This window comes from Sorangium sp. So ce375, assembly GCF_051473855.1.
GTDB lineage: Bacteria > Myxococcota_A > Polyangia > Polyangiales > Polyangiaceae > Sorangium.
Genome location: NZ_CP150335.1, coordinates 5,547,501 through 5,605,171, shown reverse-complemented (window position 1 = coordinate 5,605,171; position 57,671 = coordinate 5,547,501). Strand labels below are relative to the sequence as shown.

Here is a 57,671-nt window from a genome sequence, read left to right as displayed (position 1 = left end):
TGTCATTCAAGGGCGTCCCTTACGCCGCGCCGCCGATCGGCGACCGGCGCTGGCGCGCGCCGCAGCCGGTCGCAGCGTGGTCCGGCGTGCGCGACGCCACGCAGTTCGGCGCGCGCTGCCTGTCGGCGTGGGAGGATGATCCCACCCCGGCGCCGCCGCAGAGTGAAGACTGCCTCACGGTCAACGTGTGGACCGCAGCCGCGCGCGAGGACGACGCGCTGCCGGTGATGGTCTGGATACACGGCGGTGGCTTCCAGTTCGGGACCTCGGCGGACCCGAGCACCGACGGCACGCGGCTCGCGCAGCGAGGCGTGGTGGTCGTCAGCTTCAATTACCGCGTCGGCGTGCTCGGCTTCCTGGCGCACCCCGAGCTCGACCGAGAAGGGCCATCTGGGAACTACGGCCTCCAGGACCAGCTGGCAGCGCTCCGCTGGGTCAAGACCCACATCGCGAAGTTCGGCGGAGATCCGGGCAATGTGACGGTGTTCGGCGAGTCGGCCGGCGCCCACGCGATCGGCATCCTCTTGGCGTCCCCGCTCGCGGCCGGATTGATGGACCGGGCGATCGGGCAGAGCGGGGCGTTCTGGGACAGCGAGCATGGTTCGCTCGCGACGCTCGACGAGGCCCACGCCCGCGGCGTGGCGTTTGCGAAGCGCCTCGGCGCGGACTCGATCACCGCGTTGCGCGCAATACCCGCCGAGGCCCTGAACGCGCAGGCGACCTGGAACTTCACCCAGGATCCGGGCATCACCGCGTTCGGCCCACACGTCGACGGCCATGTCGTGCTCGAGGTGCCGGCGGCTCGCTACCTTCGCGGTGAACAGCTCCGCATCCCGCTTCTGGCCGGATGGAACGACGTCGAGGACTTGCCGTTCCGGTCGCGCGCGCTGCCGCACGGGACGGCGCAGGAGCTCCGCGACGCCGCGCAGCGGACGTTTGGAGCGGATCGGCTGCCGGAGTTCCTTGTCCACTATCCGGCCGACTCCGACGCTCAGGCGCAGCAATCCGCAGCGTGGCTGATCGGCGACCTCGACATCAGTCAACAGACCTGGGAATGGCTGGAGCTCCAGCGCGCGAGTGGAGCGCCCGTGTTCGGATACGAGTTCACTTTCACGTCGCCGTACGTGCCGATCGCCTCGCACCTGGTGGACGTCCCGTTCGTGTTCGGCACGATGACGCCGCAGCTCATCGTCGGCGGCGATGCCCCTCCCGGCGACGCCGACCGCGCGCTGTCGGACACGATCATGGGATACTGGGTGAACTTCGCGACCCGCGGTGATCCCAACGGCCCGGGCCTGCCCCCCTGGCCTGCCTACGGGGATCAGGGTGCGCTGCAGCAGCTGGGCGCTCGTGTGGAGGCGAGTCCATCGCCGCGAGCGGCGCGTTTCCGCTTCCTCAGCAGCTTCCGCCACGAGGGCGTGCTGCCGGCTGCCTGGCGCGTGCTGCCGCAGGAGGTCTCGTCGTCGCCGGAGTGATGCGCTGCGCTCCGGCACGCGCGCTGTCTCGAAGCCGCCCGGCGACGAATGGCGCGGAATGAGGGAAAGAGCTAAACCGCAAGGACGCAAGGGGCGCAAGGGACCAGAGACGAGATATTTTCTTGCCTTCCCTTGCGCCCTTGCGGTTTCTCTTCCCTTCTGTTGATTTCCTCGAGACCGCATGCGCTCGATCATGCCGAATGGCCGGATGATCTACGCCTCGCTCGGCGTCACGCTCTGACGGACGACGGCTCGGCCGCGCCGCGCACCGCATCGCGGAACCACTGCTGCGCCGGATCGCGATGGTGGCGCTCGTGCCAGTACATGCGCACCTCGAAGCCGGGGAGCTTCACCGGCGGATCGACCACGCGCAAGGGGAGGATCTCCGCGAAGGCCTCGGCCACGCGCGCGCCGACGGTGACGACCAGGTCGGAGCCGGCGACCACGTGCGGCGCGAGGAGGAAGTGCGGCACCGCCAGCGCCACGCGACGGCGCTTCCCGAGCTGCGCCAGCGTCTCGTCGACGACGCCGCCGGGCGTGCCGCGCGGGGCGATGAAGACGTGGCGCATCGACGTCCAGGAGGCGAGGTCGATGCCCTTCTTCACCAGCGGGTGCCCCTTGCGCACGAGGCAGACGAAGCGCTCGCGGTAGAGCGGGCGTGATCGGATGCCAGCGGCGAGCTCGCCGCTGCGCGTCGGGACCACCACCACGTCGGCGTCGCCGCGGGCGAGCTGCTCCTCGAAGGAGGCGTCGACCGCGCGGAGCCAGAGATCGACGTTCGGCGCCTCGCGCTCGAGGCGCTCGAGGAGCTTCGGCGCGAGGACGAAGGAGCCGTAGTCGGCGGAGGCGATGCTGAAGCTGCGGGCGGCGCTCGCGGCCACGAACGGCTCCTCGGCGCGGAAGCAGCGATCGAGAGCGCGCATCGCCTCGCGGACCGGCTCCGCCAGCTCCTGGGCGCGCGCCGTCGGGGCGAGGCCGCGCGAGGTGCGGACGAAGAGCGGATCGCCGAAGAGGCGCCGGAGCCGGCTGAGCGCGTGGCTCGTCGCCGACTGGGTGAGGCCGAGCCGCTTGCCCGCGCGCGTGAGGTGCCGCTCGTCGAGGAGCGCGCTGAGCACCCGCACGAGGTTGAGATCGACCGTCGCCACATCATGAACGGCAGGCATGACGAGTATGTCTAGCATGCAGTGGATCGATGCGCCGAGCGAGCGCATCTTCTCCGTGTCGACGGCGCGTTCGCCGTGAAGAACAAGGAGCACGCACATGGACTGCGTCATCGCGGGGGTTCGGGGAACACGGGCTCGGTCGTCGCCGGCGCGGCGCGACCGCAATCATCGCTTGGAGGTTTCAGGATGAAGGCCGCAGTCGTAAATGCGCTTGGTGTCCCGCCGTCCTACGGCGATTTCCGTGAGCCGGAGCCCGGCGACGGTGAGACCGTGGTGAACGTACGTGCCGCTCCGCTGAGTCCCATCGTCAAAGGCCTGGCCTCGGGCAGGCACTATGCGAGCGGAAAGAGCGGCGGCTTCGTCCCAGGCGTCGATGGCGTCGGCACAGACCCTGCGGGGAGGCGTGTCTACTTCCTGTTCCCAAAGGCGCCCTTCGGCTCGATGGCCGAGAAGGCGCTCGCCGTGGACAGCATGATCGTGCCGGTACCCGAAATGTTGTCCGATGAGCAGGCCGCGGCGATCGCGACCGCGGGGCTCGCCTCCTGGATTGCGCTGTCACGTCGGGCGCGCCTCCAAAAGGGCGACACGGTGCTCGTGAACGGCGCGACGGGCGCGGCAGGTGGCATGGCAATTCAAACAGCCCGCTACTTCGGAGCGAGCAAAGTGATCGCTGTCGGTCGTAACAAGGTGAAGCTCGACCGACTCGACGCCGATGTGAAAATTGCCTTTGACGATGACGCGGATCGGCTATTGCGGGAGCAATTTGATCAAGGCGTCAACGTCGTGCTCGACTTCGTGTGGGGCGAGCCGGCTGTCCGCGTCCTCAGGGCAGCGACGAAGGACCGAGGGGCCAGGGCAGGCGAGCCACGCCTGCGCTTTGTTCAGCTGGGTACCGTGGCTGGTGACGAGATCCCGATCCGAGGCGACATGCTGCGCAGCACCGGGCTCGAGCTCATCGGTAGCGGGATCGGAAGCGTTCCCATGAAAGAACTTCTGGCCGGCGCCGGCGAGCTGTTGGTAGCGGCCCCGGCGGCCGGCTTTCGTGCACCGTTCAAGAGCTTGCCGCTCAGCGCTGTGACCGATGCGTGGAACGAGGAGCCGGATGTGCGGTGCCTTCTCCTGCCGAACGTAAAGGCCTAAGGTCGATCATCAGCCTGCATGCAAGGAGCACTCCGATAGGCATCGACGGTGCGGTCGTGCTGGCTGCGGTGGCGATGAAGATCGTCGTGCCGAGCTACCTGGCAGGCAAGGAAAAATCCGACGTGATCCGCTTCGGTTGTGTCATTGGGCCGCCCGCGCGTTTGAAGAACGCGCCCGGTGTGAGCCCGACGAGCTGACGGAAGTCGGCGATGAGGTGCGCTTGATCATAATAGCCCGCGTCTGCGGCGATGCGTGCCCAGTCGCACGAGGTCGCTGCCAGTCGCACCGCGCGTTGGAGGCGGACGGTCCGCGCGAACTCCTTCGGACCGACGCCTACGTTCTCGGTGAAAGCGCGGCGAAGATGCCGCGCCGTGACGCCGAGCCGGTCGGCGACGCTCTCCACACGGACCTCACCCCCTTCGAGCAAGCGAACCGCGCGACGAGCGAGCTGCCCCGATGCCGTCTCGACGGGTTGGCCGCCACGAAGGGCGACCGCCCGGGTGAAGCGGTCCATCACGTCCGCGCGGCTCCTCGCGGCGAGCAGCTCACCGCAGAGCTCGCGCCCCACACGGCCCCACACGTCCTCGAGCGGAACGACCCGGTCCGTGAGCTCGCTCGCTGCCACGCCGAGCAGCGGAACCGACCAGCCTGGCTTGAACCGAAGGGTGACCGTCCGCGCGAGGCCGGCCGTGCTCTTGAATACCGCGCGCGTTCGGGGGCCCGCAGCCCAGATGTCTCCCGTGCGCCCGCCCTCGAACACTCGAAAAAAGAGGCCCGTTCTGCCGTCGGGGAGCCACTCGACGTCGACCGCCTGGCCCGGGGGTGGCGCGACCGCGCGGACATCCTCGATAAAGCGCGGGAGCGGGAGGGTGGGGAGATCCATCGCTGCGGCCACGTTCGTTACTCTACGCCTCCCGTGCGGCCGTTCAAGCGGGCGCGGGTGCCCGCCTCGATCGGCTACCGCTCGCTGTCGAGGGCCTTCATGTGCTGGGCCGGGTAGCGCGCGCCGCCGATCGCGTCCGCTGGCACGATGCTCTCGAGCGCCGCGACGTCGCTCGCCGACAGCGGCTTGTCGAGGGCCACGAGGGCATCGTCGAGCTGCGCTCGCGTGCGGGCCCCGATGATCGGCACCAGCGTGGGCTGCTTCGCCAGCACCCACGCGAGCGCGACCTGAGCCGGCGTCATCCCGCGCTCGCCGGCGAAGGCGTGGAGCTTCTCGACGACGCTCGCATTCTTTGCCCCTTGCTCGCCTGCGAAGCGTGGCATGTGCTGTCGGAAGTCCCCGTTTCCCGAAGGCTTGCTGCCGGTGAGCAGCCCCCGCGAAAAGACCCCGTAGAGCGTCGCGCTCATCCCGAGCTCTGCGAGGGCAGGGAAGATGGACGCCTCGGGCCCGCGCGTCGCGATCGCGTACTCGATCTGCAGGTCCACGATCGGGTGCGCCTTGCTCGCACGCCGGATCGTCTCGACCCCCACCTCGGACAGCCCGATGTGCCGCACGAAGCCGGCCTTGATGAGGTCGGCGATGGCCCCGATGGTGTCCTCGATGGGCACCTGCGGGTCGAGACGCGCGGGGCGGTACACATCGATGACCTCTACGCCCAGCCGTTGCAGGCTGTAGGCGGCGAAGTTCTTCACGGCCGCTGGCCGAGCGTCGATGCCCAGCGCGGCGCCGTCCGGGCCGCGCATCGCGCCGAACTTCACCGAGAGCTGGACCTTGTCGCGAACCCCCTCGAGCGCGCGCCGGATGAGGAGCTCGTTGTGCCCGTTGCCGTAGAAGTCTCCGGTGTCGATCAGGGTGATCCCTCGCTCGATCGCGCGGCGGACCGTCGCCACGCTCTCGGCGTCTTCGGCCGGGCCGTAGGCGCCGGACATCGCCATGCAGCCGAGGCCGACGGGAAAGACGCCGGGCCCGGTCTTGCCCAGCGGCGTCGATCGGAGGGGGGAGCGGATCATCGTGGGTTCGAGGTGGGCCATGGGGTGTTCATGCCACGCGCCCGCGACCTCCGATTGGAGAAACCGGACATTCGACGATCCGGGCAGACGACAACCATGTCGTGCACCGGCTCGCGCACGGCGAGTCGCTCATGACGAAGCGCTTCGCGGCGCCGCGCGCGTCCACCGTGGCCGTCCAAGGCAAGGCGAGTTGAGGGACCGATCAAAATGTCCGGTCCTTCCAATCGGAGGGCGGCGGCGAGAGGTACGAAGGCGGCGGACGTACGCTGTATCCAGCCAACCACCGTCAGGAGCGAAACCATGCAAGACAAGCGCGTCGCCTTGGTCACAGGGGCCAATCAGGGGATCGGCCTCCAGATCGCAAAGGAGCTCGCCGAGAAGAACTTCACTGTTCTGGTCGGTTCGCGCAACTTTGAGCGCGGAGAGGAGGCGGCCAAGACGATCGACGGAGACGCCCGCGCGCTCCAGCTCGACGTGACGGATCGGGCTTCGATCGCGGCTGCAGCGAAGCGCATCCGCGAGGAGCTTGGCCGCCTCGACGTGCTCGTCAACAACGCGGCCATCGCGCACACGGGACGGCGGCCGGGCGTGACCGTCGAGGAGCACGCCAAGTCGACCCGCGCGAGCAACGTGTCCCTCGATGAGCTGCGCGCGGTGTTCGAGACCAACGTGTTCGGCGTCATCGCTGTTTTTCAGGCGATGCTGCCGCTCCTGCGCGAGGCGCCGGCGGCCCGCATCGTCAACGTGTCGAGCGGCGTGGGCTCACTGACGATGACCGCGGACCCGACCTCCCCCTGGCGCTCGATCTTCGGCCCCGTCTACCCTGCATCCAAGACGGCGCTCAACGCGATGACGCTCGCCATGGCCATCGAGCTGGAGTCGACCGGGATCAAGGTCAACGCCGCCTCCCCGGGCTTCACCAAGACGAACCTCAACAACTATGCGGGCACGGAGACTGTCGAGGAGGGCGCCCGCGAGGCGGTGCGCCTTGCGCTGCTCGGCCCGGACGGCCCGACGGGTACGTTCTCGCACGCAAAGTTCGGACGGCTCCCGTGGTGACGGCGTCTCTTGGGGGCGCGTATCTAGGTTACGGGTCGCACGACGGATAGCCCTCTTGGTCATGGAGTGGCCCCCAGAAGCGGCGTCATGTCCGGATCCGCCTTCTGCATCGCGCGCTGGTACGCGGGGCGCGCGCCGATCCGCTGCAGGTAAGCCAGGATGTTCGTCCACGGCGAGAGATCGTACGGCTTGAACAGCCGCATGGTGGTCAGCGAGAACACCGTCATGACGTCCGCCGCCGTCAGCTCCGGACCGGCGAGATAAGGCACCTCACCCAGGCGCTTCTCCACCGTGGAGAAGACCAGGGTGAGCTGCTCCTTCGCCGCCTGCAGCACCGCATTCTTCTCGGACGGATCGACGCGCTCCAGAGACCTCACCCGCAAGACGGCCGGCTGCAAGGTCCCGTTGGCGAAGTGGAACCAGTAGAGATAGTCGGCGAACCCGGGCTCGCCGCTCTTCACGGCGAGCCGTCCCTTTCCATAGGTCGCGATTATATATTCGACGATCGCCCCGGATTCGCCGAGCACCAGCTGCCCGTCGGTGATGATCGGCGCCGTCCCCATCGGGTGCAGCGCCTTGTATTCCGGCGGCGCCAGCCTGGTGTCCTTTCGGCGCTCATACCGCTTCAGCTCAAACTCGAGCCCGAGCTCCTCGCAGAGCCAGACAATCCGCTCCGATTGGGAACGCCCGAGGTGATGCACGGTCAGCATGTTGCTCGTCATGCGCTCAATGTACGATCGCGCGTCGCGAGGTGCTTGCCGGTAGCTCTTTGCTTCTTGCTCGATCCTCTCGCCGGCGACAAGAAAGGGTGATGGTGCTACGTTCGCCGCATGCGCCTCGCGGATCTCGCCGAGCTCGCTGCGCGCCAGCTCCCTCGCCCGGATGGCCACGCTAGCCAGTACGTGCGACCGCTGAAGAACCTCGGCATCCTCCGGCACCACCGGCCGACGTCGTTCGAAGCCGCGGTCTACGAGCCGGTGATGGGCCTTGTCCTCCAGGGGAGAAAAGAGACGGTGCTAGGCGCCGATTCGTTTCCGATGAGCGTTGGCGAGTGTCTGCTCATCAGCCACGATCTTCCGGTGATCGCGCGCGTCACCAAAGCCCCGTACCTCGTGCTGCTCTTCGACGTCGAGCTGGATACGCTGCGCGACCTGTACGAGGCGATGGTCGACTCGCCTCCCTCCGCCGCGCAGCCTCGCTCGCTCGCGGTCCACACCTGCGATGCCCAGCTCGTCGACGCGCTCCATCGTTATCTCGCGCTCGCGGGTGCGCGGACGGACGCAGCGGTGCTCGGTCCGCTCGTCTCGCGCGAGATCCACTACCGGCTCGCGACGGCGCCGTTCGGCGGCATGTTGCGCGACCTGATCCGTCATGACAGCCACGCCAGCGCGATCGCGCGCGCGATAGCACAGCTGCGGCGTGACTTCCGGTCGCCCGTCGAGATCCCCGAGCTCGCGCGCAGCGTCGGGATGAGCGCGTCTTCGTTTCACAAGCACTTCAAGGTGATCACGGCGTCGTCACCGCTCCAGTATCGAAAGGGCCTGCAGCTCCTCGAGGCCCGCCGCCTGCTCCGCGCCGGCACGATCTCGGTTTCCGAGGCGGCGTTCGACGTCGGCTATGAGAGCGCCGCGCAGTTCAGCCGCGATTACACGCGCAAGTTCGGCGCGTCGCCGAAGCACGACATCCCGGCAGAACCTCCGACCCGCGGCGCTAGGCCGGCTCCGCCTCGAGGTCCTGCGTGACGGTGATGCCCGCGGCCCGATAGGGAGCGAGCGCCTCCTTCGACACGCCACGCTCGGTGAAGAGCCACGTGAGCTCGCTCAGCGGCGCGACGACGTACGGCGACACGGTGCCCAGCTTGTCCGCGGTGACGAGCGCGACCACGTCGGCCGAGGCCTCCACCATCGCCCGCTTCACGTACGACTCGTCCAGGTCCAGCGTGGTGACGCCGAACGTCGGATCGAGCGTACACACCCCCAGGTAGCAGAGGTCCGCCCGGATCTGGCGCACCCCCGCGATGGTCACCCCGTCGGCGGCGGCCAGCGGATCCTTGCGCACGCGCCCGCCCAGCAGGACCACCTCCACGCGCGGATGCTCCGAGAGCGCGATGGCGACAGGAGGGCTGTTTGTCACGACCGTCGCCTCGAGATCGCGCGGGAGGTGGCGCGCGACGGCCACGTTGGTCGTCCCGCTGTCGATGAACACGACCTGACCCCGCTTGACCAAGGTCGCCGCGGCCCGCGCGAGCTCTTCCTTGGCCTTCGGCTGCTGCCGCTCGCGCGCAGGGAAGCTCGGGCTCACCCGCGAGAGCGGCAGGCCGCCGCCGTGGACCCGCTGCAAGAGGCCCTCGTTCGCCATCTCGCGCAGGTCGCGCCGGATCGTGTCCTCCGAGACCCCGAAGGCACGGCTCAGCTCGGCCGCGACCACCTTCCCGTCGCGTTCCAGTGTTGCGAGAATTTGCTGTCGCCGCTCGGCCACCATCAGGCCGGAGATGTCTGCGTTGTTTTGCACGTTCATTCCTGTTTGTGCACGAAGATGCTTGCTCCGGCCCCGTCCGGCCCCATGATCTTTCCTTGATGTTCACGAAAATGCACGAACGTTCCGGGGAGCCTCCACCGTTTCGTGCCGTCCTCCGGACGGCCTTCCCTGGGCCGCGGCTGTGCGCCAGCGGCTCGCCTGCTCCTGCGCGGGGGGTGCCGTGATGGGCGCCCCTCTCTCGCCCATCGACGACGTCGCGCGCGCCCGGCGCGCCGTCTCGGTCATGTTCGTGGCGAACGGCATCGCCTTCGCGTCCTGGGCCGCGCGCGTCCCCGCGGTCCGCGAGCGGCTCGCGCTGAGCGACGGCTTGCTCGGCCTCGCCCTCCTCGGCATCGCCTGCGGCGCGATGCTCGCCTTCCGCGCCGCCGGGCCGCTCGTCGCCCGCTTCGGGAGCCGGCGCGTCACGCGCGTCTCGGCCGTGCTCCTGTGCGCGGCGCTGCCGCTGCCCGCGCTCGCGCCCTCCTTCGCCGCGCTCGTCGCGGCCCTCCTGCTGCTCGGCGTGTGCAACGGCCTCATGGACGTCGCGATGAACGCGCAGGCCGTCGAGGTCGAGCGGCGCGCTGGCCGGCCCATCCTCGCCTCGGTCCACGGCATGTTCAGCCTCGGCGGGCTGATCGGGGCGGCCCTTGGCGCGCTCGCGGCCGACAGGGCGCTGTCGCCCGCGGCGCACCTCCTCGCCGTCGCCGCCGTGCTCGCCGCGGCCGTCGCGCGCGAGGGCAGGGCGCTCTCGGCCGATGCGCGCCCCGAGCCCTCGACCGCGGCCGCCCCTGGGATGGCGCGCTCGACCGGGCTCCTCCTGCTCGGCCTCATCGCGTTCTGCTCGTCCGTGGGCGAGGGCGCGATGGCCAACTGGTCGGCCGTCTACCTCCGCGACACGCTCCACACCACAGGGGCCTTCGCGGCGACCGGCTACGCCGCGTTCTCGCTGGCGATGCTCGTCGGGCGGTTCTCCGGGGACGGGCTGACGCAGCGCTTTGGCGCCGATCGGGTCGTGCGCGCGGCCGGGGTCGTGGTCGCAGGCGGGCTCGGCGCGGCGCTGCTCGCCAACGCCCCCATCGCCCTGCTGCTGGGGTTCGGGTGCGTGGGCGCCGGCCTGTCCGTCGTGGTCCCGCTGGTCTTCCGCGCCGGGGCGAGCGCCCCCGGCGTCGCGCCCGGCAAGGCGCTGGCGACGCTCGCCACCCTGTCGTACGGCGGCTTTCTCGTCGGCCCTCCGGCCATCGGCCTGATCTCCGATCAGCTCACGTTGCGCGGCGGCCTCGTCCTCGTCGTGGCGCTGGCTCTCGTGATCGTCGCCTTGGCCCCGGCGGTCGCCCGCGGGCCCGCGCCCCGCGCCTCCGCCGCACGCACGCCCGTGCGCGCGCAGGCGATCAGGGCGCACTGACCGCGGGCACCGGCGCGTCTCCGCCCGCTCGGGGCGATCTCCTGCGAGCTGCTCCCGCCGAGGGTCAGCGCTTGCGCCACACCGTCGCCAGCCACGGCTGCTGCTCGCGCGGCTTGCCCGCCGGTCGATAGTAGTGCTCGATCTCCTCGAACCCGGCCGTGGTCACGAGCTCCCGCCACCGATCGAGCGACCAGTAACAGCCGTACCGGTCGCCCGACCACCCCTCCCGATCGTCGCCGCGCGGGTTCGAGCTGAACAGGACGCCGCGCGGGCGGAGCGCGGCGTGGAGCTCGCGGAGCACGCGCGGCAGCTCCTTGCTCGGGACGTGGAACAGCGACGCGTTGGCGAATATCCCGTCGAAGCGCTCGGCCTCGAGATGGAGGCCCAGGAAGTCCTGGTGGAGCACCTCGCAGCCCGCGTGCCGCCGCGCCATCTCGACGAACCGCGCCGACCCGTCGAGGCCGACCGGGAGGTGCCCCTCGGCGCGGAACGCCGCGAGATCGCGCCCGGGGCCACAGCCGAGATCGAGGATCGTGAACGGGCCTGCCCCCTCCAGGGCTGCGAGCAGCGCGGCGCGGTTCTGCGAGACGTCGTGATCGCGCGTGCCCTCCCAGAACGACAGGGCGTGATCGTCGTAGTGGGCCAGGGTCCTCGTGGTGAGCTCGGATCGCCGGGAGGTGTCGTCGTGCATGGCGCCAGTGTGGGCCAGGTTAGCCCAGGTTCTCGCGGAAAAAAGCGAGAAGACGCTCCCAGTGGCGCTCCGACGCAGCCTGGTCGTAGACCGGCAGATCGTTCACCGCGAACCCGTGCGAGGCGCCCGCGTAGAGCTCGATCGCATGCGGGACCCCCGCTTCGGTGCAGGCCGCTTCGAGGCGCGCGGTCACCTCCGGCGTGTGTCGACGATCGGTTTCAGCGACGCCGACGTAAACCGGCGTCCGAGCCCGCTGCGCGATCACCTCTGGGCTCCCCGGGGCGGTCACGAACCCCGCGCCATGAAACGAAGCAGCCGCCCCGATCCGCTCGGGATAGTGAACCGAAGCCAGGATGGAGAAACCGCCTCCCAGGCAGTAGCCGGTACAGCCGATCTTCGGTCCTCGCACGAGCGGCTGCTGGGCGAGGAAATCGAGGAAGGCCGCCGTGTCGCGGAGGACTTCGGCGTCGGTGAGACCGTCGACGAGCCTCATGAGCCGGTCGCGCTCGGCGCCGCCGGCGAACACGACCTTGGCGTCGAACGGCGCGAACGCCCCCGCACGGTAAAAGAGGTTCGGCAGGAACACGTAGTACCCGTGCGACGCCAGCCGATCGGCCATTGCGAACAGGGCCTCTCTCAACCCCACTGCGTCCATGTAAAAGAGCACGGCCGGGAAGGGGCCCGGCCCCGGCGGATGCGAGATATACGTGTCCGCGACGCCATCGTGGGTGCGAATATCGATTTTCGTGCCGTTCATGCGTGCCTCCGTCAGCAAGCGTCCACGACGACGGGGTACCCCGCCCCCGCATCCCGCGAGCTACGATAACGCAAATCTCGTGAGAGGACGCGAGCGCTCCGTCAGGCGGCGTCGAGCCATGCCTCGAGCTCGGCGGCGAACGCCGCCGGCGCGTCGAGCATCAGCCAGTGGCTTGTCTCCGGCAGCACGACCGCCGTGAGCGCGGGCCTCAGCGCGTGCAGGCTCTGCGGCCATGCGTTCGAGGGCGCGAGGATGGCGTGGGCCCGGGCGCCCGGCGCGGCGAGGTAGCGGTCCAGCGCGTTCACCGCCTCGAACTCCAGCAAATGCCGGGACATGCCGAGCATCTGGTCGTGCGGCGTGGCGGCGGCGCGCGCCAGCACCGTCTGCCGGGTCGCGGGCGTGCTGCCCGCGAGCGCCTCGCTGAAGGTGGCAACGGCGGTGTCACGCCAGCCGTCCGCCGCGAGGGCGGCGAGGTAGGGCGGGAAGTGCTGCGCCTGGACCTCCGCCGGGATCTGCGTGAAATCCCGGGGCGGGTCCGCGAGCAGGAGGCGCGCGACCCGCTCCGGATGAGCGGCCGCGGCGGCGAGCGCCACGAGCGCGCCGTAGCTGTGGCCGACGAGCGCCACGCGGGGGAGCGCCAAGGCGCCGAGGACCGCGAGCACGTCGGCCGCGCACGCGGAGGGAGCGTAGTCCGCGTCGGGCGGGGGCTCCGACGCGCCGTGCCCCCGGAGGTCGATGGCGACGGCGCGGCGCCGGCCAGCGGTGTGCGCGAGCGCCGCCTCCCAGAAGCCGGCGTGGCCGACCATCCCGTGCACGAGCACGACCGGCAGCGCCTCGCGCGAGGAGCCGGCGCCCGCGTCGGGGTGAGGGCTGGCGGCTGGATGATCGACGATGTGGAGCGCGCCCGCAGGGCCCGCGACGGTCAGGGAAGGCATGGGCGTCTGCTACCTCGATGTGGGGGGCCGCGTGAAGGGGCCGTGTTGCGCTGCGAGGGCGGAGGGTAGGCGATGCGCCGTGAGCCGCTAGGCCTCCGCGCGGTGCAGCTTCTGAACGAACGCCGCGAGCCCCGGCGGCGACGACGTGAAGTGGATGCGCACCACGTCCTCGGCGCGCGCGTCGAGCTCGATCACCTTCGCGTGCAGCTCGCCGCCGAGCTGCTCGGCGAGCGCGCTGGATGGGTGGATATGCAGGTTCGTGAAGGGCGCTGGGCGGGGGTGCAGCCGCAGCACGGCGCCGAAGGGGGAGAGCCCGAGGATGAAGGCGGACTGCGGCTCGCCCTCCACCCGCTTGCCCGCGAGGCGCGCGCACACGACCGGCAGCGGCGACGACAGCGAGAGGATCTCGACCCGCCGCTCGGGCAGGTAGAGCCGCTCGGGGTTGTCGAGGCCCAGGACCTCGTGGACCAGCACGCGGTTCGAGAACCCCTTGACGGCCAGCGCGTGGCTCTGGCCGAGCAGGAGGCCCGCGCCGGCGGCGCGGCGCGTGGTGTCCGCGATGAGGATCTGGCGGCCCACCGTGCACGACTCGATGCGGGACGTCAGGTTGACCTGGGCGCCGACCACGCCGTACTTCGTGCGCGCCTCCGAGCCGATGTTGCCGACGACGACCGGGCCGGTGTTGAGCGCGATGCCCATCTGCAGCGTCGGCAGGCCCTCCGCGCTGTTCTTCTCGTTCACCGCGTCCATCGCGATCTGCATCTCCAGCGCGCAGGCGACCGCGCGGCGGGTGTCGTCGCCGGCCGGGAACGGCGCGCCGAAGAGCGCGAGGATCGCGTCGCCGATGAACTCGATGATCGTGCCGCCTCGCGCGACGATGATGCGCGCCATCTCGCCGAGGTAGCCGTTCAGGAGCCGCATGACGATGTCGGGCGGCATGTTCTCCGTCATCGTCGTGAAGCTGCGGAGGTCCGTCATCATGATGGTCACCTCGCGCTCCTCGCCGCCGAGGAGCTGGGCCTCGGGCGAGGAGAGCAGGCGGTTCACCACGTCGTCGCTCAGGTAGCGGCCGAACGTCTTGCGGATGAACTCGCTCTTGACCGACAGCTCCGCCGCGAGCTGCGAGAGCTGCTCGCGCGAGCGCTTCAGCGTGAGCTGCGTGTCGAGCCGCCCGAGCAGGATGTCGAAGTCGATGGGCTTCGTCACGTGGTCGTTGGCGCCGAGCTTGAGCGACTCGACGACGTCCTCGCTCGCGCCGCGCGTGGTCACCATGATCACGGGGAGCTCGGCCTGCGACCGGCTCTGGCGCAGGGCGGAGAGCACGCCGAGACCGCTGATCCCGGGCATGTTCACGTCGAGCAGCACGGCGTCGAAGCGCTCGCGCGCGGCCAGCCCGAGCGCGCGCGGCCCGTCCTCGGCGGAGGCGGTGCGGTAGCCGTTGTTCTGCAGCACCCGGCAGAGGACGTCGCGGTTGCCCCGGCTGTCGTCGACCACGAGGATGGTGCCGCGCCCGCTGCCCTCGATCTCCGCGTGGATCGCGGGCTCCTCGTGCGGGGAGGGGACGCTGACCTTCACGCTCGAGGGCGCGTCCTCGTCGCCGTTCTCCATCGCCTGCACGATGCCGAGCAGCTTGCGCGACGCGAGCTCGATGTTGCGGATGTCCTCGATGTGCTGCGGCGCGACCTTGCCCTGCAGCGACGCCACGAGCAGGCGCGTGTAGCCGAGGATCTGGTTGATCGGCGTGTACGGATCGTGGCCGCCGCCGTGCGGCTCGTGGAGCCGCTGCGGCTCGCGCCCCGCGGAGGGACGGGCCGACGGCGCGGGCTGGTTCACGGACGGCGCGTTGGGCGCCGTGCGCCTGCCCGGCGATGACGCCGGCGCGTGGCCGCGGCCGGGGTCGTCGTGGCGCGACGCCTCCGGGACGCGCGAGCTCGGCGGCTCGGGCGGCTGGGTCGCGGGCGCGGGAGCTCCCTCGGACGGGTCCCACCGGTCGAACGGATCCTGCAAGGGCTGGCCGCCGCTGCGCGCCGCGGCCGCGGGCGCGGCGTTCGGCCGGTCTCGCCAGCCGCGCGCGTCCTGCGACGGATAGCTGCCGTGCGCAGCGAGCGGGACGCTCGGCCGGTCTCGCCGCACGCGCGGGTCGCCCGGGAAATGGCTGCCGCGCGCCGGGGGCGGGGCGTGCTGCTGAGGGGGCGGGAGGGTGCTGCCGCCGCGGTTCGATGCGGGCGCCGGCGGCATGCCGGTGCTGCTGCTGGCGCTGCTGCGCGTCGGGGGCGGCGCCGACGGCAGGCTGCTGCTGCTGCTGGCGCTGCTGCGCGACGCGAGCGTCTCCGGCGGGTTCCCTCGCGACGGCACGGGGCTGACCGTTGCCTTTTTGTGCGCGTCCTTGTCGGAGGGGGATCGGCTCATGGTTCCGGCGATTCTACGCCTCCGCGCGTCGGGGCAACCATGGATGACACCCGCGCTTCATTTTTTATCGCACCCCTACGCATCAGCCTCGCCGGGTGGATTTCCTCTGCCGGCGTACGTGCGAGCTCTGTGAGCGTCCAGGCCGTCCTAACCAGGTGAACTCTTTCAGTGAGCCGGCATCCAGCGGGCGAGAGGGGGTCAATCCTCCTCCAGGGGACAACCCCCGTGTCGCGGCGCGTGATCCGCGGAGGCGCGAGGGGGGACGCCGGGGCGCGGCGCAGGCGGCGCGCCAAGGCGGCTCGGAGCGCCCCGCGCGTGTCGCGCTGGACAGGCCCGCCCTCCGACGTCGGACGATGTCGAGCGCCCAAGGTGCCTCACCCCGTCCTCGCGACTCCCGCGCTGGCCCTCGACACGCGCGGCGCCCAAAGCGCTGCGTGGAGGGTGGTTGTGGAGGCCAAATGAAAGACTTTTTTTGAAGTCAAGAGTCGATGAGCCTCCCACGCGCCGCGCCGGCGGCCGCTGCGCGCCGGACGAGCGCAGCGCCGGCGAGCCGCGGGCGGGCCCGAGGGGCTGCGTTCGTCCACGCCGCGCGTCGCGGATCCTGATCCGTGGCGCCCGCGCGGCGCTGCGGCGGCGGGCGAGCGCTGTGCTGAGGGCGCGCGCCGTGCCGGCGGGCTCATCTGACGCGCCGAGGTGAGCCGATGGATGAAGATGCAGCGGATCGCGAGCCATCGCCGCACGAAAGGCACGCTTGTGCCCGGGTTCCCCACCTGATCATCGGATGGCGCACATGAATGACGCGAGGAGGGAAGGCAGCTCGCCAAATTTCTCCGAACGCCCCTGCTCCGCGTGGAGTAGCATCGCTCAACTCGTCGACGAAGGGGCAACATGCATAAGGCACGCAAGAACCTTACCCATTTCACGATGGATGGCTTCCACGGCTTCCGGAGCCGTTTCGATGACGTGAAGCTGGCGCAAGAGCTCCTGGAGGAGATACCCGGGGTGCTCCGGCTGAAGCCGGTGATGCCTCCGTTCATGCTCCCGTACTACAACGGCGTCGTGGCCGAGGACTGCGGCATCAGCGCCTTCGTGCTGCTGCTCGGCGGCCACCTCACCATCCACACCTTCAGCTTCCGCGAGTGTTTCTTCGCCGATCTGGTGTACCCGGGGACGTTCGATCCCCAGCGAGTCCAGATGATGCTCCAGACGACGCTCCCGTGCCGGAGCGTGTTCACGCAGACGGTCGATCGCGGCGAAGGGGGAGATCTCCAGGCGCGCAGGGGGCACGAGATCGTGAGCCCCGAGGCCGACTTCGGCCCCCACCTCTTCCTGCAGTTCAGCCCGTACCGCGGCCCCACGTCGCTCGACACCCTCTTCGACATCTTCGATCACCTGCCCGCGAAGATCGGGATGACGCCGATCATGCGCCCCATCGTGGTGAAGACCGCGACGCGCGATGGGGCGCCGGTGATCAGCGCGATGGTGATGATCGCGGAGTCGCACATCACGCTGCACATCTTCCCTGACAGCGATGAGGCGTTCTTCGACCTCTTCAGCTGCAAGTTCTTCGACGTGGATCCGGTCGTGAGCGTGCTGGCGGAGCAGTTCGGCGGCAACGTGACCGAGAAGGTGCTCGTCCCTCGCGGCCAGCGCTATCTGCAGCTCAGGACCGAGCGCCCGCACGTGATGGGCCACGTGAACCAGTGGCTCGCGTCGGCGCACCCCGGCGTCTACTCGCGGCTGCCGACCGACGGCGGCCCGCTCGGGCCGAAGCCCTCGAAGGGCTGAGCTTCAACTCCAACCATTCGTCGTCCTCGCTCGCGACGGCGGGCCCTCTCGACCAGCTGGAGACCAGCTGGATGCCAACTGATGATAGCGGCGCTCCTCAGCGCTCATGCGCCGACATCGGCGCAGGGGCGATGTCCGTCCGTGCCGCCATATCGCACCTCGGTGCTCGATGACCCCTGCGTTCCTTTGGGGATGTACGCGACCCGATGGGCTCGATGTGCGTAATGTGTGCAATGTGCGCGATGTGCGCGATGTGCGCAATGTGTGCAATGTGCGCAGACTCGCGACTCGCGACGTGAGACTCGCACGTGACGGAGAGCACTTTGTTTCCCTTGCAGAGGCAATCAAGGCGGCGTAGTGATCTAGTTACGCCATTCGGGCGAGTTTCCCGCCGGAGCTGACGGACCCACCGGCCCGGGCTTGTGCGAGAAGGAGTAGCAGAGGTATGCCCCTGCACACCGGACAGATGGTGACGCCTTCGCTGAGGCTCGTGCGCATCCTCCGGCGCGGCGGGATGGGGAGCATCTGGGTCGCCGATCGCCTTCCGCTGAAGGCTCAGGTGGCCGTGAAGTTCATGTCGCCCGAGTACGCGGACGACCCTGGCTACGTGGAGCGGTTCCGGCGAGAAGCGGTCGCCGCGGCGCAGATCACGAGCCCCCATGTCGCGCAGGTCATCGATCACGGGTTGACGGCGGAGGGCATGCCGTACATCGCGATGGAGCTCCTTCGCGGGGAGGACCTGAGGGCCCGTATCAGCCGCCAGGGCCGGCTGCCGCTCGGCGAGGTGGCCCGCATCGTGGCGCAGGCGGCCAAGGCGCTCGGACAGGCGCACCGTCTCGGCATCGTCCACCGCGACATCAAGCCCGACAACCTGTTCCTGGCCGAGGTGGATGGGGAGACCTTCGTCAAGGTGCTCGACTTCGGTATCGCCAGGCGGGTCCGGGACCTTCGGGTCACGTCGACGGGGAACGTCGTCGGGACGCCGCTCTACATGAGCCCGGAGCAGCTCGTCAGCCCGAGGGACCTCGATTTTCGCGCGGATCTGTGGTCGCTCGGCGTCGTCGCCTACCACGCGATCACGGGGCGGACCCCGTTCGCCGGAGAGACGCTCGCGGCGCTCACGCTGGCCGTGCACAGGGGGAGGTTCACGCCGCCCAGCGCGCACCGGGCCGACGCGCCGACCGCCGTCGACGAGTGGATGGCGAGGGCCCTGCAGCAGGACCCGAGCGCGCGCTTCGGGTCGGCGAAGGAGATGGCCGACGCGCTCGAACGGGCGCTGTCGTCGCGCAAGTGGGGCACCGAGACGCCGGCTCCGGCGGCCCGGGACGCGGGCGTGGCGAGCGCGGTCGAGGCGCCGCCCGTGAGCTCGCAGGACGGCGTGGTCACCCGGCGCAACCCTGTCCAGACATCCCCGTCGATACCGGTCGTGGAGGCGGATCTCTGCGAGGACGACAACGCCGATGGCACGACGGCGGTCCTGGGCACGACCGCGCGCCGCAAGAAGCGCAGGGCGCCATCCGCGCGGTTCGCGGCCGTCGCCGCGATCGGCGCCGCGCTGGCCTGCGCCAGCCTGTTCTTCGGCGTCCGCCTCGCCGCGCCCGCAGCCGACAGCGCCGAGCTCGCCGCCGTTGCCCCCCGCGGCGCCCTGGCGGCCACGACCGAGGCGACGCTCCTCGCCAGCGTCGTCGAGGCGCCCCGGCCGCTGCTCGCGCCGGAGCTCCAGGAGCCGGTCCAGGCCGGTGCGGCGCGGCCCGAGAGCGAGCCCGCCAGCGAGGCCTCGCGGCCGACCTCGAAGAAGAAGCCCTCCGCGCGCCCCGCGCGATCCCCCGGGCGGATCAAGACCACGCCGTCCAGCGTGCGGCACACCCGACGCATCAAGCCTTTTCCCCGCAACGACATCGCGATGCACCGGTAGCGCTGCCAGCGCTGCTCATCGCGATGCACGGGGTGCGCTCCCGGCGCTGCTCAGGGGAGCGCGGGCAACCCGGGCTCGTCGACGCGCGCGGCGCGCGCCCTCAAAGCTGGCTCGGATGCGATTCAGCTGCTGAGGGCCCTTGTCCAGGGCGCCGCGCCGTCGCGCGCAGCGCCTCCGCGGTCGCCTGGTCTGCGGGGAAGAACGACTCGACCGCGAGCTCGGACAGGGTGACGTCGATCGGGGTGCCGAAGACCATGGTCGTGCTCAGGAAGCTCAGGATACCGCCCTCCGTCCTGAGCCTGAGCGGCACCGCGATGGCGACCGGGTCGGGCTCGCGGACGGGCTCCGGGCGCCTGGATCCTTCCGGTGATGGATAGCGGCTGAGCTCTTCGAGCAGCGTCACGAGGGCGGGATCGGAGCTCACCTCGATCTGGCGGCGCAGGCGGGTGAGGAGGTGCGCGCGCCACTCGCGTGAGTTCTCGATGCGCGGCGCGAGGCCCCCTGGGTGCAGGCTCAGGCGCAGCACGTTGATGGGGGGCCGGAGGAGCGCGGCGTCGGCGCCGGCCAGGAACGGGCCGATGGCGGCGTTCGCGGCGACCAGCGTCCACTGCCGATCGATGGCGACGGCCGGAAAGGGCTCGTGGCAGGCGAGCACGAGATCGACCGCCTTGCGCGCCGCCGCGAGCGCGGGATCGTCGAGGCTGCGCTCCGGATAGACGGGCGCGTATCCCGCCGCCACGAGGAGCTGATTGCGGTCGCGCAAGGGCACGTCGAGGCGCTCCGCCAGTCGGACCACCATCTCGCGGCTCGGCTGTGCGCGGCCGGTCTCGAGGAAGCTCAGGTGGCGTGTCGAGATGTCGGCCTCACAGGCGAGATCGAGCTGGCTCATTCGACGGCGCTGGCGCCACTCGCGCAGGAGACCTCCGATCGGCGGGTGTGAGCTCATCATCGCGAGTCGACCCTAGCACGCCGGGAAATGACGCCCATTACCTGGGAGGTAATCGACCCCATGCCGGCGGCACCTCAAGGTGAGCCGCATCAGGGACGCCGCGGACACCCGGCGCGCCACGCGCGTCCGCTGCGCGGCAGATCTCGCCCGCAGCGGGGCGATGAGCCCTGACCGCGGGGCGACGAGCCCCGACCGCGGGGCGACGAGCCCCGACCCCAACGAAAGGAGCCCACCATGTCGTTCGTGATCTCGCCTCACTTCCTGCGCCGTGTCCTCCTCGCCGACGCGGCGCTCAGCGGCGCTGCCGGCCTGCTCATGCTCTCGGCCGCGGCGCCCCTCGCCGGCCTGACCGGCCTCCCCGAGGCGCTGCTCCGCTGGGCAGGCGCGAGCCTGCTCCCGTTCGCGGCGCTCGTCGCGTGGCTCGGCACGCGCGAGCGTCCGGCGCGGGGGGCGGTCGTCGCCGTCGTCGTCGCGAATGCGCTCTGGGTCGTCGACAGCGTGCTCCTCCTCGCGCTCGGCTGGTTCGAGCCGAACGCGCTCGGCTACGCCTTCGTCGCGGTGCAGGCGCTCGCCGTGGCGCTCTTCGCCGAGGCGCAGGTCATCGGGCTGCGCCGCGCGCAGGCGCCCGCCTGATCGCCCGGATCACGCTGGCGCAGAACGCGCGCGTGATCGCGGCGTCGACGCGCATCCCCGGCGGCTCACCGGCTGCCTACTTCCTCCGCTCGGCCTCGACGGCCGCCTGCACGGCAGGGCGGACGCCGACGCGCTCCTTGTAGCGGCCGAGGACGGGCCAGCCGCCGAGATCGACGCCCGCGAACCTCGTCCAGGTCAGCACGGTATAGAGGTACGCGTCCGCCACCGTGAACTGCTCACCGAAGAGGTACGTCGTGCCCTCGAGGCGGTGGGCCACGTAGGCGAAGCGCCGGCCCAGGATCGCCCTCGCCGCGTTCTTCTGCTCGTCCGTCGCCCTCGGCTTGAAGAGGGGCGAGAACTGCTTGTGCAGCTCGGTGCTGATGAAGCTCAGCCACTCCTGCAGCCGGTAGCGGCCCAGGGTGCCGGCCGGGGGCGCGAGCCCGGACTCGGGCCTCCGATCGGCGATGTACTGGACGATCACCGGCCCCTCGGTGAGCACCTCGCCGCCCTCGATCTCGAGCGCGGGGACGTAGCCCTTGGGGTTGATCAAGGTGAAGTCGGCGCCCGAACGGGTCTTCTTCGTGCCGAGGTGGACTTGCTCGAGCTCGAACTGGAGGCCTGCCTCGCGCAGCGCGATGTGCGGGGAGAGCGAGCAGGCGCCAGGGCTGAAATAGAGCTTCATCGTGTTCGTGACAGGAGCAGCGCGAGGCGTGCGGGGCGCGATCGCTACTTCAGCGTGTCGGGATCGACGCCGAGCTCCCGGAGCCTCGCCGCCAGCCGCGTTGCCCGCTGCTCAGCGGACGCGGCGCGCTGCTCGGCGGACTCGGCCCGCTCCGCGAGCTCCTTGCCAGCAGGCACGAGCTCTCCCTCGGGGGTGAAGAAGCGGAGCTGCCCCGCCTCGACGCCGAGAAAGAGCTCGAGCTGAGCGCTCCAGAGGCGTCCGGAAGCATCGGGGGAGAGCGGCTCGTACTGCCCGTCGACGAGGTGGAAGCCCGTGAGCTCGAGCGTCTCGGGATGGAACCAGAAGTAGTCGGGCGTCCGGAAGACGTCCTGGTAAATCTGCTTCTTGAGGCCGCGATCGGTGCTTTCGGTGCTGTCCGCGAGCACCTCCACGATCACGTTCGGGTACCGGCCGTCTTCTTCCCAGACGACCCAGCTCTTGCGCGCCCTCCGCTCGGTGCCGAGCACGACGAAGAAATCCGGGCCCCGGAAGTGCTCGGTCTTGAGCTGCCTGGGGCTGAAGTAGATGGTCAGGTTCCCCGCGGCGAAGAAGTCGGCCCGGTCCTTCCAGAAGAGCTCCAGGCTCTCGAGCAGCAGGATCATCTGGACGAGGTGCTGGTAGCTCTCCATCGGCGGCTCGTTGCTGTACAGATCGCCCGGCGGAGCGACGACGCTCGGGTCGACGATCTCCGCCGGCATCGCGAAGGCGAGGGACGTCATGCCGGAAGCCTGCCGGAGGATCCACTTCGCAGCAAGGTCCGCGTAGCCGCTCCGTAGCCGCTCGACAGCGTACGGATCGCGGGAGCGCTCATTTCGAAATCCGCCATCCGGCGGAACCCCTGTCAGTGTGCCTGGTGTTCGTCCTGCCCGGCCAGCGCAGCGTCCGTCGCAGCCACACGTCGGCGCGCTGGTTGACGTGCGCGCCGCGCGCTCAAGCTCAGCTCGCTCGCGTACGGCCGAGCGACGAGCGCCCTCGGCGCCGGCTCGGCGCCGGAGCGCTGCTCGTGGGCGAAAGCGCGCCCTCGCGCGCTCCTGTTCCTCGCCGCGCGCCTCCTGGAGATCGGCGGCGGTCGCCTCGTGCGTCCCTGGCTGCGCGACGAACGAGGTTGTCACGGCGTGCGCGCGCAGCGCACGCCGACGCCGTAGTCTCCGCGATAGTTCCCGGGATCGTACGAGACCGCCGAGCGATTCGACGACAGGAGGTACGGCATCAACCCCGTGTGGAAGCCGCCGCCAGGCAGCACCCGATTCGTGCCGCCGGTGAGGTTTGCGCAATCCTCGCAGGGGCTCGCGTAGTTCGCATAGACGTCGAGGTTCCACTCCCACACGCTGCCCGAGAGATCCCACTGTCCAAAACGCCCGACGCCGAGCGGGGTGCTCCCGACGTCCGGCACGTTGACGACGCCCGTGCAATTGCCTCGCCGACCCGTCGGATAGTAGCAATCGTAGATCGCAACCTGGTTGCCAGAACCGGGATCCTTCGAGCCCCAGGGATACATGCGCTGCTCGTCTCCGCCGGCGGATGCGTATTTCCATTCGGCCTCGGTCGGCAGAAAGCCGCCGTCCCAGATGCAGAAGGCGTGCGCTTCGTACCAGTTCATGAACGTCAGCGGCAGCATCTCGTTGTCGCCGGCCTTGTTCGTCCAGGTGCCGTATACGGTCGGGGTCAGGTTCTTGGTCCACGTGGCTGCTGCGCCCGGGCCCGTCGGAATGTACCTGTCCCAGCTCGAGTTCCAACCAGGCTCGAAGCTTCCTCGCTTCCCGCTGTCGGCCACACCCTGGCCGTCGTTCAAATGCGTGTGCTTGCCGCTGCCAGCCGCGGGCGGGGAGCCGCCGGCGACCAGGTAATCGACGTACTGCCGGAAGCGGCCCACGGTCAGCTCGTACTTGTCCAGGCGAAACGAGCTCACCGTCGCGGGATCTCTCGTGTTTGTCGCTCCGCTGCCGTTGTTGCTGTACGTTCGATAGAACGTGCCTCCCGTGACCAGCAGGCTCGTGCAGCAGCTCTCGTTGCCGTCCGGCCCGCACGTCGAGAGCCCCGGTCCGCCGGGCGCGCAGCTCGGCGGCTCATCGCTCGTGCTGCCGCCGGACCCGCCGCTCCCACCGCTTCCGGCCGAGGTCGCGTCGCCGCTCTGACCGCCCGTGGGGTTCGCGCCGCCGGATGCAGCCGCGCTGTTTCCGCTGCTGCTCGCGGCATTGCCGCTGCTCGTGGCATTGCCGCTGCTCGTGGCAGCGCTGCTGCTCGTGGCAGCGCTGCTGCTCGTGGCACCGCCGCTGCCGAGCGCGTCACCCGAGCTCGAACCATCGGTGCTGTCGCTGCCGCACGCTGCAGCTCCGAGCGCGAGCGCGAGCGCGGCGCACCACTGCCGCCTGCCCTCACGGGACGCGTCGGCTTCCGCGCACGAAGCCAGCGCGAGCGCTGTGCTGCGAGCCGCCGCGTCGAATCGGAGCTGGGTTGTCTGCCGCCTGCGGATCATGTGTGGAAAGTACCCCACTTGATCTACTGTGTCTCCACCGAAATCGCAGACAGCGACGCTCAGTGATTACCGTTGTAATTTTGCTGTCCGATGCGTCGGCCTTTAACGGTCTGCACGTCGGGCCCAGGCGGTGGCGCTGCCGGCGAAGGTTGGCAGTGTGGCGGCAACTTGGTTGTTGCGTCGCCTTTGTGCGCAATTCATGTGATGCTGTAGCATTCGCGTGTCGCCGGCGCTCTCTCTGGCCCAGCACCATGGCGAGCTCCGGCCGACGTCGAGTGCGGGGCGCGAGTCGGGTAGGGCTCACGCGAGCGGCGAGAGGTGAGGGGCACCGGCGAGGCGCAAGGCCCCCCGGCCGCGCTACACCTCTGGCAAGGCCCATCTCCACCGAATGCGCTAACATGATGGGCATGCGCGTCATTGATGTCACGGTCGAGAGTGGCGATGCCGACGAGATTAACACCTTCCTTGAAGAGCGAATCGAAGCATTCAATGTCTCTGCGACGGGCATCGCGGATGGCATGCCGCTGCACGCTCGCGTCGTAGATGCCAACGGGCTCGTCATCGCGGCCATGAGCGGGCATACGTGGGGCGGATGTTGCGACATCGTCCTGTTGTGGGTGCATGAGGCTCACCGCGGTCGGGGTCTCGGTACAGCGCTTGTGCATGCAGCAGAGGCGGAGGCGGCTCGCCGAGGCTGCTCGCAGGTGACTCTGGCGACCCACACATTCCAGGCGCCAGCTTTTTATGAGAAAATGGGCTACACGCAGGTCGGGGCCATACTCGACTATCCGAGGGGATACGCCAAGATCCACTATGTGAAACGCCTAGAGCCCCAAGCGGGTTGAGAATCGTCTAAATTCAATGAGTTGCAAAGCCCAACGATCCGCCGGGGAGCAAGCTCCAAGGATAAGGGAGTACGGGAAAGAGAATAACCGCAAGGGCGCAAGGGGCGCAAGGGATGAGGGATGAGAGATGAGAGATGAGAGATGAGAGATGAGAGATGAGAGATGAGATAGTTTCCTGTCTTCCCCTTGCGCCCCTCGCGCCCTTGCGGTTGTTCTTCTCTTCTGTTGATTTCCCCGAAACTCTAATGTGAATGGTGTGCCAGGCGGGCCGCGAGAGGTCTAGCCGCGGCCACGTACGGCGGTCGGGTACAAGGCTGCCGTCCGGCGCGAGCAGGTGGAGACGGGGCATTCGGGGGGGCACTCGGGGCCGTTTGCCAGTCCCCATAGCGACGACGGACAGCTCGCCACGCGCGCCCCCGCGGCCGGCCGGATCCCCTCCGCCGCCTGCCGCCGCCCGAGGCTGGGTCGGGTCGCTGGGTCGCGCCGCTGCCGCGGCATACACTCCCTTCGCATGTCCTCCGGATCGCCCACGCCGCTCACCGCAACCGGCTTCAGCGCGCTGATCGAGCGCGCCCGCCTGCTCGCGACGCTCGTGCTCGCCCCTTCGGCGAACGCCACCGATCAGGCCGCGTCGGTCCCCCGAGAGCACATCCGCGCGCTCGCGGACGCCGGTCTCCTCGGGATCGCGACGCCCGCGTGCTACGGCGGTCACGGCGCCCCGCCGCGGGTCGCGCGCGAGGTCCTGGAGATCCTCGCCGGCGCCTGCGGGGTGACGGCGTTCGTCCAGATGCAGCACGCCGCCGCGTGCCCGCTCATCGCGCGCGGCGACAACGAGGCGCTCAAGGAGCGCGTCCTGCCTCGCTTCGCCTCCGGCGAGCGCTTCTGCACCGTGGGCTTCTCGCACGTCCGCCGCCCGGGCCCGCCGATGGTCAGGATCGAGCCCGATGGTGACGGGTTCCGCCTCGACGGCACCGTGCCCTGGTTGACCGGCCATGGGATCGCCGACGATGCGGTCCTCGCCGGCGCGCTCCCCGATGGCCGCCTGATGTACGTCCTGACGTCGCTGGAGGCGAGCGATTCCATCGAAGCTTCGCCGCCGCTGCGCCTCAGCGCGATGAACGCCTCGGCCACGGTGTCGCTGACGCTGCGCGATCTGCGCGTCGGCCCCGAGCAGGTGATCGCGACCCTGACGCGCGAGCAGCAGGCCGCCCGCGACGTGGCGGGCCTGCTCACGCCGTCGGCGCTCTCCCTGGGCGCGGCCGGCGCCGCCGCGGCCCTGCTCGCGGAGCTGGCCCAGCGCCGCGGCAGCGCGCGCCTGGCGGGCGCCGCGCGGGCGTTCGAGGACGAGAGAGAGGCCGCCCGCGCCGAGGTCGATGCATGGGCGGACCAGCCGGAGGTGGAGGCTCATGGAGAGCACGCGGTCCGCGTTCGCGCCTGGTGCATCGATCTGGGCGTCAGGGCCGCGCACGCGGCGGTCGCCGCGACCGGCGGCAGCGCCAACCTCCTCGACCACGCAGCGCAGCGCCTCTTCCGCGAGGCGATGCTCTATTCGCTCACGGCCCAGACGCGCGACCTGCAGACAGCGACGGTGGAGCGGCTGCTCGAACGGGCGACCCGCCCCGGATCGGGGTAACGACCGCGTTGACAGCGGGAGGAGGGTCGGCGAGGCGGGGGACGCGGTGGTGCCGAGGGCCTCCTCAAAAAAGTTGCGACCTCTCCCGAGGCGCTCCATGGCTGGACCTCGATGGCGGGTCAGAGCAGCAGCGCGCGCCCGCCGCCCTCGCCGGGCGTCCTCGGCGCTTCTGGAGGCCGCATGAAGCACCCGACGCCCCCCGTTCCCTGGTCCCCGCCCACCTGGCTGACGCCCGACAGGATCGTGCTCGCCGCGGTCGTCGCGTTCGCGGCGGCGGCGGCGCTGCCCGCGGTCTGGGGGATCCCGACAGCGCGCCACGGGATCGAGATCCGGCCGGGCGCCGTCGCGGTGGTGGCCCTCTCGACGGCGTTGCTCAGCTCGATCCTGGTCCGCTTCGCCGTGCGCGCGACGACCCCTCGAGCCGCGGCGCTGCGGTGCGTCGGGGGCGGCGCGCTCGCTGGCGCGCTCAACGCCGGCCTGTCGTTCGCGGGCATGGGCGTCCTCACGCACGGAGATGGGAGCCGCGCCTTCGGGGAGTTCGTTCTGGGCTCCCTGTTCGGCAGCATCTTCGGGGGGCCGCTCGGCTTCGTCTTCGGGGCCTCGTACGCCGTCGTCGTCGTGAGCGCCGTGCGCGCGCGGCTGGATCCTTCGCACGACGGCCCGGACCGGGTGCTCACGACCGTTGGTGTGTGGCTCTTCCTCGGGGGAGCGTGCGCGGAGCTCGCCCGGCAGGGGGCACCCGTGGCGGTGTCGCCGTCGCGCCTCGCCGTCCTCGGGCTCGGGCTGGCCGTGCTCGGCGCGGCGCGGCGGTACGCCCGACGGGCATGGCTGGCGCGCGTTGTCGCGGGCGCCGAGCCCGCGTGGCAGCTCGACGTGCTCCGCGGCGAAGAGCAGGGGGCGGGGCTCCTGCCGCTCGTCCGGCCCGGCGGGCGGCTCCAGGACGGCGTGCTGCTGTACAAGGCGCCTGGGCACGATCGGTACCGCAGCGTCGCGCCGAGCACGCCGGCCGCGCTCACCACCCTTCCCGAGGCTCGCTCGGCAGGCTGAGGGCGACCCGACCCAGGTTGGCGACCGGACCCAGGTCAGGGCGACCCGGCGGCTCTCTCCCGCCATCCTTGGCTTCGTCCCCCCGATCTGAGCGACTCGCTACGTCGATTCCTGCGGATCCGCGCGGCCGTCGGCGCCGCCCGCGCCGCCTGGACCGTACGCGCCGACAAAGTCCCGCAGCTTCCGGGTCTGGTAGCTGCGTGCCAGCGTCGTGAGCTGCTCGATCCAGGGTCTGAGCCGCGGATCGTGCTGCGCTATCCGCTCCGCCTCCTCCAGGATCTTGTGGACGAGCCCCTTCTTCGCGAGCGCCGACAGGATCGCCAGCTCATCGGCCGGAGGCGGCGCGAGGTGTCCGCCGCCTTCGGGCTCCTTCGCCGGCGCATCCCGAGCGGGGGCCTCATCGCGGCGGAGCCACTCGATGCCCAGCAACCGCGATATCTTGTCCAGGAGCGCGCTCGCCACGATCGGTTTGGGCAAGAAGTCATCGCAGCCGGCGCTGGCGCACTGCTGCCGCTCGGCCTCGGACACGCTCGCCGACGAGGCCAGGATGGCGACCTGCCGGAGCTCGGGCGTGAGCCTGAGTCGACGCGCGGTCTCGTAGCCGTCCATGTCCTTCATGTACACGTCCAGCAGGATGAGGGCCGGCGCGCGCAGCGCCGCCGTGCGCAGCGCCGCCTCGCCGCCGTCCGCCTCGCACAGATCGAAGCCGAGCGGGCCGAGGAGCTCGCGTACCACCGCGCGATTGTCGGAATTGTCGTCCACGATGAGTATCGTGCGGCGCTCCCCCTGATAGCCGACGATCGTGTCCCACCCCCTGGCTTCGCCTGGGCTCGTCGCGAGCTGCGCCTCGGCGAGCGGAAGCGTCACGGTAAAGACGCTGCCCTCGCCGACCTCGCTTTGCACCTCGATCGCGCCACACATCTGTTGCACGAGCTTCTCCGTGATGGCGAGGCCGAGCCCTGTGCCCTCGCTCTTCGCGCTCTGCTCCCCCACCTGCTCGAAGGGCTCGAAGATGCGCGACAGGTGCTCCGGGGCGATCCCGGGACCCGTGTCCTCGACCCGGAACCGCACCATCCGCCCTGCAGGGACGGTCTCCTCCAGCACCTCGACACGGAGGGACACACCTCCCCGCTCGGTGAACTTGATGGCATTGCCGAGGAGGTTCAAGAGCACCTGCATCAGCCGCTTCTCGTCGGCACGGACGGCCTGAAGCGCAGGACCGCGGAGCTCGTGAGAGAACGTGATCCCCTTCGCTTCGGCGCGCACCCGGCACAGGTCGACCACCGTCCGCACCAGCGCGGGCAACCGGAACTCCGTCAGGACGGAGTCCATCTTGCCCGCCTCGATCTTGGCGAGGTGCAGCAGGTCATTGATGAGCGAGAGCAGGTGCTCGCTCGACTTCTGGATGACCCGCAGGCCCTCCCGCCACGCCGGCGGGACATCGGGCGTTCGCTCCAGGATCTGGGCATAACCCATGATCCCGTTGAGCGGCGTTCGCAGCTCGTGGCTCATGCTGGAGAGAAAGTCGCTCTTGGCCTGGCTGGCGCGCTCCGCGGCCTCCTTCGCGATGCGGAGCTCGACGGTGCGCTCCTTGATCTTGGCCTCCAGGTCCCGGTACAGGAGGGCGTTCTCCACGGCGATGGCGGCCTGCCCGGCGAGCACCGACAGGAGCTCTACCCGCCGCTCGGGGAACGCCGCAGGCACCTCGCGATGCTCGAGGTAGAGCACGCCCAGGAGGCGCCCTCGATGCGACAGGGGAAGCGAAAGGAGCGAGAGCACGGCGCGCGAGGCCAGGTGTGGATCGGACGCGAAGCGCGCGTCAGACCTGGCGTCGTCCACAACGACCGGCTCGTTCGTGCGCGCCACGTAGTGCGCCACCGTCCTCGCCACATCGCTGCTCTGAGAGAGCGGCTCGGACAGGCCCGTCTCGATGTGGCCCCCCTCCACCGAGAGCCGCGCCACGACCGAGAGCTCTTCGCCTTCGCCCAGCAGCAGCACGCCGCGCTGCGCCCCGGCGCTCTCCAGCACGAGCTCCATCAGACGCCCGACGACCCGCTCCGGGTCGAGCTCGCTCGACAGCGCCCGCGCCGCGCGCACCGCGGTGTTCACGTCGAGCTGCGCGCCGCCCGTGACTCCCGTGGTGGTCAGCGTGGCGACGCCCGTCGTGCGGCGGCGCTCCGCCGTCGCGGGCCGGACAGGCGCGCGGAGCAGGGCGGGCCACCTCGCCTCCAGGTGGGCCACCACGGCGTGCGCTTCCCAGCGAACATAGGCGTCCCTGGCCTCGCGCAGGTACAGCGCGGCGATACGGCTCCTGCCCGCCTCGAGGTGAAACTCGGCGCAGAGCTGAGCAGCCAGGGCTTCGATGTGAAAGAACCGCTGCTCGCGCGAGAGCTCGATGGCCTCGTCGTACCTGGCCATGGCTTCGTCGGTCTTGCCCTGCACGCGGGCGTGCTCGGCCTCGAGGAGGCGCAGCTTGTGCAGGAAATTGTCCGCGCTCCCCTCGGCGAAGTACCTCAGCCGCGCGAGGCCTTGCTCGATGTCCTCGCTGAGCCCGGCCCGCTCCGCCGCGTCCGCGGCCTCCGGCCAGCACCTCGCGGCCGCGAGCGCGAGCCAGAGCGGTATGTCCGTGACCGGGGGAAAGCCGAAGATGGACAGGCGGAACTGCTCGGCCTCCCGTGCCCGCGAGAGGGCCTTCGGGTACGCGCCGGTGACGATGAACAGGTGCGTCTCGAGGATGCGAGCCAGCTCGGCTGCCATCCCGTCTCCGTCGGCCAGGAGGGAGCGCGATCCTCGTGCGAGCGGCTCGCCCGACAGGAGCCTCCCCGCGCCGTCGGCGGTCGTCAACAGGTCGCACCACGATGCGATCGCCTCGAAATAGTGTGTCCCGAGCGCGGTCCCCGCGCGCTGCATCAACCCCCAGCGCGCCGCCCGGTGCGCCTCGAGCTGCCCGAGCGGCTGGCCGCGCCACACTCGGTAATAGAACAGGTCGCCCTCCAACCCCCAGCTCATCCCCTGGAACGAGCCGACCTTCAGGCCGGTCGCGCAGGTTCGCTCGAAGATGGGCGCCATTTCGTCCGCGGGGCGGGAGTAGGCCGTGTACTGCCCATGGAAGGACAGACACTCTGCCAGAAAGGGCGACGCGACACGCTCGGCTGCGCGCACGCCAGGGCTGACCCAGCACGCGGCGCGACGATACATGCCTGTGGTGAGCGACCAGACGTTCGCGAAGCAAACGATGATGAAGGGTGAGACCGGCGTGAGCACGCGCCGCTCTCGCACCCTCAGCACGGCGCGAGCGATCACGAGCCCGGACAGCATCGGCTGACCGCCGATCGCCGCACACACCATGAGGTGCATCGTCAGCGCATCGATGAGCACCTGCTCCGGGGAGGGATCGAGCGGCATCCGTTCGAACGCGTCCGGGTCGAGCTCGAACCATCGATCCAGCTCGGCGGACTCCTCGAGGAGCGCGGCGCCGCGCGCATCGTCCGCGTCCGGGAATGCGATGTCCTGCTCCGTGAGCGCGGCGAGCCCGAGCTCGACCCCTCGCGCGAACTGGCCCGCCGCCTGCGCGCAGCGGACGCGGATCTCGTGCGCCGAGAGCCTTGTGAGCGCCGGCAGCGGCATGGCGAGCAGCCGCGCGCACCGCGCCTCGACGTCGTCGAACTCTCGCAGCAGAAAGGCCGCCTCGATCCGCTCGAGCGCGAGCTCCGCGCACAGCGGCGCGTCCTTGCGCCAGGCGTCCTCGCCCAGCAAGTCCTGCGCGGTCTCGACGAGGCTCACGAGGAGCCGGTACGAGCTCGCCGCCTTCGCGGCGCGCGCGGCCTCGAGGTTCAGCCGCGCCAGCGCCTCGCGCTCGCCTGCGGAGTCCATCCGCGCCGAGCCCAGGTTGAGGTGCCGCACCAGCTCGAGGAGCTCTTGCGGTGCGCCCCCCTGCGTCCGATGCCGCGCCCACAGCCGCCGGCCGATCTCCAGGTGCGCCAGGACGCGCTGCGCCGGCGGGGCCCGCTCGTAGCACGCCTGCTGCACGCGGTCGTGCAAGAAGCGGTATTCAGCGTCGGGCGCTCCTTCTCCGGCTCCGGCTCCGGCTCCGGCTCCGGCTCCGACCTCTCCCAGCGCCTGCGCGGTCCGGTAGGCTCCATCGGCCGGCACCACCAGCTCCTCCTGCAGGGCGGGCCAGAGCGCGCCGGTCACCCGGGCGCGCTCCCATCCGCTGAGCCGCTCCAGGTCGTGGAGGTGGAAAGCGTGCCCCGCGCACGCCGCGAGCCCCAGGAGCTGCTGTGTCGCTTCAGGCATCTCGAGCAGCTTGTCCGTCAAGAGGGCGACGACGTTGTCGGTCACCTGCGCCTGCTCGAGCTCCTTCTGGCCCCAGCGCCACGCGCCGCTCTCCGGGTCCCGCGCCACCTTGCCCTGCCGGTGCAGGGACAGCAGCAGCTGCTCCATGAAGAACGGGTTTCCTCGCGTCTTTTGCCACAGGATACGCGAGAGCGGCTCCACCCGCGCCGCCTCGCTGTCCAGCGCCCGCGCTGCCCACGCCTGCACGTGCTCCGCCGACAGGGGGTGCACCGACATCCTCGACACCCTCGCCCCGCTCTCCTCGACCGACGCCACGAGCCTCCACAGCGGGTGCTCAAGGGGCGCCTCGTTGTCGCGGTACGCCGCGAGCAAGAGGAGCTGTCTTCGCTCCGCGTCGGTCAGCAGCGTCCTCAGGATCTCCAGCGTGGCGCTGTCGGCCCACTGCATGTCGTCGAGGAACATCACGAGCGGCGCGTTCGGCGTCGTGACCGCCCGCACGAAGCTCAGCCAGGTCAGCTTCTGGCGCGCGAGCACCTGCTCGCCGTGCACCGGCGGCACCGGCGCGAGCTTGCCCATCACCAGGTCGAGCTCCGGCACCACGTCGGCGATGAGCCGGGCGTTGTCCCCCACGTCGGCCCTGATTCGCTCCTGCCACGCCGTGAGCGTCGGCTTCGGGCTCGCCAGCCACTGCTGCATCAGCGCCCCGAACGCTCGTGCCATGGCCGCGTAGGGCGTCGACCGCGCGAGCTGGTCGTGCTTGCCCGAGATCAGGAGCCCGCGCCCCGCACGCGCGATGTCCCGGTAGACGGTGCGCACGAGCGCCGTCTTGCCGATGCCGGACGGGCCGCCGATGAGCACGAGCTCCGCCGCGCCCTCGGCGGCGCGGGCGAAGGCTGCGCCCAGGAGATCGCGCTCGTGCTCCCGCCCGACGAGGACGTCCGGCAGCCGCAGCTTCTGCGAGAAATCCTTGTCCCCGAGCGTGAAGCGCTCCACCGCGCCCCGCTCGCGCCACGTGCGCAGCGCTCGCTCCAGGTCTTCCGCTGCCCCCTTGGCCGTCTGATACCGCCGGTCGGGGTTCTTCGCGAGGAGCCTGGACACGATCGCCGCGAGGCCCGGAGGCACGTCGGGGACGACCTCGTCGAGGGACGGCGGCTCCTTGGCCAGGTGCGCGTGCACCAGCGAGAGCGGGTCGCGCTCGGTGAACGGTAGCCGCCCTGAGAGCGCCTCGAAGAGCGTCACTCCGAGCGAGTACAGGTCGGTGCGGGGATCGAGCGCTCGCGCCGTGCGGCCCGTCTGTTCGGGCGACATGTACGCCAGTGTCCCCTCGAGCCCTTCGGGGAAGCTCGCCGCCGTCGCCTCCAGCGGCAGCGACGAGGCGATGCCGAAGTCGAGCAGCTTGATCTGCGTGTACGCCGCGTCGACGAGCACGTTCTGTGGTTTGATATCCTTGTGCGTGATCCCGGCCGCGTGCACGGCCTCGAGGGCTCGAGCAAGGAGCGCTCCCAGCCTCAGCCCCGCTTCCACCTGCAGGCGCCCGCGCTCGGCGAGCTGTAGATCCAGCGACCGGAAGCAGGGGTCCTCGATCACCAGCGCGGCCGTGCCGCCCCACAGCAGGAGCTCCCGCGCCCGCGCTACCCCCGACACACCTCCAAGCTGTGTCAGGATGTGGTGCTCATGCAGGATGCGCCCCGTCACGCGCGAGCTCGGCGCGGCCGCCACAGGGAGCTTGAGCACCACCTTGTCGCCGGAGGGACGATGGACCGCGCGGCACACGCGGGTCTCGGCCCCTTCGTGCAACACCTCCCCCACAACGTAGTCTCTCAGATCCATCCCGGTTCAGCTCCTCTTCGGGTCCGGCGGAGACGCCGGGCGAACAACGGAATTCTCCGGTACTTCAGAGCTCGAGCTTGTGCTGGCGGCGGCCGCGCGCCCGCAGCGCGTGCTCCACGCCCGACTGCAGGGTGGCCTTCGTCACGAGCTGATCGAGGTGCAGGTCGAGCGCCACGAACGTTTGCGCTACCTCTGCGCGGATCCCAGTGACGACCGTTCGCGTGCCGAGCAGCGAGAGCCCCATCGCCGCTTGCACGAGCATGCGTGCAACCGTCTCATCTACCGCTTTTACGCCGGTGATGTCAATGATGAGATAGTCCGCCCTGCGCTCGCTCGCTCCGCGCAGCGCTGTCTCGACCGCTTGTCCGGCACGCTCGACGTCCACCGTGCCGATGAGGGGCATCACGAGGACGCCCTCGATCATCGGAATGAGCGGAGCGGAGAGCTCGAGGAGCCGCTCCCGCTGGGCCGCGATGATCTGCTCTTGCAGCGCCGCCCTGGCCGCCTCGGCGCGCTCGCTCTGCATCAGCTGCTGCGAGAGCCGCGCGTTCGTGTCGCGCAGCATTTGCACGGCCTGCGCCAGCGCCTCTTCCGCCTTGGCGCGCTCCCGGATCTCCTCCGAGAGCCTCGTATTCCGCTCCTCGAGAGCCCGCGTTGCGCGCCGGAGCGAGATCTGGGTGTGCACCCGCGCCAGGAGCTCGGTCTTCTCGAACGGCTTTGTCACATAGTCGACTGCGCCCACGCGGAAGCCCTGGATCCTGAACTTCGCTTCAGCGAGCGCCGTCATGAAGATGACGGGGATGCTCTGCGTCGCCGGATCGGCCTTGATCCGCTGGCACGTCTCGAACCCGCTGAGGCCGGGCATCAGAGCGTCGAGCAAGACGAGGTCCGGCTGGGTCCGGCTGGCCAGCTCGATCGCCTCCTCGCCGTCGCGCGCGACAGCGACCTCCAGGCCATCAGAAATGAGCGCGCTCGACAGCACGGCCAGGTTGTCCGCGCTGTCGTCCACGATGAGGACGAGCCCGGAGAGCGGAGTTTCTTGCTCTGTCATCGATCTCTGCCGGTCTCAGTACGCTCGATCCAGCCTCGTGCGCCCGCTCGCCACGCCGCGGCGTATGGCGAACGAGCAGACACACACGTTGTGAGCTGGCGGCCCCAACACAGGAAATCTCCCTTCTCTCTTTTCGTACCACGGGCTGGCCAGCGTTGGCACGTCTTTGTCGGCGACAGAGCGGAAGGTCGTACGAGGTAGAAGAGAGGGTGGGCTGAGCCACACGGGTCGTCCCCATCATCGACCTACGCAGGAGGTGGGAGCTTCCCGTCTCGATACGAGGTCCCATGTCGGCTCTCCTCACTCGCTTTCCTTCGCGAAGGAGGCGCCCGCTCGCTCTTCGGCGCTCACGCTCCATCCCCATCTCCCGCGCAGCAGCTCCTCACGCTCGGGCGTCGTGTGCGCTCCCGGCGTCAAGCTCGACCCGGCGGGCCATGGGATACGGAGCAGACGATTCGGCAGCAGCCCATACCGGGAAGCAGGAACCGAGATCGCGCTCGACGCGCGTGGCAACATCCTCCTCGGCGGCGAAGGCCGCCGCGGCTCCATCGCGTCCGCCCGCGCCCCAGGGCGGCGGCGCACGGTGGCATGTCCATCCGGGGCCGTCCCCCGGCCGGCGCCGCGCGAGCAGCTGCCGGGGTTCCGCGGGCGCAGCGCGCCGCGCGGCGGGCGTCCGCCATGGTGCAGCCAATGGCCGGACCGCCCCGCGGCCCCCGCGCATCCCACGAAAGCCTGGACTGCTCCGAGCGCCGAGGCGCGCTCGGAGCAGTCCAGGCGCCGGGCGGCGGGGGAGGGTGCGCGAAGGGGCGCGCTTCGCGAAGAAGTAGGTTAGAGTGCGCGCCATGCCTGATTTCGCCAAGCTCGCCGCCGCGGCCTCGATCGCCCGCGGCCTCGCCATGGATGCCGTCCACGCCTGCTCGTCCGGTCACCTCGGCCTACCGCTAGGGGCCGCCGAGATCGGTGCCGCGCTTTACGGCGACCTTCTCCGCCACGATCCGAGCGAACCGCACTGGTTGAACCGCGATCGCTTCGTCCTGTCCGCTGGCCACGGCAGCATGTTCCTCTACGCCTGGCTGCACCTCTCGGGCTATCCGGTGTCGCTCGACGACATCCGCCGCTTCCGGCAGTGGGAGTCGAAGACGCCCGGCCACCCGGAGTTCCATTACACCGAGGGAGTCGAGGCGACAACGGGCCCGCTCGGCCAGGGCGTGGGCAACGCCGTTGGGCATGCGGTGGCCGCCAAGATGCTGGCCGCGCGTTACAACACGCCGGAGCACACGATCTTCGATCTCAAGGTCTACTGCCTCGCCGGCGACGGCTGCCTCCAGGAGGGCGTGGCCGCCGAGGCGGCCTCCTTCGCGGGGCACTTCAAGCTCGACAACCTGATCCTCATCTACGACGCCAACGACGTCACCCTCGACGCGATGGCCATCAAGACCCAGAGCGAGGACACGGCCAAGCGCTTCGAGGCTTACGGCTTCGAGGTGTTCCACATCGAGCAGGGCAACGATCTGGAGGCCGTCCACCGGGTGCTCGGCCAGGCGCGGGCGTCGAAGAGCGGAAAGCCGAAGTTCGTCGTCGCGCACACCCTGATCGGCAAGGGGATCCCCGAGGTCGCCGGCACGCAGAAGGCGCACGGCGAGGGCGGCGCCAAGTTCGTGGATCAGGCGCGCAAGAACCTGGGCCTGCCCGCGGAGCACTTCTACGTGAGCGAGGAGGTGAAGCAGTACTTCGCGAAGCACAAGGAAGAGCTCGGCAAGGTGCGCGGGGCGTGGGAGGCGACCTTCCAGGCCTGGCGCGCGAAGAACCCCGAGCTCGCCCGGCAGCTCGACGACGGCATCGCGAAGAAGGCGCCGGCGGACCTCGACGCGCGCGTCCCCGCCTTCGCCGCCGGCACCAAGGTCGCCACGCGCAAGGCCGGCGAGACCGTGCTGCAGGCCGTCGCCGAGGCGGTGCCCGCGCTCATCGGGTCGAGCGCCGACCTCTACGGCTCGACGTTCAACTACATCGCGTCGAGCACCGATTTCGATCCGGAGCACCCCGCCGGCCGGAACATCCGCGCCGGCATCCGCGAGCACGGCATGGGCGCGATCATGAACGGCATCGCGTACCACGGCGGCCTGCGCCCGAGCGGCGCGACGTTCCTCGTGTTCGCGGACTACCTGCGGCCGAGCATCCGCCTGGCCGCGCTGTCGCACCTGCCGGTCATCTACATCTTCACGCACGACTCGGTCGGCGTGGGCGAGGACGGGCCGACGCACCAGCCCGTGGAGACCGTCACCGGGCTGCGCGCGATCGTCGATCTCGACGTCATCCGGCCGGCCGACGCCGAGGAGACGGCCGGCGCCTGGATCGCCGCGCTGGAGCACAACGACGGCCCGACGGTCCTCGCGCTCACGCGCCAGGCCGTCCCGCTGCTCCCTGGCGACGCCGTCGCGAAGCGGGAGGGCGTCCGGCGCGGCGCCTATGTCCTGGTCAAGGAGACGGCGGCGCTCGAGACCATCCTGATCGCGACCGGCAGCGAGGTGCAGCACGCGGTCGAGGCCGCGAAGCGGCTCGGCCCCGGCGTCCGCGTCGTCTCGATGCCCTGCGTGGAGCGGTTCGCTCGCCAGGACCACGCCTACCGCGAGGCGGTGCTGCCCGCCGCCTGTACGCGGCGCGTGTCCATCGAGGCGGGCGTCACCTTCGGCTGGCACCGGTGGGTCGGCTCCAAGGGGATCGCCCTCGGCATCGACCGCTTCGGCACGAGCGCTCCCGGCGACATCGTGATGGAGCGGCTGGGCATGAACGCCCAGGCGGTGGTGCAGGCGGTGCAGGATCTCGTGCCCTGACCCTCTGACGAAGCGACAAGGCGGTAGGACGTCGAGGACGCCAGGAAGGAAACTTCTTGTCGTCCTCGGCGTCGCTCTCTCTCCTGTTCCGCCGAAGACCGGCCGGTCTTATAGTCCGTCGCGGTGCGCTGCCCGCTCTGCACTTCGCCGCTCGCCTACGTCCATGGCCACGCCGCCTGCGTGAACAGCCGATGCCCGATGTTCGGCGCCAACCAGGCCGAGTGCTGCACCGGCGAGACCGCGGAGAGCTGCCCTGCCGCGGCCGACGGCGGCGCGGCGCCGCGGCCATCCGCCGGGACACGGGGACGGCGCGCGCCGTGACGCGCGCGCGGGTCGTTCACGAAGGCCGCGTGAGCGACGAGAGCGCTGGACGCCGCCCCCCGTCGAGCTAAAAGCGGCCCGTGCCGTCGGGCGACCTGATCTCGCAGCTCCTGGCCCTCTTCGCGGTGCTCGGGGTCGGCGTGCTGCTCCGCGCGCTGGGCCGCGCCGGACAGGCGGACGCCGCCGTGCTCCACCGGCTGGTCATCGACGTCACCACGCCAGCGCTGATCATCACCGTGCTGCGCCGCTCGGGCATCGGCCACGGCGCGTGGGGCGCGGTCGCCGCGTCGACGGTGGCGCTCTTCGCGTGCGCCCTCGCGGCCGTCGCGGTGGCGCGGGCGCTCGGGCTCCCGCGCGCCGCGCAGGGCGCCGCCGGCCTCGTCGGCAGCTTCTCCAACACCGGCTTCCTCGGCGTCCCCGTCGTGCTGGCCCTCTACGGCGACGCGGGCGGCGCGGCGGGGACGGCGATCCTTGTCGACAGCATCGTCACGGCGTTCCTCCTGTGGACCTTCGGCGTCGCGCTCGCCGCGCGCATGGGCGGGGGCGGCGGTGGGGATGGGCGGGGCCTGCTCGCGGTGCTCCTGCACCCCAACGTGCTGTCGATCGCCGTCGGGCTCACGCTCCACGCGGCGCCGATCCCGCTGCCGGTGTGGCTGGAGCACGCGCTCGGCGCGCTCGGAAGCGCGACCCCGACGCTCGTGTTCCTCGCGCTGGGCCTCAGCCTCGACCTTGCCTCGCTCCGCGGCCGCGTGCGTCCGCTTGCAGCCGTCGCCGCCGTGAAGCTGCTCCTGTCGCCCGCGGTCGCGCTCGGCGCCGCGGTAGCGCTCGGCCTGAAGCGGCCCACCTCCGAGGTGGCGGTGCTGCAGTCCGCCATGCCGACGTCCATGGTGTCCGTGATCGTCGTCGCGCGGTACGGCTGCGACGGCCAGTTCGCCGCGGCCACCGCGGTCGTGACCACGCTCGGCGCGCTGGCGAGCCTGCCGATCGTGGTCGAGGCGCTGCGCCGGCTCGTCCCGTAGCGCGCCCTCCGCTTCCTCGCTCATCAGTCAGCAATCTCTGGAGCGTGCCTGTCGCAAACGAGGGGCCCCGCCAGGTGCAGGCGAGTTTCCGCTGTGCCTACATCAGGGGCGAGCGAGCTACCTGACGCAACCTAACGCGACGCAGAGCGCATGTCCCGCGTAGGTGTGAGCGCCACCACGCGCCCAATCGCTGAAAGCCGAGCTTCGCAAATCGGCTTGGCAATGCTGGACGGAATATGTAAGTGTCCAGCGTGTAATCATGAATGTACACGATCTGAGCGCGATGGCCACTCGCGAGCTGAAAGGGTAGACCCGATGATCCCGGGGGGCATGGACATCGAGGGACTGCAGGCTGAGCTGGAGCGGCTCCGCTGCGAGGTCAAGGCGCTGGAGCAGCGCGCCCAGGCCGCGGAGGCGCAGGCGGCGCTATATCAGGGCGTCTTCGAGCACCTGCCGGTCCCGTCGGCGCTCTACGGCGCCGACGGCGTACTCGTGGACATCAACCGGCGGAACCGCGAGATACTGGCCGTGCCGTCGAAGGAGGCCATGGTCGGCAAGCATAATATGTACGAGGACCCTGTCGCCGTGGCGGGCGGATACACTGCCCACTTCGATCAGGTGATCCGGAGCGGCGGAGGCGTGATCATGGCGCCGACCGCGTACGACACGGCCGACGCCGGCCTCGAGCGCACCGAGGACCGCACCGTCTGGACCGAGACCAGGATGTCGGCGGCCGACGTGGGCGGCGCGCGCTACGTGATCGGGATCAACCTCGACGTGACCGACAGGATGCGCGCCCAACAGGCGTACCAGGACAGCACGGCATTCGTCACCGCAATCGTAGAGCACGCGCCCAGCGCCGTGTACGTCAAGGATCTGAACGGCCGCTACGCGCTCGTCAACAGGCACTTCGAGCGGCTCATGGGCCTCTCCCGCGACGCGGTGCTCGGGCGCGCCGATCGCGACGTCATGCCCTCGGAGCTCGCCGAGGCTTTTGCGCAGTCGGAGCGGCAGGTCATCGCGACGGAGGCGCCGCTCGTCAAGGAGGAGCAGCTCCTGCTCGAGGGCCGCGTCCATTCCTTCGTGACAACGAGGTTCCCGCTGCTGGATTCACGAGGCAGGCTGCACGCGGTGTCCGGCATCTCCGTGGAGGTCACCGAAAGCCGAGCGGCCGAGGCCGAGGCTCAACGGCTTCAGGACGAGATCATCCACCTGCAGGAGGCCAGGCTGCGCGCCCTCTCCACGCCGCTGCTGCCGATCGCGCGCGGCGTGGTGGTGATGCCGCTCATCGGCAACATCGATGCGCCGCGGGCTCAGCAGGTGCTCGAGATCCTGCTAGCAGGCATCGTCGCCCACCAGGCCTCGATGGTGATCCTCGACGTTACGGGCGTGCCGACCATCGACACCCAGGTCGCGAGCGCGCTGGTGCGGACGGCGCGCGCGGTGAACCTGCTCGGCGCGCAGGTGCTCCTGACGGGGATCCAGCCCGCCATCGCGCGGACGCTCGTCGAGCTCGGGGCGGATCTGGGCGGGCTCCTGGTGCGGTCCACGCTCGATTCGGGCATCGCGTATGCCCTCTCGCCTCGCCCCGGGCGCGTGAGCGCGCAAGCCGCCCCGGGCGCGTGAGCGGGCAGGCGCGCGTGTCGTCGAGCGGAGGCGATTCCTTCGATGTGCGATCAGGAGTGCCCGTCGCCAGCGCCCCATGGGCGATCGTGAGCAACCCGGTACCAGCGCGCCCTCACGCCCCGACCTGGTACACGCGCCGGTACCCTGCCTCCACATCGGTGATCGTCACCTCGACGATCCCGTGCGAGGTGATCGCGTACTGCTCCTCGATCAGCGGCCCCTCGCCGCCCATGCGCTCGACGGGCACGGCCGCGAGCTCGGCGGCGCGGTCGCGGAGCCGCCGGTCGAACGGGAACACGACCTCGTTGAACGCCGTGATGTCGCCGTGGGGGACGCCGAGCCGGTCGAGCGCGGCGCACTCGACGAACCGGTAGCGACCGACGTTGTGCGCCGCCCGGTACACGCGGCGCGAGACCACCGGCGCCTCGTGGCTCGACGGGATGCGCGCCTCGCGGTCGAAGATCGGGTCGAAGACCACCTCGTCCCCGCCGCTGCCCTCGCGGAACACCCCGAAGTGGCGCGAGAGCCGGTCGGAGAGCTCGAAGCCCGCGTCCTCGTCGACGGCGATGGCCAGGCCGATCGCGATCGCCGCCGAGGGGTAGGGGGAGCGATGGACGCGCCGCCCGAAGCGCTCGCGCAGCGTCCGCGCGACGATGGGCAGCGAGCTCGCGCCGCCGACGACGTAGATGCCCGCGATGTCGGCGAGCGCCTCGCCCGCGCCGGCGTCGAGGCGCGCGATCACCGGTTGCATCGCGGTGATCGTCTCCTCCACGAGCGGGACGCACCGATCGTAGTAGTCGGAGGTCGCGATCGTCACCTCGCGGGCGGGCGAGAGGTCGCCCAGGCAGGCCTCCAGGTCGATCACGATGCGCCGGGAGTTCGGGTTGAGCCGCTCCTTCGCCTCGCGGCACTGGTCCGCGAGCGCCGCGAGCGCGCGCGCCGGCAGGTCGTCGCGCTCGATCTCGCCCGCGGCGAGCGCCATCGAGGCCAGCGCGGCGTCGAAGTCGTCGCCGCCGAGGTGGTTCAGCCCCGCGGTCGTCACGGCGTCGTGGCTGCGCCCGGTCATGTGGACGAGCGACGCGTCGAACGTGCCGCCGCCGAGGTCGTAGACGACGATGTGCTCGCGCTTCGACGTGATGGTGCTGCGGTGGCGGTGCGTGTACTCGAAGCCGGCGGCCGACGGCTCGTTCAGGAGCGCGATGACCTCGAAGCCGGCGCGGCGGAAGGCGTCGAGCGTCACGAACCGCTGCGACCCGTGCGCGTTCGCCGGGGTCGCGACGACCGAGATGAGGCGCCCGTCGTCGTCCTTCTTGGGCCGGTTCGATCGGTTCAGCACCGCGTCGCGGAGCGACCGCAGGAACAGGGTCAAGAGATCGAGCACCCGGAGCTTCGTCCCGCCGATCTCGACCTCGACGTCGGGCGACGCGCGCGGGCCGGAGAGCACGCGCTTGAACGACCGGAGCACGGTCCACTCGGGGTCCGAGGCGACCGCGAGGGCGTCGAAGCCGAACCGGAGCTCCCCCCGCCGCTCGGCGGCCACGGAGGGGTAGAAATCCACGGTGTCCCCCGCCGCGTCCTGGAAGCTGACGACAGGGTAGTTCCCGCGATCGCAGCACGCGACCACGGTCCGCGTGGTTCCGAAATCGATCCCGAGGCGCAAGGTAGGGTCTCCTCCGGCCCCATGCTGCCACATCCTGCCGCCCGCGGTGAAATTCCGCGATGTCAGTCGGCTTCTAGCTCGAAGGCGCCGTCGTAGATGGCATCGACCGAGACCTGGGCGCCGTTCGCCAGGGCGATCGTATCGCCCCGCTCGAGCACGCGATACCGCCAGGAGCCGTCCCCCTCGCGTCGATAGTGCTCGATACGCACCTGCCACGGTGAGACGAGCAGGTAGTCCGTCAAGCAGGGGAGACGCTGGTATCCTTCCCATTTCTCGCCCCGATCGAACGCCTCGGTGCTGCGCGAGAGCACCTCCACGATGGCCGTGGGGTTCGAGAGGACGTCGCCGGCGCCTGGCTCGGTCTGCACGCCGCCGCACACGACGACGGCGTCCGCGTAAACGTATCGCTCTCCCTGTTTGGCCGAGATCCGTTGATCGGACGAGAGCACGTGGCACCCTCTGCCGCGCACGGCTGCGCGGAGCTCTGCGCCCGCGGCGGTCGACAGGAAGTTGTGCCGCGGGCTGCCGCCGGCCATCGCGAAGACCTCTCCGTGGTGGTACTCGTGCTTCGCGGGCTGCTCGCGCTCCCACGCCAGGTACTCGGCGGCGCTCATGCGTCGGCTGGCGGCGGCATCGCCCATGGAGCGCACCTTAGCGCGGCGGGCGAGGGCTGGCGATGGGCGAGGGATCGGCTCGCACGCCGCCGCCACGTCGGTCGGCTCGCCGATCCGGCGGTCGCGGCGCTGCCGCGGGCAGCGCGTCGCGGGCGCGGGTCTTCGGATCCCCGCGCAGCTCAGCTCATCGGATCGCCTTCCTCCGCGTCGGCCCAGAGCACCTCGCGCTCGTACACCCACCCGCCCGCGGACAGCTCCAGCTTGACCAGCGCGAGCTCCGCTTCATGGCCGCCGACGTAACCATCGAGCTCGTGATGCCGATCCACGACGGCTGCCAGCCGCCGCACGCCGTCGCTCCGCCGCGCAGCGGGCGCTCCGCGCTGCAGCTCGTCTCGGACGTGCCCTGGTGCGCGGCCGCCGAGGCGCTCCTCGATGAGCTCCGCGGCTTCTCCGCCGAAGAGCACGCGTGGCAGCGTGAGCTCGTGGCTGCCGAGCCCCTGAAAGACGGCGAGGGTGTCCAGCACGCCGAAGGCACAGACCATGGGCTCGAGGCGCGCGGCGTCGGCGGCCCTGCAGAGATCCGGGCGGACGAGCGGCGCGAGATCGATGTCGTCTGGCTGCGGCGGCGCCTCTCCGCGCACGCGCTGGACGAGCGCCGCCCACCCGTCCCCGCCAGGGGCGCTGTCGAGGGCGCAGCCGTGCAGCTGCTGGAGGCGCATCCGCTTCATCGGCTCCGCGCGCGGGGCCCTCTCGTGCGCCCAACCCTCCAGGGCGTCGGGAGGCGCGGCCCCTCCCGGCATTGCCCGGGTGAGAGCCTGCCGCGCGGGAACGTAGATATATCGGCTCTCCCCTCGCTCGAAGAGGATCAGGTTGCGGCGCTGGTATTGCCAGAACCACTGGCTCACCCCGATGACAGACCACGAATCGAGGAGCCCCGGAGGGTCGATGCGCACCATCTCGGGCTCGCTCGTCGTCAAGCGGGCCTCGTAGGCCTCGAGCATCAGCGCGGTCAGCGGCACGCCGGAGGTGTTGAGCTCGCCGGCAGCGTGGGGCGAGCCCTCGCGTGGGGGCGCCCCGCGAGGGGCCGGCGTCCTGTAGGAGGAATGGCTGATGAGCGAGGGCTCAGGTCTCGATGGCTCGACCGCTCGCCCGAGCAGCGCCCGCAACCATCGACGGAAGCTCCATCGATCGCCCATCGGGTCGAGGATAGCCGCGGACGAGGGGCCGGCTCCAGGTCAATCCTGCGCGACCTTGATACGCTGTTTGCCGATGTTCGCGCCGGTGAACAGGCGCCGGAGCGCCGCGGGCGCGTTCTCCAGCCCTTCCTGCACGTGAATCGATGATCTCGTCGAACCGGGGATCGTTGACGCTACTTCTTCTCGCCCTGCTTGTCGCCCGTCGCGCCGCCGCCCGCCTCCACGAGCGAGGGCGGCGGGTCCGACTGGACGGTCTTCGCGTCGCCGGGCTCGAGCGTCACCATCATGGTCCGGTTGCCGCGATCCGGGTCCACGAACGTCACCTCGTGCGACCCGGGCGCGACCTTGCGCCCCGAGATCGGCGTCGTCCCGATGGGCTTGCCGTCGAGCAGGATCTCGGTCGGCTGCGCCGCGACGATGTCGAGCATCGGCGCGTCGTCGAGCGGAGGCTCGGGCTCCGGCTCGGGCTCGGCTGCGATCGCCGCGGGTTGCGGGGGCTCCGGCGGCGGTTTCGGAGCGCCGCCGCAGCCGGCGATGGCGAGGGTGACGAGGAAGGTGGGGGTGCGAAGCATGGACACAAAGCTAGACAGGAAACGCGCGGGAGGAAATGGTGAGCGCGACCCCACGCGCGCAGCGCTTCGCCACGGCGCGCCCGATACGGCCCACGCAGAGCGCGCAGCAGGGAGGATCCCCACGGAGACGGCGGTGTGCTACCGTCCCTCCATGCAGCCACCGCGAGCGGGCGCCGGGAAGGAGACCGCCATCCTCAGCCGCATCATCCGCCCGGAGCGGGACGATCTCTCCCCGGAAGCTGCCCGGTCGATCCTGCAGCTCGCCTTCGATGAGCAGGATCGCGCGCGGATGCACGAGCTCGCCCAGAAGGCGCAGATCGGCGAGCTCACCGCGGAAGAGCAGGCCGAGCTCGATGGATACTGCCGCATCGGGCGGCTCGTCGACCTCATGCACTCCAAGGCGCGGCGATCGCTGAAGCGGGCCGGGATCGCCGCGTAGACCGGGGATGGACGCCGCGCTCGTCGCGTCCGTCACCCGACGCGCGCACGCCGCCTGCGAATACTGCCAGCTCCCACAGGCCGTCTCGTCGATCCCGTTCGAGATCGATCACATCATAGCGCAAAAGCACGGCGGCCCGACCGTTTTGGAGAACCTCGGGCTGGCGTGCTTCTACTGCAATAGCCACAAAGGCCCCAACATCGCAGGGATCGACCCGGAGTCGGGCCGGATCGTGCGGCTCTATCACCCGCGCAAGGACAGGTGGAACAAGCACTTTCACTGGGATGGTCCGGTCCTCGTGGGCCTCTCCGCCGTCGGGCGCGCCACCCTCGCGGTGCTCGTCATCAACCACCCTGACGCGGTGACCTTGCGCGCCTCCCTCATCGACGAGGGGCTCTTTCCCCCGACCGAGCCAGCGCTCCGTCATCCGCCGCGGCTGCCGTAAGGACGGGTGATGATCTCGAGGAAGTGCCCGTCGGGATCGGGGAAATACACGCCGCGCCCGCCGTCACGGAGATTGATCTCCCCGGGGCGCTGCGCCAGGGGATCGGCCCAGAACGGGATCTGGCGCTCGCGGATTCGACCGAAGATCTCGTCGAACTCGGCCTCGCCGACAAGGAAGGCGAGGTGCTGGGAGCGGATCTCGCCAGGGCTGTCCATGAAGTCGAGCGTGACGTCGTTGTCGAGCCGTACCGTCAAAAAGTGCCCGAACGGCACCGGCGCCGCGAGGCCCAGGACCTCGGTCAGAAAGGCGGCAGATGTCTTCTTGTCCCGCGCCGGGACGATTGTGTGGTTGAGCTGGACGGTCATGTTCCCTGTCTCCCGTGGGCGGTCGCCCATCTCTGGCGGATAGTGAGCCATCTCGCGAGGAGGGGCCACCTCCCGGCTTGTGTGATGGCCCGGATTGAGCGGATTTTGCCGCCTGTTCTCCCTCGCCTCAGCGCGCCCGCGAGGATTGCTCTGGCCGGCGAGCGGCCTTAGGAGCCCCACCAGGATCGCGGCGCCGAAGCGCACCCCGCGCCCTCCGCGCGTCCGGGGTGGAGGGACGGTTCTACGCCGGAGCTGTCCGCGATCGAGGAGCGGCGGGAAATGGTGCGCATTCCGATGTTCGTCGTCGCCTTGCCCTGCAGCGCGCTCGCGCTCATGGCGGCCTGCTCCGAGCCCGCGCCGCCCACGCCGCCGCAGCCTACCCCCGACCCGGCGGTGCAGGAGGCCTCGCGGTTCATCGACGCGGCCGAGGCGGAGCTCCACGAGCTGAGCACCTACAACAACCGCGCGGCGTGGGTGGCGGCGACGTACATCACCGTCGACACCGAGATCCTGGCGGCCGCGGCGAGCGCGAAGCTGCTCGGGACGCAGGCCGATTACGCGAAGCGGGCGGCCCGCTACCTCGACCTCGATCTACCCTACGACGTCCGCCGTCGGCTCGAGCTCCTGCGGACGTCCCTTACGCTCTACGCACCCGCGGATGCCGCGAAGACGAAGGAGGTCGCGACCATCGCGGCGAGGCTGGAGGCGATGTACGGAGCGGGCAAGTACTGCCCCGCGGGCGGCCAGTGCCTCGATCTCGAGGAGCTGAGCAAGATCATCGCGAAGAGCCGCGACCCGGAGGAGCTGAAGCGGGCGTGGATCGGCTGGCACACGGTCTCTGCGCCCATGCGCGGCGATTTCACGCGGCTCGTCCAGCTGGCAAACGAGGGCGCCCGCGAGCTCGGATTCAAGGACACCGGCGACGCGTGGCGCTCGAAATTCGAGATGCGGCGCGGCCTGCTGTCGCGGGAGGTCGATCGGCTCTGGGGGCAGGTCAAGCCGCTCTACGACGCGCTCCACTGCTACGTGCGCGGCCGGATCGCCGAGAAGTACGGCGAGGACGTCGTGCCCGGCGCGGCCCCGATCCGGGCCGATCTGCTCGGCAACATGTGGGCGCAGGACTGGAGCAACATCTACGATCTCGTGGCGCCCCAGGGGGCCGAGCCGGTTTACGATCTCGACGCGGCGCTCAGCGCGAAGGGGTACACGCCGATCGAGATGGTGAAGACGGGCGAGCGCTTCTTCGTCTCGCTCGGGTTCGAGTCGCTGCCGGCCACCTTCTGGGAGCGGTCGCTCTTCGTCAAGCCGGCGGATCGCGACGTCGTCTGCCACGCGAGCGCGTGGAACATCGACGACGAGGAGGATGTGCGCCTCAAGATGTGCATCGAAATCACGGCCGGCGACTTCCAGACGATCCACCACGAGCTCGGCCACACGTTCTACCAGCTGGCGTACAACGACCTGCCGCTCCTGTACCGCGACAGCCCCAACCCCGCGTTCCACGAGGCCATCGGCGACACGATCGGGCTCTCGGTCACGTCGGAGTACCTCCAGCGGATCGGGCTCGTGGATCAGCTGCCCCCCGCCTCCAGCGATCTCTCGCTCCTCCTCCGCGACGCCCTCGGCAAGGTCGCGTTCCTGCCGTTCGCGGTCCTCGTCGATCGGTGGCGCTGGGGCGTCTTCGCGGGGGACATCCCGCCATCGGCGTACAACGAGGCCTTCTGGCAGCTCCGGAGGAGGTACCAGGGGGTCGTGCCGCCGGTGCCTCGCTCGGAGTCGGACTTCGATCCCGGCGCGAAGTACCATGTGGCCGCGAGCGTCCCTTACATCCGGTACTTCTTCGCCCATATCCTCCAGTTCCAGTTCCACCGCGCGCTCTGCGAGGCAGCGGGGTACAAGGGGCCGCTCCACCGCTGCACGATCTACGGCAGCGACAAGGCCGGCGAGCGCCTCCGGCGGATGCTGGCGATGGGGCGGAGCCGCCCGTGGCCGGAGGCGCTCCAGGTGGTGACGGGATCGCGGCGGATGGATGCGGCGGCGATGCTCGACTACTTCGCGCCGCTCAAGGAGTGGCTCGATCAGCAGAACCGCGGCAAGACGTGCGGGTGGTAGGCGGCGCGCGCGGGCTCACGCCTGCGGCGGCGGCGCGTAGAAGGTGAAGCGCGTGACCGCGTGGTAGCCCATCCCTTCGTACACGGGCTGTCCCAGCTCGGTCGCGTGGAGGACGGTCCTCTCGGCGCCGGTCGCCCTCAGCGCGTCGTCGAGGCAGCTGCGCATCACCGCCTCGGCGTAGCCTTTGCGCCGGTGCTCGGCCGCGGTGGCGACGAAGCCCACGTACCGGATCCCCTCCACGAGGAACGTCACCGCGCAGCACACGGGCTGATCGCCCACGTAGCCGATCCGCCCGAACGCCCGGTCGTTCCACAACGCCTCGTGGGCAATGGAAGCGCGCCCTACGGGGAGCGGAAGAGCATAGGCGATGGAGTTGAGATCGGCGATCGCGGCGCGCGTCTCGGCGTCGGCCACGCGCCTGAGCTCCAGGCCGGCGATCTCTCGACGCGGGGGGGTGAGCGTCTCGGCCACCATGCCCATGAGCGACACCACAGGCTGGAAGCCGAGCCCGGCCAGGAGCGCTGCGGCCGCGCCCGCGTCGCCGCGGGGCGACCAGCTGTCGGACAGCGCGAAGAGCCACGGAACGCCGCCGGTCCGGGCGAGCTCGGCGGCGCTGCGCACCCGGCGCTCCAGGTCGGCGAGGTCGCTGGCCGGCGAGGAGAGCGTGGCCGCGTTGAGCATGACCATGCTCGTGCCCGAGAGGACGACGGAGACACCGTCCGCGTGCTCGATCCGGTGGCCGGGGAGGCAGCGGGAGATATGGCTCCAGGCGGCCAGGAACTGAGCGTTGCTCTCTCCGATCTCGATCGGGTCGGACATGGGAAACCTCCTGCGGGAGGAGATTAACCGGATCGGGCGTCCCGCGATCGAGCGGAATCCATCGCGCGCCCAGGCCCCGCGGCCCTGCTGCGGCTTTCGGCCCGGCAGGCGGCAAGGTGCTCTGCCGGAGGATTGTGTGGTTGATCCTGACGGATCAGGGCGCCGGACGCGACGAACTCGACACGACCCTTCGGGACCGTGAGGCCGCGAACCGGGGAGAGGAGGTGCGCTGACGGGCGCGAGGGGGGACGCGGGCCACGCCGCTCGTCCCCGCCTCGGATGGCCTCACGGCTCGACCGACCCCAGCGTGTGGCAGTTGTTGCACGAGAAGTCGCCATTGCCGGTCGTGGGGTCGTACTGGACGCGCTGGAGCAGGCTCGCCATCTCGGGCACGACCTTCTCGAACATGAAGGTGCTCCACTCCGCGCGCTCGGGGTGCTCCGGGTCCTCCACGTACTCGAGGAACCCCTCCTCGGTGTCGGGCAGCACGGCGATCTCCGGGCTCGGCATGGCGTAGTCCTGCGTGGCCCCGTCGGCGCCGTGGCACGTCGTGCAGTCCATGGTCTCGAAGGCCGGGTCGTACGCCACGAACACCTCCTTCATCCGCGGCAGGACGGTGCCGTTCATGTACGCGACGCGCTGCTCGAAATTCATGTCCTTCCACGCGGTCGGCTCCCCAGCGCCGGAGCCGCCCGCGCCGCCGCCCCCGGTCAGCTCCGGATCGCTGGAGCCCCCCGCGCCGCCGCCCCCGGTCGGCCCCGGATCGCCGGCGTCCTCGGCGCCGCCGCACGCGGCGACGAACAGGCACACTGCCATCGAGACGCGCCTCACGAGCGCGCTGCGTGTCCGCGTCCGGCGATCGGAAGGCGGCGTGTGCTCCGGCTGCTCCTGCGTCGTCCTCGCGTCGTTGGTGGCCAGTTCCGCGATGATCGTGGATCGCATGTCGTGTCTTCTCCTGGGTTCCTGGGTCGAGCTGGTTCGAAGCGGGTGGTCCGGACGGCACTGACCGGATGCGCCCTGGTTCTACCGTCACGACGAACGGGCGGGCCCGAGATCGACACGCGCGGCGAGCTTTTTTGCTTCTGCTATCTGTCGACAACTGCTCGAAACTGCCGGGTCCTGAGCGCGCCATTCCGACGAGCGAGGATAACAGCCCGCGCCGTGAATGGAGAACGTCACGAGGGACGCGGAACGAGCGACAGCGAAGATGGATAAGGCCGCCAGGGACAAGGAATCGAGCGACAGCAAAGCTGGATAGCGTCGCCAGGGACACGGAACCCAGCGATCGGGACATGGAGAACATGGCCAGGGACAATGGCCAGCGCCGACGGCGACCTCCGGAGTTGCCGGCAGGAGCAGGAGACCGTCGTCAGGGACACGACGTGGCGTGCCAGGGACAAGACGCGACGTGCCAGGGACAAGGCGCGGCGCGCCAGGGACACCCTGGAGCGCCTTCGCCTGTCCCTGGCGGCGGATCCTGCGCGCTCACGGGCGCCGCGGGAGCGCGCAGGACGAGGCTGCGCGCCATCGCGCGGTCAGCGCTTCACAGGACGTGCGGGAGCGGCGACGTGATCCCGGCGAGCGGCGGCATCTGACCGGCGCGCGCCAGCGCTTCGTGGTACGCGGCGTCGCCGCTGCGCAGGTCGCCGAGCCGGCGCGGCGCGAAGCGGATGTCGTCGAAGACCGCGGTGCAGCCGTCGCCTGCCGGCGACTGGGCCGAGAAGCCGACGGCGAGCTCCGCCGTGCTGCCCAGCGAGAAGCTGCGGACGGTGCGCCATGCCGCCCCGTCGGTGGAGGCGTGGAACGCGCACACCCGCCCGAGCCGCGAGACACGCAGCCAGACGTGATCCGCGTCGACCTCGAAGGACCTGCGGTCGTCCGAAAGGCCGCGCGTCACCACGGAGACGACCGTCGGAGCGCGCTCCGGCGAGAGCTCGAAGCAGAGCTTCGCCCACGAGCGCTCGTGCGCCCAGAGGAGCAGCACGCCGGCGTCGCGCGCGGCCGAGAAGCCCACGGTCACCCGCGCGCTCGCAAGGAAATCCCCGTGCGGCGTCCCGAGCAGGCGCGGCGCGTTCAGCACGCCGGTTGTGCGCTCCGGATCGAGGAACAGGTCGGTCTTGCCGCCCGCCGTGACGGTCAGGCTCGACGCTTTTCCGGCGCTCCAGCTCCTGGGCGGTACCTCCCAGCGGAGCGGCGTTGGCCACGGCGTTAGGTGCACAGGTTCGCTCACCTCGATCCCCTCCCCTGCATGACGACGATGGTACCGGAGTGTCCTCTTGTGGTGTCGTGGAATCGTTTCGGTGTGTATGGAGGATCTCGCTTTCATGCGAATTACCGTTCCTCTGCCCTCCTGCTGTTTGGCTGGAATCCTGGCAGGCTGTTTGAAGCCGAGGAACGGACCCCCTGAGTTCTGTCCTCGTCGAGCGCGACCGCGGCGCTGTGCCTCCGCCGGCCGAGGCCGGGGCAGGGGAGCTCGGGTCGGAAGCGGCGCCCGGCGGTGCGCTGGGGCCGCGAACGACCGAGGGGGCGCCGGGGGCTCGCGCAAACTCGGGAGCTGAGGCGCGGTGTCGCGCTCGCTCACCGCTCCTCGATCCGCCTCATCACCTCTGCAACCACCTCGCGCCGATCCGGCCGCGCGCGGCCCAGCGCCTCCTTGAGCGCGGGGATCGCCGGTGCGCCCACGTGCCCGAGCCCCTCGGCGGCCGCGCGGCGGACGACCGCGTGCGGGTGCAGGAGCAGGCCCACGATCGCGGGGAGCGCCGGCGGCCACGGCGCGAAGCAGAGGATCCGGATCGCCGAGCGGACCACGTCGGGCAGGGGATCCGAGAGGAGCGCGCACGTCGCGCGCAGGTAGGCGGCGCGATCCACCGCGTCACGGAGCAGCCGGTGCGCGTGGAGCCGCACCCGGGGGCGCCGATCGCCGAGCAGCTCCACGAGCAGCGCCGCGAGCTCCGCGTCGGGCGCCCCGGCCAGCGCCGACAGCGCCCGGCGCGACTGCTCCGCGTTCCCCGCCCGCGCGAGCCGCACGAGCTCCTGCCGCGCCGGACCTCGAGCGCTCGCCTCGGGCACGCGCGGCTCCGGGTGCACGCGCAGCGCCTCGATCGCCCGCGCGTCCTCGGCCGCGCGTCCCTCTCCGGGCGGCCGGAGCGGGCCGTCGTCGAGGGAGAGCCGCCCGGCCAGATCGGCGCGCCCCTCGGCGCGGAGGCGCTCCACGACGGCCTCGAGCTCCGGCGTCCGGAGCAGCCGCTCGCCCGCGACCAGATCGAGGTACCCCCACGCCCCCTGAAGGAGGCGATCGACGAGGCGCTCCGCCCGCGCGTCGGGCGCGACGCGGCGGATCGCCTGGGCCGCCGCCGCGCGCGTCTCCGGCGCGCCCGCCTCCCACCACGACAGCAGCAGCGGGAACAGGCGCTCCGCCTCCGGCGGCTCCAGCAGCGCCGCGAGGCGCGCCGCGCGCTCCCGGCGCGCCTCGTCGGCCGGGTCGTCCCGGCGCTCTTCCTCGGCGAGATCGAGCAGCGAGGGCGCCAGGAGGTGCAGGTCCCGACAGTCCACGTCGCCGCGCAGGTAGGCCCGCAGCACGGCGGCGCGGGCGTCGGCCTCCGGCCACGAGAGGAGCGCGGCGGCCGCCTCGCGCCGGAGCGAGGGCGCGGGCGAGGCCAGCATCGAGAGGAGGCGCTCGCGGAGCGCGGCCGATCGCGGCTGGTCGAGATCGGACGGCCGGGGCACCCGCGCGTCGCTTGTCGGCGCGGCCGCCTGCTCGGCGAGGGTCCAGGGCGGCGCGCCGAGCGGCTGGAGCGCCTCCATCCAGTCGAGCAGCGCCGCCCGCGCCGGCTCTGCCGCGGCCGGGAACACCTCGATCAGCGCGGCGAGCTGCGCGCGCGAGCCGAGGCCGCCGCGCGGCCCCGCCCGGAGCGCCGCGAGCGCCGCCGGCTCCAGCGCCGCGGCCCGGAGCGCCGCCCGCCACGCGTCCGCCCCCTCGGGATCCCCCGCGCCCGCGCCCGCGTGGGCCGTCGCCCCGAACGCCTCGCGCAGGATCGCCGGCTCGGCCGTCCATGGATCGGCGGCGGCGCGCGCCATCGCGAGCGCCTGATCGACGTCGGCGCGCTCGACGATCGCCCCGCACCGGCGCAGCACCTTGAGCGGCGATCGGCGCGCCCCCGGCGCCGGCGAGAGCCCGCGCACGCGGGCCGCGACGCCGAGCGCCTCGGCGCGCGGGAGCTCGGGCGCCGCCTCCTCGAGCAGCGGGAGCAGCCCGTCGCGCAGATCGGCCGCCGCCGCGGCGAGCCCGTCGAGCAGCACCGCTGCGTGCCGTGCGTACAGGCGCGCCTCGGCGGGCGACCACGGGGCGGTGGACACGCGGACGATCAGCCGGAGCGCCGCGTCGCGCAGCGCCGGCTCGGCCGTCGCCAGGCGGAGCCACTCCGGCGCGAGCTTCCGCAGGGCGGCGAGCCACCGCGGCGTCAGCGCCGCCTGCCGCTCGAGCAGGCGCCGCGCCGTCGCGTCGTCCCAGCCGTCGCGGGCGAGCGCGGCGGCGAGGGCGTCCGCGGCGAGCGCGTCCGCGGCGCCCGGGGGAGGCGCGGCGCCCTGGCGGCCTCGCCCGGGGGCGGCGAGGCCGTGCGCCTCGATCTCCACGGCGAGCTCGTCGGCGGTCCCGGAGGCGAGGGCGATCTCGCCGGCGAGCACCCGCTCGAGCAGCCGCGCCGCCGCGGCCGATCCCTGGCGGATCCCGCTCCGGATCGCGTGCGTCGACAGCCTGCGGCTCAGGGCGTCGAGCAGCCGGTCGCGCGCGCGCTTGTCCTCCGCGGCCCCCGCGCCGGCGAGGATCGTCGCCTCGAAGGCCGGCCCGACGATGGCCCGCAGCGCGGCCTCGAGCGCCGCGCGCAGCCCCGGGTTGTCGTGGCGGCCGAGCCAGAAGACGAGCCTCGGCACGGCCTCGGGTCCGCCCGACCTTGCCAGCGCCTCGGCCGCCGTCTTCTTGATGCCCATGTTCGGGTGATCGAGGCACGCGGCGATGGCGGGGCAGGCCCAGCGCGCTTCCATGCCCCCGAGCGCGCGCAGCGCCTGCCGCGCGGTCTGCACGTCGCCGGCGCCCGTCAGGAGCGTCAGGCTGGCCGAGAGCGCCTCGGCGCCGCCCTCCGCGAGCAGCGCGATCACGCGCTTGCGCACGCGGGGATCGCGGTGGCGGAGCAGGCGCGGGGCGCGCGAGCGCGCCGCTTTGCTGGGCGCCGAGCGCAGCAGGTCGACGAGCAGGGCGCGCTCCCCCGCGGACACGCCGGGCCGGTCGAGGAGGTCGAGCGCGAGGCTCGCGAGCAGCGCGTCGCCGGCCTCGCCCTCGCTCGCGGCGTCGAGGAGGCAGGCAGGTCGGATCTTCCGGCGCTGGTGGAGCCGTCGCCCGAGGCCGCGGATCGCCTCCGCGACCTCGTCCGGGATCGCCGGCTCCGCGGGCCGCGCGGGGCCCCTGTCGAGGTCGGGATCGATCGGCTCGGCCGGCCCGCCTGGGGCCCACGCGGCGGCGTGGTCCGCCGCGATCCGGAGCAGCAGATCGGCGATCTCCGGCAGCGCGCCGGCGTCGCCCGCGCGCGCGAGCGCCTTGAGCGCGTCCGCGGGCGTGCAGCGCTTCACCGCGCGCTGGAGCACCGCGAGCTCGGCCGCCTCGGCCCCGCCGAGGTCGGCGGCGATCTCGGCCGGCAGGTCGCGGGGGTTCAGGCGAGCGACGAGCGCGCGCCGGTCCGCGGGATCCTCCGTCAGGTGCCACAGCAGCGCCAGTGCGCGGTGGCGCTCGCCGCGGAGGTGCGGGGCGATGGCCGCGCCCGCTCCGTCGAGGCCGAGCGCGGCCCGGAGCGCGCCCGCCGTGCGCGGGCCGCCGATCGCCGCGAGCGCCTCCAGGGCCGCGGCGGGCGCGCGCGGCAGCGCGGCGAGCACGTCGTCCTCCGCGGCCGCGTGGCGCAGCGCGCCCAGCGCGCGCAGGAGGGGCGCGGGCGAGGGCGCGTCGCCGAGCTTCTCGGCGAGCGTGTCGCCGAGGGGGAGATCCGCCGCGCCCTGCCGCGCCATGGCGACGATGATCTCGGCGCGGCGTGGCCAGCTCGCGTCGCTGGCCGGCGCCGCGGCGAGCGCCGAGAGGAGCGCTCGCCGGCAGGTGAAGGCGATCGCCGCGACGTCGTCCGCGGCGATCGTGGGATCGGCGAGCGCGAGGCCGAGCAGGGCCGCCGCGTGCTCCGGGGCGGGGAAGTGCCCGCGCCTGTGCAGCGCGCGCAGGCAGGTGATCGCGCTCGGGCCGAGCAGCAGCGGATCGTCCGCCGCGACCCTCAGGATGGCGCCGACCTCGTCGCGGGTCGCGTGCTCGCCGAGCAGCGTGAGCGCCCGCTGCCGGAGCCGCGGCGGCGCATCCTCGCGCGAGACGACCGCGCGGAGCGCGGCGCCCTCGCCGTGGCGCGCCGCCGCCTCCAGCGCGGCGGCGGCCACCTCGGGGGCGCCGCCCAGGAGCTGCCCCAGGCGCGCGCCCTGGAGCGGCGCGCCGGCGAGGACCGCCCAGGGCTCGGCGAGCTCGCGCAGCGCGGCGGCGACGATCGCAGGCGGCGCCGCGTCGAGGAGCGCGGCGAGCGTCGCGCGCGCCTGCTCGGGCGAGAGCAGCGCCGCGTGGAGGCAGCGCCGGGTGAGGTCGAGCGCCGCGGCCGCGAGGACCGGATCGCGGCGCGCCGCGAGCTCGGGGAGGAGCGCCTCGGGGGCGGGGATCTCGGCCGGATCGAGCGCGTGGAGCGCCTGATAGAGGAGCTCGCCGGCGGGCTCGCCGCGGACGGCCTCCGGCCGCGTCAGGATCTCGGTCCGGAGCCAGGCGACGCGGACGGCGGCGGGGAGCGCGGCCTCGCGCCACGCCGGGAGCCGCTGATCCGGGAGCGAGGGCCAGAGCTCGCGGTAGAGCCCCGCGAGGAGCAGCGCGGCCTCCGGCGCCCCGTCCAGGGTGCGCGGGAGCATCGAGGCGAGCTCCCGGCGCCCTTCGCTGCCCTCGCGCCGGGCGGCCTGGGCCATGTGCGCGAGGCCGAGATACCGCACGCGCTCGTCCGCATGCCTCACGAGCTGGCGGAGCGCGTCCTTGCTGCAGCGCGCGTCGTCCACGTGCTCGACGTGCTCGGCCAGCCACCGCACGTCCGCGCGACGGAGCGCCGCGGCAAACGTCTCGTCCACGTGCGCCATTGAACGGGGCCATCGTAGCCCGGCGCACGGGGGCTCGGCGCCGGCAAAGTAGCCCGGCGCATGGGGGCTCGGCGCCGGCAAAGAGGGGTCGGCGCCCGGGTATCGCGATGGCCGGCGCCGGGTCACTCCGTCGACCTTCGCCGGGTCGCCGCGACCGTCGGCGGTCGGCGCTCGGTCGCGGCGGCGGCCTGGTCCCCGTCACGGTCGGTGGTCGGCGCCCGGTGACGGTGACGGTGACGGTGACGGTGACGGTGACGGCCTGGTCCCCGTCACGGCGGCGCGCGACAGATCGAGCAGCGCCCTCGCGCGCGAGTACGCGATGTACGGGTTGTCTCCAGAGCCGCCAAGATCGTCGGCGTCTTCCCCTACGCCCTGCGCCCTCACCGGCATCCACAGGAAGTCCGGGTGCAGCTGCTTGCCGTTCACGCCGTTGATCAGGGCGGGGTTGCTGATCCACTCGCCGCCGAGGATCGTCAGCCGATCGTCGAGCTCGAGCACGTAATGGAGCTCCGTGTTCAGGACGGCGATGTTGCGCTGCGCGGGGGGCTGGAGGAGCATCTCGGCGGTCACCTCGTCCGAGACCATCCCGTAGCGGGCGCCGACGCGGACGAAGCGCCTCGCGTACGGGTTGAACCGGTAATTGTAGCAATCCGCCCCCTGGAACCCGCCGTTACAGACGAGCCGCGCTGCCTCCTGCGCGCTCACCTCCGTCATCGTGTCGATGGAGAACGACGTGACCGGGTAGCTCCAGACCTCGCGGTGCCAGGTGTAATCGACGACGAACGCGCGCCGCGCCAGCGCGCTCGACGTGGAGTTGATGGCGCTCGCGCCCAGCCCGAGGAGGCCCGTCATGGCGATGTGCATCGTCGCGGGGTTCAGGTCGCGGCACGCTGGATCGACGGGCCTGCCGTACTGATCGCGCAGGACGAGGTCTTCCCGCGTCTCGCAGCGCCGCCCGGACACGGTGGCCGAGTCGCTGTGGTACACCTCCGTCATGAGCGCCTCGATATCGGCGGTGCGGAACAGGACACACCCCGTCTCGACCGAAGCGCACGTGGTCACCTTGCCGCCCGAGAGCTTCACGCGGATGTCGCGCTGAGGCGGCCCGCCGTCCTCGGCGACGACGTAGGCCGCCCAGCCGTTGCAGTGTCCCCACCAGTACTCCGGGGTCACCCCTTGATACAGGCCGTGGTTCTTCAGCTCCCAGTAGGTCGTCGGCCCCGCCACCCGCGTCGCCCGGGGCGCGCGCGGCCCCTCTGCCCGGCCCCCCCCGAAGGTGATGGCGTACGCCGGCCGCTCGATCGACCGGCCCTGTCCCGAGTAGAACAGGAGATCGTACTTCTCGGCTGGCGAGAGATTGTCCGGATCGGACGTGAGATCGCCGTAGTCCGTGACCGTGGAGTTCCACCGGTCCGCGATGCCGTTCCTGTTCTGAGGCCACCACTGCGAGGCGAAGGGGCCCGTGGACTGGCCTTGCAGGAGGCTCGAGTTCAGGGTCGTGTACGATCCCCTGAGCGCCGGGTGCAGGCTCGTGGGGAGGTTCGCGCCGTCGATGGGCTCTCGCGTCCCGGTCAGCGGGATGAGGAGCGCGTGCGATCCGCCGAGGATCTGCCCTGTCTCCGGCGAGAAGCCGAGCACGTACGGTATCGATCCCCCCTCGATGAAGCGCGCCGCTCCCGGCCTCGCGCTGCTCTGTAGAGCCGCCGCGCCCTCGCGCAGCGGCTCTTGTTGATCCACGTCCATACAGCCCAGCGCGAGAACCGCTGAGCCCACCGC

The 57,671-nt window shown here is 71.2% G+C and carries 44 protein-coding genes (2 of these 44 cut by a window edge); 19 read left to right on the top strand and 25 right to left on the bottom strand.

Going from position 1 to position 57,671, the window contains the following annotated elements:
• Positions 1-1,475, top strand: the 3' portion of a protein-coding gene (locus WME90_RS20805) for a carboxylesterase/lipase family protein (RefSeq protein WP_437282903.1). The gene continues 133 nt to the left of window position 1, outside the view; only the last 1,475 of its 1,608 coding nucleotides appear in the window; the start codon falls outside the window, past its left edge; it ends in the stop codon at positions 1,473-1,475.
• A 230-nt stretch (positions 1,476-1,705) separates the two neighbouring features.
• Here WME90_RS20805 and WME90_RS20800 read toward each other — a convergent pair whose 3' ends face one another.
• Complete coding sequence (locus WME90_RS20800; protein ID WP_437282902.1) at positions 1,706-2,656, bottom strand: LysR family transcriptional regulator; 951 nt, start codon at positions 2,654-2,656, stop codon at positions 1,706-1,708.
• Between the two features lie 168 nt (positions 2,657-2,824).
• Here WME90_RS20800 and WME90_RS20795 point away from each other — a divergent pair, with 168 nt between their 5' ends.
• Complete coding sequence (locus WME90_RS20795) at positions 2,825-3,778, top strand: zinc-binding dehydrogenase (RefSeq protein ID WP_437282901.1); 954 nt, start codon at positions 2,825-2,827, stop codon at positions 3,776-3,778.
• Between the two features lie 94 nt (positions 3,779-3,872).
• Here WME90_RS20795 and WME90_RS20790 read toward each other — a convergent pair whose 3' ends face one another.
• Positions 3,873-4,661 carry a helix-turn-helix domain-containing protein gene (locus WME90_RS20790; RefSeq protein ID WP_437282900.1) on the bottom strand — a complete coding sequence of 263 codons (789 nt, stop codon included), beginning with the start codon at positions 4,659-4,661 and terminating at the stop codon, positions 3,873-3,875.
• A gap of 74 nt (positions 4,662-4,735) precedes the next feature.
• Positions 4,736-5,752, bottom strand: a complete 1,017-nt coding sequence (locus tag WME90_RS20785) for an aldo/keto reductase (protein WP_437282899.1) — start codon at positions 5,750-5,752, stop codon at positions 4,736-4,738.
• A 279-nt stretch (positions 5,753-6,031) separates the two neighbouring features.
• On the opposite strand from WME90_RS20785, the gene WME90_RS20780 reads away from it, so the two are divergent.
• On the top strand, positions 6,032-6,790 hold the full coding sequence (locus tag WME90_RS20780) for an SDR family oxidoreductase (RefSeq protein WP_437282898.1): 759 nt from the start codon (positions 6,032-6,034) through the stop codon (positions 6,788-6,790).
• Between the two features lie 59 nt (positions 6,791-6,849).
• Here WME90_RS20780 and WME90_RS20775 read toward each other — a convergent pair whose 3' ends face one another.
• Positions 6,850-7,500, bottom strand: coding sequence for a glutathione S-transferase family protein (locus tag WME90_RS20775; protein WP_437283632.1), 651 nt, complete (start codon positions 7,498-7,500; stop codon positions 6,850-6,852).
• Between the two features lie 120 nt (positions 7,501-7,620).
• Between WME90_RS20775 and WME90_RS20770 the strand changes: the two genes are divergently transcribed.
• Entirely contained in the window at positions 7,621-8,532 is a 912-nt protein-coding gene (locus WME90_RS20770; protein WP_437282897.1) for an AraC family transcriptional regulator, read from the top strand.
• Here the strand turns inward: WME90_RS20770 and WME90_RS20765 are convergent.
• Positions 8,501-9,307 carry a DeoR/GlpR family DNA-binding transcription regulator gene (locus WME90_RS20765; protein WP_437282896.1) on the bottom strand — a complete coding sequence of 269 codons (807 nt, stop codon included), beginning with the start codon at positions 9,305-9,307 and terminating at the stop codon, positions 8,501-8,503. The genes WME90_RS20770 and WME90_RS20765 overlap by 32 nt on opposite strands.
• 184 nt (positions 9,308-9,491) lie before the next feature.
• On the opposite strand from WME90_RS20765, the gene WME90_RS20760 reads away from it, so the two are divergent.
• Positions 9,492-10,709 carry an MFS transporter gene (locus WME90_RS20760; protein WP_437282895.1) on the top strand — a complete coding sequence of 406 codons (1,218 nt, stop codon included), beginning with the start codon at positions 9,492-9,494 and terminating at the stop codon, positions 10,707-10,709.
• A gap of 64 nt (positions 10,710-10,773) precedes the next feature.
• Here the strand turns inward: WME90_RS20760 and WME90_RS20755 are convergent, their stop codons facing one another.
• The 4 genes from WME90_RS20755 to WME90_RS20740 form a co-directional block, all read right to left on the bottom strand.
• Complete coding sequence (locus tag WME90_RS20755) at positions 10,774-11,400, bottom strand: class I SAM-dependent methyltransferase (protein ID WP_437282894.1); 627 nt, start codon at positions 11,398-11,400, stop codon at positions 10,774-10,776.
• 19 nt (positions 11,401-11,419) lie between these two features.
• Positions 11,420-12,157 (bottom strand): dienelactone hydrolase family protein, encoded by a 738-nt coding sequence (locus WME90_RS20750; RefSeq protein ID WP_437282893.1) that lies wholly within the window; start codon positions 12,155-12,157, stop codon positions 11,420-11,422.
• Between the two features lie 101 nt (positions 12,158-12,258).
• The gene (locus tag WME90_RS20745) at positions 12,259-13,092 is read right to left on the bottom strand and encodes an alpha/beta fold hydrolase (protein ID WP_437282892.1); all 834 of its coding nucleotides are present in this window, start codon (positions 13,090-13,092) and stop codon (positions 12,259-12,261) included.
• An 87-nt stretch (positions 13,093-13,179) separates the two neighbouring features.
• Positions 13,180-15,501, bottom strand: coding sequence for a response regulator (locus WME90_RS20740; RefSeq protein ID WP_437282891.1), 2,322 nt, complete (start codon positions 15,499-15,501; stop codon positions 13,180-13,182).
• Between the two features lie 888 nt (positions 15,502-16,389).
• On the opposite strand from WME90_RS20740, the gene WME90_RS20735 reads away from it, so the two are divergent.
• Both WME90_RS20735 and WME90_RS20730 read left to right on the top strand, forming a co-directional pair.
• The gene (locus tag WME90_RS20735) at positions 16,390-17,289 is read left to right on the top strand and encodes an S-adenosylmethionine decarboxylase (RefSeq protein ID WP_437282890.1); all 900 of its coding nucleotides are present in this window, start codon (positions 16,390-16,392) and stop codon (positions 17,287-17,289) included.
• Positions 17,290-17,734: 445 nt separating this feature from the next.
• Positions 17,735-19,204, top strand: a complete 1,470-nt coding sequence (locus tag WME90_RS20730; protein ID WP_437282889.1) for a serine/threonine-protein kinase — start codon at positions 17,735-17,737, stop codon at positions 19,202-19,204.
• Between the two features lie 100 nt (positions 19,205-19,304).
• Here the strand turns inward: WME90_RS20730 and WME90_RS20725 are convergent, their stop codons facing one another.
• Entirely contained in the window at positions 19,305-20,153 is an 849-nt protein-coding gene (locus tag WME90_RS20725) for a helix-turn-helix domain-containing protein (RefSeq protein ID WP_437282888.1), read from the bottom strand.
• Positions 20,154-20,387: 234 nt separating this feature from the next.
• On the opposite strand from WME90_RS20725, the gene WME90_RS20720 reads away from it, so the two are divergent.
• Entirely contained in the window at positions 20,388-20,786 is a 399-nt protein-coding gene (locus tag WME90_RS20720) for a hypothetical protein (RefSeq protein ID WP_437282887.1), read from the top strand.
• 76 nt (positions 20,787-20,862) lie between these two features.
• Here WME90_RS20720 and gstA read toward each other — a convergent pair whose 3' ends face one another.
• The 3 genes from gstA to WME90_RS20705 all read right to left on the bottom strand — a co-directional run bounded on the left by gstA (position 20,863) and on the right by WME90_RS20705 (position 23,494).
• Positions 20,863-21,468 carry a glutathione transferase GstA gene (gene gstA / locus WME90_RS20715; protein WP_437282886.1) on the bottom strand — a complete coding sequence of 202 codons (606 nt, stop codon included), beginning with the start codon at positions 21,466-21,468 and terminating at the stop codon, positions 20,863-20,865.
• A gap of 44 nt (positions 21,469-21,512) precedes the next feature.
• A complete protein-coding gene (locus WME90_RS20710; RefSeq protein ID WP_437282885.1) occupies positions 21,513-22,226 on the bottom strand; it encodes a Uma2 family endonuclease in 714 nt (237 codons plus the stop codon).
• A 389-nt stretch (positions 22,227-22,615) separates the two neighbouring features.
• Positions 22,616-23,494 (bottom strand): formylglycine-generating enzyme family protein, encoded by an 879-nt coding sequence (locus WME90_RS20705; RefSeq protein WP_437283631.1) that lies wholly within the window; start codon positions 23,492-23,494, stop codon positions 22,616-22,618.
• On the opposite strand from WME90_RS20705, the gene WME90_RS20700 reads away from it, so the two are divergent.
• The 5 genes from WME90_RS20700 (at position 23,487) to WME90_RS20680 (ending at position 27,508) form a co-directional block, all read left to right on the top strand.
• Entirely contained in the window at positions 23,487-23,642 is a 156-nt protein-coding gene (locus tag WME90_RS20700) for a hypothetical protein (protein ID WP_437283776.1), read from the top strand. The genes WME90_RS20705 and WME90_RS20700 overlap by 8 nt on opposite strands.
• 6 nt (positions 23,643-23,648) lie before the next feature.
• Complete coding sequence (locus WME90_RS20695) at positions 23,649-24,005, top strand: hypothetical protein (protein ID WP_437283775.1); 357 nt, start codon at positions 23,649-23,651, stop codon at positions 24,003-24,005.
• A 376-nt stretch (positions 24,006-24,381) separates the two neighbouring features.
• Entirely contained in the window at positions 24,382-24,828 is a 447-nt protein-coding gene (locus WME90_RS20690) for a GNAT family N-acetyltransferase (protein ID WP_437282884.1), read from the top strand.
• A 511-nt stretch (positions 24,829-25,339) separates the two neighbouring features.
• Complete coding sequence (locus WME90_RS20685) at positions 25,340-26,461, top strand: acyl-CoA dehydrogenase family protein (protein ID WP_437282883.1); 1,122 nt, start codon at positions 25,340-25,342, stop codon at positions 26,459-26,461.
• A gap of 180 nt (positions 26,462-26,641) precedes the next feature.
• Positions 26,642-27,508, top strand: coding sequence for a hypothetical protein (locus tag WME90_RS20680; RefSeq protein WP_437282882.1), 867 nt, complete (start codon positions 26,642-26,644; stop codon positions 27,506-27,508).
• Between the two features lie 99 nt (positions 27,509-27,607).
• On the opposite strand, the gene WME90_RS20675 is transcribed toward WME90_RS20680, so the two are convergent.
• On the bottom strand, positions 27,608-33,634 hold the full coding sequence (locus WME90_RS20675) for an AAA family ATPase (protein ID WP_437282881.1): 6,027 nt from the start codon (positions 33,632-33,634) through the stop codon (positions 27,608-27,610).
• Positions 33,635-33,698: 64 nt separating this feature from the next.
• Positions 33,699-34,685 carry a response regulator gene (locus tag WME90_RS20670; protein ID WP_437282880.1) on the bottom strand — a complete coding sequence of 329 codons (987 nt, stop codon included), beginning with the start codon at positions 34,683-34,685 and terminating at the stop codon, positions 33,699-33,701.
• 842 nt (positions 34,686-35,527) lie between these two features.
• Here WME90_RS20670 and tkt point away from each other — a divergent pair.
• The 3 genes from tkt to WME90_RS20655 all read left to right on the top strand — a co-directional run bounded on the left by tkt (position 35,528) and on the right by WME90_RS20655 (position 40,482).
• The gene (tkt, locus tag WME90_RS20665) at positions 35,528-37,516 is read left to right on the top strand and encodes a transketolase (protein WP_437282879.1); all 1,989 of its coding nucleotides are present in this window, start codon (positions 35,528-35,530) and stop codon (positions 37,514-37,516) included.
• A gap of 401 nt (positions 37,517-37,917) precedes the next feature.
• Complete coding sequence (locus tag WME90_RS20660; RefSeq protein WP_437282878.1) at positions 37,918-38,856, top strand: AEC family transporter; 939 nt, start codon at positions 37,918-37,920, stop codon at positions 38,854-38,856.
• Between the two features lie 222 nt (positions 38,857-39,078).
• Positions 39,079-40,482, top strand: a complete 1,404-nt coding sequence (locus WME90_RS20655; protein ID WP_437283630.1) for a PAS domain-containing protein — start codon at positions 39,079-39,081, stop codon at positions 40,480-40,482.
• A 112-nt stretch (positions 40,483-40,594) separates the two neighbouring features.
• Here the strand turns inward: WME90_RS20655 and WME90_RS20650 are convergent, their stop codons facing one another.
• The 4 genes from WME90_RS20650 to WME90_RS20635 all read right to left on the bottom strand — a co-directional run bounded on the left by WME90_RS20650 (position 40,595) and on the right by WME90_RS20635 (position 44,524).
• Positions 40,595-42,142 (bottom strand): Hsp70 family protein, encoded by a 1,548-nt coding sequence (locus WME90_RS20650; protein WP_437282877.1) that lies wholly within the window; start codon positions 42,140-42,142, stop codon positions 40,595-40,597.
• Between the two features lie 62 nt (positions 42,143-42,204).
• Complete coding sequence (locus WME90_RS20645; protein ID WP_437282876.1) at positions 42,205-42,783, bottom strand: Uma2 family endonuclease; 579 nt, start codon at positions 42,781-42,783, stop codon at positions 42,205-42,207.
• A gap of 152 nt (positions 42,784-42,935) precedes the next feature.
• Positions 42,936-43,952, bottom strand: coding sequence for a hypothetical protein (locus tag WME90_RS20640; protein WP_437282875.1), 1,017 nt, complete (start codon positions 43,950-43,952; stop codon positions 42,936-42,938).
• 173 nt (positions 43,953-44,125) lie between these two features.
• Positions 44,126-44,524, bottom strand: coding sequence for a PEGA domain-containing protein (locus WME90_RS20635; protein ID WP_437282874.1), 399 nt, complete (start codon positions 44,522-44,524; stop codon positions 44,126-44,128).
• Between the two features lie 151 nt (positions 44,525-44,675).
• On the opposite strand from WME90_RS20635, the gene WME90_RS20630 reads away from it, so the two are divergent.
• Complete coding sequence (locus tag WME90_RS20630; protein ID WP_437282873.1) at positions 44,676-44,963, top strand: hypothetical protein; 288 nt, start codon at positions 44,676-44,678, stop codon at positions 44,961-44,963.
• Between the two features lie 7 nt (positions 44,964-44,970).
• Complete coding sequence (locus tag WME90_RS20625; protein WP_437282872.1) at positions 44,971-45,408, top strand: HNH endonuclease; 438 nt, start codon at positions 44,971-44,973, stop codon at positions 45,406-45,408.
• Here the strand turns inward: WME90_RS20625 and WME90_RS20620 are convergent.
• Entirely contained in the window at positions 45,387-45,773 is a 387-nt protein-coding gene (locus tag WME90_RS20620) for a VOC family protein (protein ID WP_437282871.1), read from the bottom strand. The two genes, WME90_RS20625 and WME90_RS20620, sit on opposite strands and share 22 nt — an antisense overlap.
• 279 nt (positions 45,774-46,052) lie before the next feature.
• Between WME90_RS20620 and WME90_RS20615 the strand changes: the two genes are divergently transcribed.
• Entirely contained in the window at positions 46,053-47,885 is a 1,833-nt protein-coding gene (locus tag WME90_RS20615; RefSeq protein ID WP_437282870.1) for a M2 family metallopeptidase, read from the top strand.
• A gap of 15 nt (positions 47,886-47,900) precedes the next feature.
• Here the strand turns inward: WME90_RS20615 and WME90_RS20610 are convergent, their stop codons facing one another.
• From WME90_RS20610 to WME90_RS20590, 5 genes are all read right to left on the bottom strand, one after another.
• Positions 47,901-48,704, bottom strand: coding sequence for a GNAT family N-acetyltransferase (locus WME90_RS20610; protein WP_437282869.1), 804 nt, complete (start codon positions 48,702-48,704; stop codon positions 47,901-47,903).
• Positions 48,705-48,989: 285 nt separating this feature from the next.
• The gene (locus WME90_RS20605; protein ID WP_437282868.1) at positions 48,990-49,646 is read right to left on the bottom strand and encodes a hypothetical protein; all 657 of its coding nucleotides are present in this window, start codon (positions 49,644-49,646) and stop codon (positions 48,990-48,992) included.
• Positions 49,647-50,247: 601 nt separating this feature from the next.
• Entirely contained in the window at positions 50,248-50,934 is a 687-nt protein-coding gene (locus WME90_RS20600; protein WP_437282867.1) for a DUF1349 domain-containing protein, read from the bottom strand.
• Between the two features lie 347 nt (positions 50,935-51,281).
• Entirely contained in the window at positions 51,282-55,886 is a 4,605-nt protein-coding gene (locus tag WME90_RS20595; protein WP_437282866.1) for a HEAT repeat domain-containing protein, read from the bottom strand.
• A 207-nt stretch (positions 55,887-56,093) separates the two neighbouring features.
• Positions 56,094-57,671, bottom strand: the 3' portion of a protein-coding gene (locus WME90_RS20590) for a hypothetical protein (RefSeq protein WP_437282865.1). 24 nt of this gene lie beyond the right edge of the window; the window shows 1,578 of its 1,602 coding nt (coding positions 25-1,602); the start codon falls outside the window, past its right edge; it ends in the stop codon at positions 56,094-56,096.

Coding starts and splice junctions, on each gene's coding strand:
- tkt (WP_437282879.1), top strand. CDS start 35,528: ATGCCTGATTTCGCCAAGCTCGCCGCCGCGGCCTCGATCGCCCGCGGC.
- WME90_RS20670 (WP_437282880.1), bottom strand. CDS start 34,685: ATGACAGAGCAAGAAACTCCGCTCTCCGGGCTCGTCCTCATCGTGGAC.
- WME90_RS20710 (WP_437282885.1), bottom strand. CDS start 22,226: ATGACGTCCCTCGCCTTCGCGATGCCGGCGGAGATCGTCGACCCGAGC.
- WME90_RS20735 (WP_437282890.1), top strand. CDS start 16,390: ATGCATAAGGCACGCAAGAACCTTACCCATTTCACGATGGATGGCTTC.
- WME90_RS20790 (WP_437282900.1), bottom strand. CDS start 4,661: ATGGATCTCCCCACCCTCCCGCTCCCGCGCTTTATCGAGGATGTCCGC.
- WME90_RS20630 (WP_437282873.1), top strand. CDS start 44,676: ATGCAGCCACCGCGAGCGGGCGCCGGGAAGGAGACCGCCATCCTCAGC.
- WME90_RS20755 (WP_437282894.1), bottom strand. CDS start 11,400: ATGCACGACGACACCTCCCGGCGATCCGAGCTCACCACGAGGACCCTG.
- WME90_RS20685 (WP_437282883.1), top strand. CDS start 25,340: ATGTCCTCCGGATCGCCCACGCCGCTCACCGCAACCGGCTTCAGCGCG.
- WME90_RS20750 (WP_437282893.1), bottom strand. CDS start 12,157: ATGAACGGCACGAAAATCGATATTCGCACCCACGATGGCGTCGCGGAC.
- WME90_RS20730 (WP_437282889.1), top strand. CDS start 17,735: ATGCCCCTGCACACCGGACAGATGGTGACGCCTTCGCTGAGGCTCGTG.
- WME90_RS20745 (WP_437282892.1), bottom strand. CDS start 13,092: ATGCCTTCCCTGACCGTCGCGGGCCCTGCGGGCGCGCTCCACATCGTC.
- WME90_RS20645 (WP_437282876.1), bottom strand. CDS start 42,783: ATGGGCGATGCCGCCGCCAGCCGACGCATGAGCGCCGCCGAGTACCTG.
- WME90_RS20690 (WP_437282884.1), top strand. CDS start 24,382: ATGATGGGCATGCGCGTCATTGATGTCACGGTCGAGAGTGGCGATGCC.
- WME90_RS20780 (WP_437282898.1), top strand. CDS start 6,032: ATGCAAGACAAGCGCGTCGCCTTGGTCACAGGGGCCAATCAGGGGATC.
- WME90_RS20675 (WP_437282881.1), bottom strand. CDS start 33,634: ATGGATCTGAGAGACTACGTTGTGGGGGAGGTGTTGCACGAAGGGGCC.
- WME90_RS20680 (WP_437282882.1), top strand. CDS start 26,642: ATGAAGCACCCGACGCCCCCCGTTCCCTGGTCCCCGCCCACCTGGCTG.
- WME90_RS20760 (WP_437282895.1), top strand. CDS start 9,492: ATGGGCGCCCCTCTCTCGCCCATCGACGACGTCGCGCGCGCCCGGCGC.
- WME90_RS20725 (WP_437282888.1), bottom strand. CDS start 20,153: ATGATGAGCTCACACCCGCCGATCGGAGGTCTCCTGCGCGAGTGGCGC.
- gstA (WP_437282886.1), bottom strand. CDS start 21,468: ATGAAGCTCTATTTCAGCCCTGGCGCCTGCTCGCTCTCCCCGCACATC.
- WME90_RS20740 (WP_437282891.1), bottom strand. CDS start 15,501: ATGAGCCGATCCCCCTCCGACAAGGACGCGCACAAAAAGGCAACGGTC.
- WME90_RS20720 (WP_437282887.1), top strand. CDS start 20,388: ATGTCGTTCGTGATCTCGCCTCACTTCCTGCGCCGTGTCCTCCTCGCC.
- WME90_RS20795 (WP_437282901.1), top strand. CDS start 2,825: ATGAAGGCCGCAGTCGTAAATGCGCTTGGTGTCCCGCCGTCCTACGGC.
- WME90_RS20605 (WP_437282868.1), bottom strand. CDS start 49,646: ATGCGATCCACGATCATCGCGGAACTGGCCACCAACGACGCGAGGACG.
- WME90_RS20775 (WP_437283632.1), bottom strand. CDS start 7,500: ATGCTGACCGTGCATCACCTCGGGCGTTCCCAATCGGAGCGGATTGTC.
- WME90_RS20640 (WP_437282875.1), bottom strand. CDS start 43,952: ATGGGCGATCGATGGAGCTTCCGTCGATGGTTGCGGGCGCTGCTCGGG.
- WME90_RS20655 (WP_437283630.1), top strand. CDS start 39,079: ATGCTGGACGGAATATGTAAGTGTCCAGCGTGTAATCATGAATGTACA.
- WME90_RS20635 (WP_437282874.1), bottom strand. CDS start 44,524: ATGCTTCGCACCCCCACCTTCCTCGTCACCCTCGCCATCGCCGGCTGC.
- WME90_RS20610 (WP_437282869.1), bottom strand. CDS start 48,704: ATGTCCGACCCGATCGAGATCGGAGAGAGCAACGCTCAGTTCCTGGCC.
- WME90_RS20770 (WP_437282897.1), top strand. CDS start 7,621: ATGCGCCTCGCGGATCTCGCCGAGCTCGCTGCGCGCCAGCTCCCTCGC.
- WME90_RS20625 (WP_437282872.1), top strand. CDS start 44,971: ATGGACGCCGCGCTCGTCGCGTCCGTCACCCGACGCGCGCACGCCGCC.
- WME90_RS20765 (WP_437282896.1), bottom strand. CDS start 9,307: ATGAACGTGCAAAACAACGCAGACATCTCCGGCCTGATGGTGGCCGAG.
- WME90_RS20615 (WP_437282870.1), top strand. CDS start 46,053: ATGGTGCGCATTCCGATGTTCGTCGTCGCCTTGCCCTGCAGCGCGCTC.
- WME90_RS20620 (WP_437282871.1), bottom strand. CDS start 45,773: ATGACCGTCCAGCTCAACCACACAATCGTCCCGGCGCGGGACAAGAAG.
- WME90_RS20785 (WP_437282899.1), bottom strand. CDS start 5,752: ATGGCCCACCTCGAACCCACGATGATCCGCTCCCCCCTCCGATCGACG.
- WME90_RS20800 (WP_437282902.1), bottom strand. CDS start 2,656: ATGCTAGACATACTCGTCATGCCTGCCGTTCATGATGTGGCGACGGTC.